Source organism: Limnohabitans sp., assembly GCF_031539105.1.
Classification (GTDB): domain Bacteria; phylum Pseudomonadota; class Gammaproteobacteria; order Burkholderiales; family Burkholderiaceae_C; genus Limnohabitans.
Genome location: NZ_JAVKLM010000023.1, coordinates 1 through 56,387 on the forward strand (window position 1 = coordinate 1; position 56,387 = coordinate 56,387).

The window sequence follows — 56,387 nt, forward strand, 5'->3', positions numbered from 1 at the left end:
CACGGCCGCTGCGCGACGCGCGCTCTAGCGCCCACACCAAAGCCTCGGGCCGGGCTGCCTCAATCTCGGCAGGCTTGAAGCCAAACGAGGACAGCCACTGCGCCGCGATGGTCAGGTACTCGTCTTGGCTGAAGGGGTAAAAACTCACCCACAAACCAAAGCGCTCAGACAAAGAAATTTTCTCTTCCACACCCTCTCCCGGATGCACTTCGCCATCGTCGCTGTGGGTGTAGGTGAGGTTTTCCTTCATGTACTCAGGCAACAAGTGGCGACGGTTGCTGGTGGCGTAAATCAACACATTGGGCGTCGCTGCTGCAATTGAGCCATCCAAAATGGACTTGAGCGCTTTGTAGCCCGGTTCGCCGTCTTCAAAACTCAAGTCATCACAAAAGATCATGAACTTTTCGGGTCGCTCAGACACCAACTCAATGATGTCTGGCAAGTCGGTCAGGTCGTCTTTGTCGACTTCGATCAAACGCAAACCTTGTGGGCCGTACTCGTTCAAGCAAGCTTTGATGAGAGATGACTTGCCAGTGCCACGTGCACCGGTGAGCAACACGTTGTTAGCAGGCAAGCCCTTCACAAACTGCTCGGTGTTGCGCTGGATTTTTTCTTTTTGGCCGTCAATTTCTTGCAGGTCAGCCAACCCCAACTTGGCCACGTGACGCACGGGCTCTAAGCCGCCGCGGCCGTTGCTTCGCTTGCGATAACGAAAGGCCACACTGGCCAACCAGTCTGGTTCAACCATGGGTTGCGGCAGCACCTGTTCGATGCGAGCCATCAACGCCTCGGCGCGTTGCACCAAGCGTTCTAGGGGGTGAAGTTCTTCTGTCATTAGCTGCGGTAATCTGCGTTGATACTGACGTAGTCGTGGCTCAGATCGCACGTCCACACGGTGTCGCTTGCCGTGCCGCGACCCAAGACCACGCGCACGGTGATTTCAGATTGCTTCATCACACGCTGACCGTCTTCTTCGCGGTACTTGGGGTGACGACCACCTTGGATGGCGACATGCACATCGTCCAAATACAAGTCAATACCTGTTTGGTCTAGGTCGGTGATGCCGGCATAGCCTACGGCGGCCAAAATACGGCCCAAATTGGGGTCGCTGGCAAAGAAAGCAGTTTTCACCAACGGTGAATGCGCAATGGCGTAGGCCACTTGACGGCACTCAGCACTGGTCTTGCCGCCTTCCACACAGATGGTGATGAACTTGGTGGCGCCCTCGCCGTCCCGCACGATGGCTTGCGCCAATTGGCGTGCCACTTGCAACATGGCTTGCAGCAAAGCTTGGCCTTCTGCACTTTGCAAACTGGTGATGGACGCGTGCTGCGCTTTGTTCGTGGCGATGACCACGAACGAGTCATTGGTCGACGTGTCGCCATCCACCGTGATGCGGTTGAACGAGCCTTCGGCCAAAGCCAAAGACAGTTCTTTCATCAACTCAGGGTCCACGCATGCATCGGTGGCTACATAACCTAGCATGGTCGCCATGTTGGGGCGAATCATGCCTGCGCCTTTGCTGATGCCGGTCACGCTTACCGTTACACCGCCAATTTGCACTTGTGTGCTGGCAGCTTTCGGCACGGTATCTGTGGTCATGATGCCTTCCGCAGCATCAGCCCATTGCTGGGCGCTACCTGCTTTACCAGCAGCAGCGATAGCAGCGGGCATGCCCGCGATGATGCGGTCATGTGGCAGGGGTTCCATGATGACCCCGGTGGAAAACGGCAACACTTGATTGGCAGAAATGTGCAAAGCCTCGGCCATAGCCACGCAGGTTTCGCGTGCGCGCTTCAAACCTTCTTCGCCGGTGCCCGCATTGGCGTTACCCGTATTGACCACCATGGCGCGAATGCCTTGGCCTGCGTCTAAATGCTCGCGGCACACCTGCACGGGCGCTGCGCAAAAACGGTTTTGCGTGAACACACCACTGACAGATGCGCCTTCGTCAATCAAAACAACCGTCAAGTCTTTGCGACCCGCTTTACGGATACCTGCTTGGGTGACACCAATGCGCACCCCCGCAATGGCGTGCAAATCTGCAGGACTTGCAGGATTCAGATGGACAGCCATATGTTTAAGCCAACTTTCCGTGACAGAACTTGAATTTTTTACCGCTGCCGCAAGGACAAGGTTCGTTGCGACCGACGCTGGGCATTTGTGCAGCGAAGGTGGCTTCATCTGCAGTAGTTACCGCTTGACCCGACTCGTCAGGAGCGGTGTAAGTGACGTTATGCAAGGTTTCTGCACGGTCTTCCAGCTCTGAGGCAGCTTGTTCGATTTGCTCGTTGGATTCAATCTTGACCGTCATCAGCACACGCGTGACTTCGTTCTTCACCAAGTCAAGTAACTGGCCAAACAACTCAAACGCTTCGCGCTTGTACTCTTGCTTGGGTTGCTTTTGTGCGTAGCCGCGCAAGTGGATGCCTTGGCGCAAGTAGTCCAAGGCTGCCAAATGCTCGCGCCAATGGCTGTCGATGTTTTGCAGCAACACCACACGCATGAAGGGCGTGAATTGATCAACACCGACACGGTCGAGTTTGGTTTGGAATGCCGCGTGCGCAGCTTCAACCACTTGCTCCAAAATTTCTTCGTCGGTGATGGCCGACGCTTGTTGCACCGTGGCTTGCAGTGGCATCTCAATCAGCCACTCCTGCAACAAAGCGCGCTCTAAGCCTGCGATGTCCCACTGCTCTTCTACCGACTCTTCTGGCACATATTGACGCACCAAGTCGGTAAAGCTGCCTTCACGCAAGCTGGCGATTTGAGCGGTCAAATCGGTAGCATCCAAGATGTCGTTGCGTTGCTGGTAAATCACGCGACGCTGGTCGTTGGACACATCGTCGTATTCCAACAATTGCTTGCGAATGTCAAAGTTACGAGCTTCCACTTTGCGCTGCGCGCTCTCAATGCTACGAGTGACGATGCCCGCTTCGATAGCTTCGCCTTCTGGCATCTTCAAACGGTCCATGATGGACTTGACGCGCTCGCCTGCAAAGATGCGCATGAGCGAATCATCCAAGCTCAGGTAAAAGCGTGAAGAGCCTGGGTCACCTTGACGGCCTGAGCGGCCACGCAATTGGTTGTCAATACGGCGTGACTCATGACGCTCCGTCGCGATGATGCGCAAACCGCCCAATGACTTCACCTCATCATGGTCCTTGGTCCATTGCACGCGCAAGGCGTCAATTTGTTTTTGCTTTCCTGCGGCATCCAATGCTTCATTGGCTTCCACTTCAGCAATCGCTTTTTCTACGTTGCCGCCCAAGACGATGTCGGTCCCACGACCGGCCATGTTGGTGGCAATCGTGATCATCTTGGCTCGTCCTGCTTGCGCAATGATGGTGGCTTCGCTGGCATGCTGTTTGGCATTGAGCACTTGGTGGGGCAACTTGGCCTTTTCCAACATCTCAGCAATCAGCTCTGAGTTTTCAATCGACGTGGTGCCGACCAACACGGGCTGGCCGCGCTCGTAGCATTCGCGAATGTCATCAATGGCAGCGACGTATTTTTCAGCGGTGGTTTTATAAACACGGTCTAACTGATCATCGCGCTTGCTGATGCGGTTGGGTGGAATGACCACAGTTTCCAAGCCATAAATTTCTTGGAATTCGTAAGCTTCTGTGTCGGCCGTACCGGTCATGCCACCGAGCTTGTTATACAAGCGGAAATAGTTTTGAAACGTGATGGACGCGAGCGTTTGGTTCTCGGCCTGAATCTCCACACCTTCTTTAGCTTCCACGGCTTGGTGTAAGCCATCGCTCCAACGGCGACCTGACATCAAACGGCCAGTGAATTCATCCACGATGGTAATTTCACCATCTTGCACCACGTAATGCTGGTCACGGTGGTACAGGTGATTGGCACGCAAAGCAGCGTACAAGTGGTGCATCAAGCTGATGTTGGCTGGGTCGTACAGCGACGCGCCTTCAGCCAACAAACCATTGGCACTCAAAATTCGCTCTGCGTTCTCATGACCTTGCTCGGTCATGAACACTTGGTGTGATTTCTCGTCCACCGTGAAGTCGCCCGGCGTGATGATGCCCTCGCCAGTGCGCGGATCTTCTTCACCCACTTGGCGTGTCAATGCGGGCACGATGCGGTTAATAGCCACATACAACTCGGTGTGATCTTCGGCTTGACCACTGATGATGAGTGGCGTGCGTGCCTCGTCAATCAAGATAGAGTCCACCTCATCGACGATGGCGTAGTTGAGTTTGCGCTGCACGCGGTCTGCGGCTTCGTAGACCATGTTGTCACGCAGATAGTCGAAGCCGTATTCGTTGTTGGTGCCGTAGGTGATGTCGGCACGGTAAGCGGCTTGCTTTTCTTCGCGTGGCATCTGTGGCAAGTTGATGCCCACGGACAAGCCCAGCCAGTTGTACAGGCGCGACATCCATTGCGCGTCACGGCTGGCCAAGTAGTCGTTCACTGTCACCACATGCACGCCATTGCCAGCCAGGGCATTGAGGTACACAGGCAATGTGGCCGTGAGGGTTTTGCCTTCACCCGTGCGCATTTCTGAAATCTTGCCGTTGTGCAAGGAAATGCCGCCCAGCATCTGCACGTCAAAGTGACGCATTTTCATCACCCGCTTAGACGCTTCGCGCACGACGGCGTAGGCCTCGGGCAACAACGCGTCTAAGGTTTCGCCACTGGCCACGCGAGTTTTGAATTCGTCAGTTTTGGCACGCAAGGCGTCGTCGCTGAGCTTCTCCAAAGAAGGCTCTAACGCATTGATCTGCGCAACGGTTTTGCGGTATTGCTTGAGTAGGCGCTCATTGCGGCTACCAAAAATATGAGTCAAGAAATTGAGAGCCATGCGAGCACTGCGGTGATCTTGTTTCCAGTTGAAAACAAGGGTCGCAAAATCCTTTTTGAAAGGCTTGATAGAAGCTGTGAATTTTAACCGTCAGCAGCCTCATAATTGCTGCATGGCCACCCGTTCTACGCCTCATCCTGACACTCTGGCTGCTTATCGCGCCCTGGGCTACAGCACGCCTCCCAAAGCCAAGGTGTTTAGTCGCGGCAAATCGCAAACCTTAGAGCAAGTGGTCAATTCGGCACCTTCTTTGGCCCAGTTCTCAGCCATTGCGCGTGACACCCAAAACCGACTCAAAGCCATTGCACCTTTGTTACCCGTGTCACTGCGTTCACTCATTCAGTCCGGAGGCGTTGAGGGTGACGCGTGGTGTCTGCTCGTGCCTAATAGCGCAGTAGCCGCCAAACTGCGCCAAACATTACCTGCTTTGTGCGCCCACTTGCGCACCAAGGGCTGGACGGTGAACACCATCCGCGTGAAAGTGAAATCGCCTAGCTAGATCACCAAGCGAATTGGTAAAGAAAAAACCCGCTACGCCAAAAGCGTAACGGGTTTTATTTTGGTGCCGCTTGTCGGAATCGAACTGACGACCTACCGCTTACAAGGCGGGTGCTCTACCAACTGAGCTAAAGCGGCGCAGGCAGAATTCTAACCTAAGTTTCGTGCTTTACTTCACGCGCTTGAGTGTTGGACGACCAGCAGGGGACGTGGGTGCAGGTGGTTCGTCATCAGACGCACCTTCTGCATGCGGTGTTTCCACTGCACTCAAGGCAGGGCGAACAGGCGCAGACTTTTTGGGCACAACCACTGCATCTGATGAAGTGGTCATGGGGAAAGACATGCCTTGCCCATTTTCACGCGCATATATTGCCATCACACGGTTGATGGGAATGATGATCTCGCGTGGCACACCACCGAAGCGGGCTTTGAATTCGATGAACTCATTGCCCAGTGTCATACCTGCCGTGGCGTCATAGCCCACATTCAAAACAATCTCGCCGTTCTTCACATACTCCATAGGCACCTGCACGGTCTCGTCAACGAAGACCGCCACGTAAGGCGTGAAGCCAGTGTCCGTACACCACTCGTGCATAGCACGCAGCAGATACGGACGGGTGGAAGATGCATCTGGAGCGTTCAACATATGAATTACTTACGCATGACCTTTTCAGAGGGTGTCAGTGCTTCGATGTAGGCAGGGCGAGAGAAGATGCGCTCGGCGTACTTGAGCAAGGGTGCTGCGTTCTTAGACAAGTCAATGCCGTAGTGATCTAAGCGCCATAGCAACGGGGCAATCGCCACGTCGAGCATGGAGAAGTTATCACCCAGCATGAACTTGTTCTTCAAGAACACGGGGGCCAACTGTGTCAAACGGTCACGGATGTGAGCACGTGATTTTTCCAAGGCTTTGTCGTTGGCTTTGGCAGCACGAGACTCCAAAGTGGTGACGTGTGTGAACAATTCTTTTTCGAAGTTCAACAAGAACAAACGCACGCGGGCGCGTTCAACCGGATCGCCGGGCATCAATTGTGGATGTGGAAACCGCTCGTCGATGTATTCATTGATGATGTTGGATTCATACAAGATCAAATCGCGCTCAACCAAGATTGGCACTTGTCCGTATGGGTTCATCACGTTGATGTCTTCGGGCTTGTTGTAAAGATCAACATCGCGAATTTCAAAATCCATGCCTTTTTCGAACAAGACAAAACGGCAGCGATGTGAGTAGGGACACGTAGTTCCCGAATAAAGCACCATCATGATGGGCGGCTCCTAAAAATCAAAAAGAGTGGCAGGCTAACCTGTCACTCCGTGAGGTGACAACGGGCACAAGGCCCATTGCCGAATTGACGCAGATTATTTGATGTCTTTCCAGAAGGAAGCATTCAAACGCCATGCGATAAACATAAAGCCAACCAAGAACAACATCACCCACACGCCGATGCGTACGCGGGTGTTTTGTGCTGGCTCAGCCATCCATTGCAAGTAACCGACGAGGTCACCCATGGCTTGGTCATATTGCAACGGCGTCATATTGCCAGGCTTGATCTGCTCCCAACCTTTGAAGGTTTGAACTTGATGGCCATGCTCTTCGTGCGTGTCAAAAACTGGACGACGCTCGCCTTGCATTTCCCACAACACATGGGGCATACCCACGTTCGGGAATACCAAATTGTTCCAACCTGTGGCTTTGGTTTCGTCACGATAGAACGTACGCATGTAGGTGTAGAGGTAATCAGCACCTGTGCCACCGTGACCTGCACGTGAACGTGCGATCACAGTCAAGTCGGGCGGTGTTGCACCAAACCACTCTTTGGCCTGTTTAGGGTCAATGTTGGATTTCATGGTGTCGCCGACTTTTTCAGTCGTGAACAACAAGTTGTCTTTGATCTGCTGTTCAGTCAAACCGATGTCTTTCAATCGGTTGTAACGCATGAAGGCGGCAGAGTGGCAGTTCAAGCAATGGTTGACAAAAATCTTGGCACCATTTTGCAAAGCTGCCAGATCGTTGGTTTTATTTGGCGCTTTGTCCCAAGCGATTGTGTCGCCGCCAGATGCTTGCGCACCAGACACTACACCAAGGGCCAATGCCAAGCTGAGAATGATTTTTTTCATGGTTATGTTCTCCGTGAATCTCAGTGAGGCTTGAAAGTGATGCGATCAGGCACCGGCTTTGTTTCACCGATACGGCTCCAAATTGGCATCAACAAGAAGAAGCCGAAATAGAACAAGGTACCGACTTGAGACACGCGCTCACCAATGGCTGATGGTGGTTGAACGCCCAAGTAAGCCAAAGCAATGAAGTTCACCACGAACACACCGTACATGTACTTGTGCCAATCAGGACGGTAGCGAATCGAGCGGACCGCGCAGTTGTCTAACCAAGGCAAGAAGAACAAGATGATCACAGCGCCACCCATCACGACCACGCCCCAAAATTTGGCGTCAATCGAGAGCATGAGCAAGGACACAAAGACAGCTGCACCCACCACGCCAGCTTTGACGATCTTTGGCAAGTTAGTTTTAGCAACGCCAAAATAGGCGCCCGCCAAAACGCAAGCGATCAAGACGTACATCATTTCGCTGGTGATCGCACGCAACATCGAATAGAAGGGCGTGAAGTACCACACTGGTGCAATGTGCAACGGTGTCTTCAATGGATCCGCAGGGATGAAGTTGTTGTATTCGAGGAAGTAACCACCGAATTCAGGCGCGAAGAAAATGATTGCGCTGAACACCAACAAGAAACCGCTCACACCCAAGATGTCGTGCACGGTGTAGTAAGGGTGGAAAGGAATACCGTCCAAAGGATGGCCATTGGCATCTTTTGGCGCGTTCGGGCCTTTGATTTCCACGCCATCTGGGTTGTTTGAGCCAACTTCGTGTAAAGCAATGATGTGCGCGACCACCAAGCCCAACAGGACGAGTGGCACAGCAATCACGTGGAAGCTGAAGAAACGGTTCAAGGTGGCATCGCCCACCACGTAGTCACCACGAATCAGCAAAGCCAAGTCAGGGCCCACGAAAGGCACGGCAGCAAACAAGTTCACGATCACTTGAGCGCCCCAATAGGACATTTGGCCCCATGGCAACAAATAACCCATGAAGGCTTCAGCCATCAATGCCAAGAAGATGGCACAGCCAAAGACCCAAACCAATTCACGTGGCTTGCGATAAGAGCCGTAGATCAAACCACGGTACATGTGCATGTAAACCACGACAAAGAACGCAGAGGCACCGGTGGAATGCATGTAGCGAATCAACCAACCCCATGGCACGTCGCGCATGATGTACTCGACTGATGCGAAAGCCAAATTGGCATCAGGCTTGTAATGCATGACCAAGAAGATGCCGGTCACGATTTGAATCACCAACACCAACAGTGCCAGTGAGCCAAAAAAGTAGAAGAAGTTGAAGTTCTTCGGTGCGTAGTACTCGGAGAGGTGCTCTTTGTACATTTTTGAAGCAGGGAAACGGTTGTCCACCCAGTTCAATAATTTTTCGCCAGCACTGGCGTTCGGGGAGATTTCTTTAAATTCAGCCATGGTGTGTCCTATCAGGCTTTCTTGTCTTCACCGATCAACAACTTTGTGTCGGAGAGGTACATGTGTGGCGGGACTTCGAGGTTGTCTGGTGCAGGCTTGTTTTTAAACACGCGTCCAGCAATATCAAACGTTGAACCGTGGCAAGGGCACAAGAAGCCACCGCTCCAATCATCGGGCAATGAGGGTTGCGCACCTGTTTGAAACTTGTCCGAAGGCGAGCAACCCAAGTGAGTGCAAATACCCACAGCCACGAACACTTCAGGCTTGATGGAGCGGGCTTGGTTGCGTGCGTAAGCTGGCGTCAATTCGCTAGGCTTGCGCTCAGACTTAGGGTCAGCCAACTGAGACTCGGTCTTGTTCAAAGACTCCAGTTGCTCAGGGGTGCGCTTGACGATCCAAACGGGCTTGCCGCGCCATTCGACTGTCATTTTCTCGCCGGGTTTGAGGGCGGAGATATCGACTTCAACAGCAGCACCGGCAGCTTTTGCTTTTTCGGATGGCTGGAATGTACTAACGAAAGGCACAGCAACCGCTGCGCCACCGATTGCACCTGCGCAAGTCGAGGCAATCAGCCACGTGCGTTTACTGGTGTCTACTGGGGTGTCACTCATGGAATTCCTCAAACAATCATCACTGGTTTGGCTAACCATTCATTGTAGCTGACCGCCAAGACTGCCTATTTTTTACGAATTGCTTTCACTTCAACGCAAGGTTAAGCCTGTGATAATTAGAATACTTTAATATTCATAAAGGAGTTTGCATGTTGAAAGAGTTCAAAGTATTCGTCGTACGCGGCAACGTCATCGATTTGGCGGTGGGCGTCATCATCGGCGCAGCTTTTGGGAAGATTGTGGATTCGGCTGTGAATGACTTGATCATGCCCATCGTGGCAGCTTTTATCGGCCATCTCGATTTTTCTAATTTCTTCCTCGCACTTGGTACCGCGCCTGAAGGCACGGCCATGACGCTGGACGCCATGAAAAAAGCCGGCGTCCCCGTGTTTGCTTACGGCAACTTCATCACTGTTGCCGTGAACTTTGTAATTTTGGCCTTCATCATTTTCTTGATGATCAAGCAAATCAACAAGCTCAAAGGTCATGGCGAGCCTGAAGCTGCAGCACCCAAAGAAGAAGTGCTGTTGCTGCGTGATATCCGCGACAGCCTGAAAAAGTAAGCCGCGCTCGCTTGGGTCAGCCGCACATGGCGCGCGCCATGGCCACTGCTGCCAGCAAGCTGGATGCATCAGCCTTCGCCGTACCAGCCACATCAAACGCAGTGCCGTGGTCGGGGCTGGTTCGCACCAGCGGCAGACCCAAGGTAACGTTCACGCCGTACTCGACGCCAAGGTATTTCACAGGAATCAAGCCTTGGTCGTGATACATCGCGATGACCACATCAAACTCACCCGCTTTGCCATTCTTGGCCCGTGCGCGCATGAACACCGTGTCTGGCGCAAACGGTCCACTCACTTGCATGCCTTCGGCACGCGCTAGCTGCAACGCGGGAATGATGATGTCTAACTCTTCGCGCCCCATCAAACCACCCTCGCCTGCATGCGGGTTCAAGCCCGCCACGGCCATGTGCGGCGCACGGCCTGTGGTAGCCAGCTCAGCCGCATGGGTGATGCGCAGGGTCTGCAATATGTTGTCCACCGTGACCGCGTCAATCGCTTTGCGCAATGGCACATGAATACTGACCAACACGGTTTTAAGTTCGGGATTGGCCAACATCATGCGTACGGGCATATCGCCAACCGACACGCCAGCATGCGCTGCGGCGCAAGCCTGCAACATTTCGGTGTGACCAGGAAACGGCACGCCCGCCGCAAACAAGGCCTCTTTGTGCAAAGGCGCTGTCACCACAGCCGACACTTCACCCCGCAAGGCTGCTTGCGCCGCCCACACCACGCAGTCGGCGGCCAGCTTGCCAGCTGTCGCGCTAATTTGTCCCCATGCGGGCAGTTGGTCAGCCGCCAATGCTGGCGTGACTTGCAGCACAGGGATGGTGAAGGGCGCTTTGACTAACGCAACCTCTTGCACATCGCTCACCCACTGAATGTGCATTTGAGGTGCGTGGTATTCACACTGCGCCACGAGCAAGGCCGCACGTTGCATGACCGCCAAGTCGCCCACAACCACGCAGCCTTGCAGCTGCTCGGGCGCATCACGAAACGCTTTGACGATGATCTCTGGGCCAATGCCCGCTGCATCGCCCAGCGTGATGGCCATGGGCCTGATGTGATCAGCCATAGTCATGCGGGGTTGTCAATCTCAATGAACTGGTGCGTGATGCCCAGTTGCGCCGCCACATACGCCGCCACAGCAGGTGCGCCATAACGCTCGGTGGCGTGATGGCCGCAGGCCAAAAACGCTACGCCGGTTTCGCGGGCTAAATGCGCTTGCGGCTCTGAAATCTCACCAGTGATGAACGCATCCACCCCCGCTGCAATGGCTGCTTCGAAGTAGCTTTGTGCGCCACCCGTGCACCACGCCACTTTGCGAATTTCGCGGGGAGGCATTTGCACCACGACAGGCTCGCGCTGCAAAGTTGTCGACACCACAGTTGCCAAGACATTCGCATCGGCAAACGCTTGGCCATCTATACGTGTGCCCCACAGCCCTAAATCTTGTTCGCCAAACGCGCCTTGCACTTGCAGCCCCAAGCGTTTGCCCAGCTGTGCGTTGTTGCCCAGCTCGGGGTGCGCATCCAGCGGCAAGTGGTAGGCCAACAAATTGATGTTGTGCGCCAGCAGCAACTGCAAGCGCTGCTTCATCCAGCCTGTGACCGTGCCGTCTTGACCGCGCCAAAATAAACCGTGGTGCACAAAAATGGCATCGGCCTTGGCATCGATCGCTGCCTCAATCAAAGCACGGCTGGCGGTCACGCCAGACACGATGTGGCGAACAGTGCCTGCACCTTCCACCTGCAAGCCATTCGGCCCGTAGTCTTTGAAACGTGCGGGCTGCAACAGTTCGGTACAGACGTTGAGCAAGGCTTGGCGTGTGACGGTTTTGCTCATCGGGGCGGCTTTACTTTTGAATCTTAGGTTTGGGGCGTTGCGCGGGTGTCACGTCCAGCGTGAGGGTTTGGTTGCGGCGCATCACTTCTAGCTTGGCACTCTTGCCGGGTGTGAGGGCTGCAATTTGCGTCAACAACTCACCCACGTTTTTCACGGGCTGTCCGGCCACTTTAAGCAGCAAATCGCCAGGGCGCAAACCCGCGTTGGCCGCGGGTCCGTTTTGCAATACACCCGTGACGATGACGCCTTCGGTTTGCTTCAAGCCAAATGTCTCGGCCAGTTCAGCCGTGAGTTCCATGGGCTCAATACCTACCCAGCCGCGCACCACTTGGCCATCGCGCACGATGCCCTCCAACACTTGGCGTGCGGTCGACACGGGAATGGCAAAGCCTATACCCATATTGCCGCCCGAGCGCGAATAGATGGCGGTGTTGATACCAATGAGATTGCCATTCACATCCACCAAGGCGCCACCCGAATTGCCGGGATTGATGGCTGCATCGGTTTGGATGAAATTTTCAAAGGTGTTGATGCCAAGTTGGTTTCGGCCCAAGGCAGACACAATGCCGCTCGTCACCGTTTGACCAACACCGAACGGGTTGCCAATGGCCAATACGCGATCACCCACTTGGGCGGTATCTGAGCTACCGAGTGCAATGACGGGTAAGCGCTCTAAGTTGATACGCAAAATGGCCAGGTCTGTGTCTGGGTCAGTACCAATGACTTGCGCCACCGCGCGACGGCTGTCGCTGAGCGTGACAACAATCTCTTTCGCACCCTCAATCACATGGTTGTTGGTGAGGATGTAGCCTTCGGAGCTGACGATGACCCCACTGCCCAAACCTTGCTGCGGCGCTTCGTCTTCACGGTCGCCGTAAAAGAAGCGAAACCATGGGTCGTTTTGCAGTGGGTGCGCGGGTGCATTGGCCTGCGTGGTGGCAATGCTCACCACCGCAGGTGAGGCCAATTTGGCTGCAGGGCTAAAACTGCCGGGCATGGGCGCACCAGAAACATTGGGTGCCGCTTCAATCAACGTCACGCCACCACTGACAGCGGCAGGGCGAAGATTGAGCCACTCAGGCTTTAAGGCGGTCACCACAAACCAAATGGCCACCAACACGGTGACCACTTGAGAGAACAACAACCATTGACGTTTCATGGTGTGTTTGCGCTTTGCTTATTCGGCGTCAGGCGCTTGTGTGTGTTTGATGAACAGTTGCGCTGCCCAAATGCCGATCTCGTACAAGATGCACATGGGAATGGCCAGCGCCAGCTGCGACACAACATCAGGCGGAGTCACGATGGCCGCAATGATGAAGGCGAGCACGATGAAGTAAGAACGAAAGTCTTTGAGCTTTTCGATGGTCACCACATTCATGCGGGCCAACACAATCACAACGATGGGCACTTCAAACGCCAAACCAAAGGCGATGAACATGCTGATGACAAAGCTCAAATAGGCTTCGATATCAGGTGCAGCCGTGATGCTTTTAGGCGCAAAGCTTTGGATGAACTTGAACACTTGGCCGAACACAAAGAAGTAGCAAAACGCTACGCCGATCAGAAACAGCAGCGTGCTCGACACCACCAAGGGCATGACCAGTTTCTTCTCATGCGAGTACAAACCCGGCGCAATGAACGCCCACGCTTGGTAAAGCACCACGGGCAGCGCCAACAAGAAGGCTGTCATCAACATGATCTTCAGTGGCACCAAGAATGGCGAAATCACCGACGTGGCAATCAGCGTGGCACCTGCAGGCAACTGCGCCACCAAAGGGGCAGCTAACAAGTCATACAGCTCAGCAGGGCCGGGGTAAATGGCCAGCGCAGCGCAAGCCACCATCACAGCAATGGTGGCTTTGACCAAGCGGTCACGCAGCTCGATCAAGTGCTGCACAAACGGCTGCTCGGTGCCAGCCAATTCGTCGTTCGGGGTGGTATCAGACATGTTCAGAACGCTTCACAGGGCGAAAACGCGCCACACGGGCAGCGCCAGATTGCGCCTTGGTGCGAACACCTTGACGAGCTTTGTACCAGTGCGGCGTTGAGCCGCGTTTGAGACGCCATTTTTTGCCTGGATTTTCATACGTCGGTGGCGGCGGGGCCAGCGGCTCGTAATGGTCAGACGATAAACCCGCCGTGGTTTCGGCCCAGTCTTTTTCGAATTCGCTGCTGGCGGTGTGTACGGATTGCTCTACATCGCGGGCAGCAGACTCCATCGTCTCTTTCATCTTCTTGAGCTCGTCGAGCTCCATCGTGCGGTTGACCTCGGCTTTGACATCCGAGATGTAACGCTTGGCTTTGCCAATCAACGTCCCCACGGTACGGGCCACGCCCGGAAGACGCTCAGGCCCGATGACCACCAAGGCCACCGCACTCACTACCGCAATTTTGGAGAAATCAAGATCAAACAAGGCGAGCGATCAACGGCAATTAAGACTTGTTCTTGACTTCAACGTCAATGGTGTTTTTGTCGGCAGACACAGCAGCAGCGGGTGCAGCTGCTTTGTCGTCGGCAGGTGCGCTGCCATCTTTCATGCCGTCTTTGAAGCCCTTCACAGCACCGCCCAAATCGCCGCCAAGATTGCGTAGCTTCTTGGTACCGAACACCATGATGACGATCAACAACACGATCAACCAATGCCAAATTGAAAACGAACCCATGTGTGACTCCTAAGTAATTGTGTGAATTCTAATCAGCCGCGCAACCAAGGGCGTGGACCGCCCATGACATGCCAGTGCATGTGGTGAACTTCTTGGCCGCCCTCAGCCCCTGTGTTGGTCACGAGGCGAAAGCCCCCTTCTGGGTAAGGTCTTGCACCTTCTTGGAACGCCAGCTTAGGCGCCAGCAACATCATGCGGCCCAGTAAGCCTTCGTGCTCGGGCGTGGCGTGTGCCACCGAGGGGATGTGCAGCTTGGGGATGATCAAGAAATGCACAGGCGCCCAGGGGTTGATGTCGTGAAACGCGAAAATCTCGTCGTCTTCGTACACCTTGCGGGAAGGAATTTTGCCTGCGATGATTTTGCAAAAAATGCAGTGGTCGTCTGTCATGCGACCCTCACTCGCCTGCGGCTTCGCGTGCTTGCGCTTTGCGCAAGGCTTTTTCTTCCAAGCCGCTCAAGCCTTCGCGCCGGGCCAGCTCATCAATCACGTCGGAGGGCTTCAAGCCATAGTGCGCCAAAGCGATCATGCTGTGAAACCACAGGTCGGCCACTTCGTACACCAGCTTAGAAGCGTCACCGCCGTGATCCACGTCTTTGGCGGCCATCACAGTTTCAGTGGCTTCTTCGCCAATTTTCTTCAAAAAGGCGTCTGGGCCTTTGTGTAACAAGCGCGAAACGTAGCTCTTCTCGGGGTCGCCACCGTTGGCGGGCTTGCGGCTTTCAATGACGTCAGCCAGACGTTGTAGGGTGTCTAAATGGGTCACAGGGGTCGAACTCATGGTGTTCACTTGTAAATTGATTCGGGGTCTTTCAGCACTGGCTCGCAAGCGTGCCATGCTTCACCTTCAAGGCGCTGGTAAAAGCAGCTATGGCGGCCAGTATGGCAGGCAATGCCGGGCTCGTGCCCTTCTTGCGTCACCTTGAGCAACACCACATCGTTGTCGCAGTCAATGCGAATGTCGTGCACTGTTTGCACATGGCCCGACTCCTCGCCCTTGAACCACAGCTTATTTCGTGAGCGGCTGAAATACACCGCACGCTTGAGCTCAGCCGTTTTTTGCAGCGCCTCACGGTTCATCCACGCAAACATCAGCACATCGCCGCTGTCTTTTTCTTGAGCGATCACGGGCACCAGCCCCTTGTCATCCCATTTGATTTCGTTAAGCCAAGTCATCACAACCTCACTGGAATGCCGCGCTCACGCATCCGCTGTTTCACCTGCTGCACGGTGTATTCGCCGTAGTGAAAGATGCTCGCAGCCAGCACAGCGTCTGCACCGCCTTGTTGCACGCCGTCGGCCAAGTGGTCGAGGTTGCCCACGCCACCTGAGGCGATCACAGGCACGGGCACGATGTCGGACACGGCCCGGGTGAGCTGCAAGTCAAAGCCGCTTTTGGTGCCATCGCGGTCCATGCTGGTGAGCAAGATTTCGCCTGCGCCGTAGTCGGCCATTTGCTTGGCCCACGCCACGGCATCTAGGCCTACGTTTTTGCGCCCACCGTGGCTGAACACATCCCAGCCGGGGCCGACGGGCAAACCGTTTGCACCTGCGCGTTGTTCGTCTTCAGCAGTGCGGCGTTTGGCGTCGATGGCCACGACGATGCACTGTGCGCCGTATTTGGCTGAGGCATCGCGAATGACTTGTGGGTTGGCAATGGCCGCAGAGTTAAAGCTCACTTTGTCAGCGCCAGCGTTGAGCATGCGGCGCACGTCGTCGACGGTGCGCACACCACCGCCCACGGTGAGGGGGATGAACACCTGGCTGGCCACAGCTTCGATGATATGAAGAATCACATCGCGCGCGTCGCTGGTGGCGGTGATGTCTAGGAAGGTGAGCTCGTCTGCGCCTTGGTCGTTGTAGCGTGCCGCGATTTCCACAGGGTCGCCTGCATCGCGCAGCTCGACAAAGTTGACGCCTTTGACGACGCGACCGCCAGTCACGTCGAGACAAGGAATGATGCGCTTAGCCAGCATAGAGGTCCAAAGAGTTCTTCAAGAAACGGTCAAACGCTGCCAGCCCACCCATTGGCCACCAGCGGAGATAGAGATGGGTTCAAACACCTGCGCGGCTTCCACGCACAACATGCGCGCAAAACCATGAGCGGGCATGTCAGCCAATGCAACGCATTTAGCTTCGCCCGGGTTCCACACCACTGAGTTGGCCCATGAGGGGCTTTGTTCAATTTGTAGCGTGCTTGTGCCGTCTTGCAAGTGCAGCGGGTTTGACGCTGCGCTTTCATCACGTGTGTACACGCGGTCAAACTCACCATCAAAGTACAGCACCTCGTCGGCCAAGCCATGCACATCGGCAACAGCGTCCCACTCGGGGCGACCGCCTAGGCCACGCAGCTCGGTCAGGTCAATGTCGTCCACTGCAAGGTAGGTGTGCAGTGCGCCAGTGAAGTGCAATTCATTTTGCGCTTCGGTGTTGTTGATGGTCAGCGTGAGGGTCAGCTGGCCGGGTGCAAGCGCGACGCGCAACACAGCCACAAAGGCTTGCTGCCAAGTGGCGAGTGTGTCGGGGTTGTTGCTGAGGGTGAAGGCTATGTGGGCGGCGTCGCCGCTGGCCACTGCCTCGCCAGCTTGCCACGCCATGTTGCGGGCAAAGCCATGCTTGGGCAATGTGCCGCGTTGGTTGAACTGGGGGAAGCACACCGGCACACCGCCACGGATGGCGGACTTGCCATCCCACAGGTTATCGGGGCTGAGATACAAACGCTCGCGGCCTTGGCTGACCCACGACAACACATGCGCGCCTTGCAGGGCCACCAACACGGTGTCGCCGCAAGACAAGGTCAAGCGCTGGCAGGCGAGACCTTCAAATTGCTCATCAGCCATTGAGTTCGTCAGCGCGGGCTTGGGCTTTTTCAAAGTCCAAATCGCCGCTGTAAATGGCACGACCGCAGATCACGCCTTCCACGCCCTCGTCTTCCACGGCGCACAACTGATCGATGTCGGCCATGTTGGACAAACCGCCAGAGGCAATGATGGGGATCGACACGGCTTGTGCCAGTTTGACGGTGGCGTCGATGTTGATGCCCGTCAGCATGCCATCGCGGCCGATGTCGGTGTAGATGATGGACTCAACGCCGTAGTCTTCAAACTTCTTACCAAGGTCAGCCACGTCGTGGCCGGTGAGCTTGCTCCAACCGTCGGTGGCGACTTTGCCGTCTTTGGCATCAAGACCCACGATGATGTGACCACCAAAGGCGCTGCACGCGTCGCGCAAGAAGCCAGGGTTCTTCACAGCTGCGGTGCCGATGATGACGTAGGTCAAGCCAGCATCAATGTATTTTTCAATCGTGTCGAGGTCACGAATGCCGCCACCCAACTGCACGGGAATGTCGTGCCCCACGGCTTTCAAAATAGCTTTGATAGCCGCTTTGTTTTGTGGTGTGCCAGCGAAGGCGCCATTCAAGTCAACCAAGTGCAGCCGACGGGCGCCTTTGGCCACCCAGTTGAGCGCCATTTGCGCGGGGTCTTCACCGAAGGTGGTGGATTGCTCCATGTCGCCTTGTTTGAGGCGCACGCAATGTCCGTCTTTGAGGTCAATGGCAGGAATTAAATACATGATGGCGTTAAAAGTTCAAGGGTTCCAGTGCAGAAAGTTGCGGTACAGGGCCAAACCATGCGCCGCGCTCTTCTCGGGGTGAAATTGTGTCGCAAAAATGTTGTCGCGGGCCACAGCGCATGTAAAAAGGCCGCCGTAGTCAGTTTGGGCCGCACAGTGCTCTGGGTTCGCTGGAAGGGCGTAGAAACTGTGCACGAAATAGAAGTAGCTGCCCCCATTTTCTGAAGGCACATCGGTCCACATGAAATGTGGGCGTGTGGTCTGCACTTGGTTCCAACCCATCTGAGGCACTTTGAAGCGACTGCCGTCAGCTTGGGTGCGACCTGCCAGGTCAAACTGCACCACTTCGCCGGGGATCAGGCCTAGGCTAGGTGTGTCGCCCTCGGCGCTGTGGTCGAGCAACATTTGCATGCCCACGCAAACGCCAAACAAAGGCTTTTTATCGGCGGCGTCCAACACGGCCTCAAGCAAGCCGGACTGGCGCAACTCGCGCATGCAGTCAGGCATTGCGCCTTGGCCGGGCAAGACCACGCGATGCGCGTTGCGCACCACTTGCGGGTCGGAGGTGACGATCACTTCCGCATGGTCCACCACTGAAGCGGCATGCATCACAGCCTGCGCCACAGAGCGCAGGTTGCCCATGCCGTAATCAACGACGGCGACTTTGTTATTCATACGCGCGAGGGATCACAAGCTTCCCTTGGTGGATGGAATCATGCCGGCTGAGCGTGGATCGAGTTCGAGTGCGGCACGCAAGGCGCGGGCAAAGGCTTTGAACACGGTCTCAGCTTGGTGGTGCGCGTTTTCGCCGCGCAAGTTGTCAATGTGCAGGGTCACAAATGCGTGATTCACAAAACCTTGGAAAAACTCAAACGCCAATTGGCTGTCGAACTCGCCGATCATGCCGCTCTTGAACGGCACGTGCATGATGAGGCCTGGGCGACCCGAAAAATCTACCACCACGCGGCTGAGGGCTTCGTCGAGCGGCACATAGGCATGACCATAGCGGCGAATGCCTTTTTTGTCGCCGACGGCTTTGGCAAACGCTTGACCCAAGGTGATGCCCACATCTTCCACGGTGTGGTGGCCGTCGATGTGCAAGTCGCCCTTGGCTTGGATGTCGAGGTCAATCAAACCATGACGCGCGATTTGGTCGAGCATATGGTCAAAAAAACCAATGCCGGTTGAAAGCTTGGATTGCCCCGTGCCGTCGAGGTTGATCTTGACGGTGATTTGGGTCTCGGCCGTGTTGCGGCTGACTTCGGCCGTACGTGCTGCTGTTTGGGATGTCATGTCGTGACTTTCGATGAAGAGAGAGCGGCTGGCAGGGCAGCCAAAAGTTGTTTGTTCTCGTCGGGTGTGCCAATGGTCAAACGCAAACAATTGGCAAGCAGTGGGTGCATTTTAGAAACGTTCTTCACCAGCACTTTGTGGGCCTTCAAGACCTCAAAAGCGCGGTTGGCGGCATCACCCTCACCATTGAAACGCAGCACCATCATGTTGGCTTCGCTGGCGTAAGGCGTGACGCCTGCCATTTGCTGCAAAGCTTTGAACAAGGCTTCACGCTCGGTGCGAATGACGGCAGCTTGCTGGGCAAAAACATCTGTGTGCTCGAGTGCAAACAAAGCGCATTCGGCGTTGAGCACGCTCACGTTGTAAGGCGGGCGCAGTTTATCGACTTCGTTGATCAGCGCCTGCGGGGCAATCATGTAGCCCAAGCGAATGCCAGCCAAACCGAACTTAGACAGCGTGCGCATCAACAACACATGGGCATTGGCCGCGGGGTGTTGGCGAATTTCGTCGAGCCAGCTTTTGCTGGAGAACGGCTGATACGCCTCGTCCATCACCACCAAGCCACCGTAAGCGCTGACCTGCGTGATGAGGCGGCGAATGGTGTCGGCGTCCCACAAATTGGCCGTGGGGTTGTTGGGGTAGGCGATGTAAACAATGGCGGGTTCGTGCTGCGCGATGGCGGCAGACATGGCGGCTTCGTCCAGCTCAAAGTCAGTCTTGAGTGGCACGCCGATGTATTGCAAACCTTGCAACTGCGCGCTCATGCCGTACATGACAAAGCCGGGCTCTGGGGCGACGACTTTGGCGCGATCTTGAGCACCGGGCGCGGCGCAAGCTTGCGACAACAAAGAAATGAGTTCGTCAGAGCCGTTGCCCAACATCAGGCCTAAGCCTGCGGGCAAGTCGACGTATTTCGCCAACGCATTCTTCAAGTCGTCGATGCGAGCGCCGGGGTAACGGTTGACCTCCACCGCGCCCAAACGCGCGCCCAACTGAGCCTGCAATTCGGGCGAGAGCGTGAATGGGTTTTCCATCGCATCAAGCTTGACCATGCCCACCGAGTGTTGCACGGCATAGGCGTGCATGGCTTGGACGTCGGGGCGAATGAAACGCAGTGCGTTCGTCATGTCAGTCTTTCTTCAAACGGAACTCAGCCGCCATGGCGTGGGCTTGCAAGCCTTCGCCATAGGCCAACACGGCGGCAATCTTGCCCAGCGTTTGTGCGCCCTGCTCGCTCACCTCGATCAAGCTGCTGCGTTTTTGAAAGTCGTACACGCCCAAAGGCGAGCTGAAACGCGCCGTGCCGCTGGTGGGCAACACGTGGTTGGGGCCAGCACAGTAGTCGCCCAAGCTTTCGCTGGTGAAAGCGCCCAAGAAAATCGCGCCTGCGTGCTTGAGCAGTGGCTCCCACTTGTGGGGCTCGTTACTCGACACCTCTAAGTGCTCGGGTGCAATGCGGTTGCTGATGGCGCACGCCTCTTCCATGCTGCGGGTGTGAATGAGCACACCACGGCCATTGAGGGACTTTTCGATGATGTCTTTGCGCGGCATTTGCGGCAGCAAGCGTTCGATCTCGGCTTGCACGCGGTCGATGTAAGCGACATCCGGGCAGAGCAACACGCTTTGCGCCAGCTCGTCGTGCTCGGCTTGGCTGAACAAATCCATAGCCACCCAATCAGCAGGCGTAGAACCATCGGCCAACACCAAAATTTCGCTGGGGCCTGCAATCATGTCGATACCCACGGTGCCAAACACGCGGCGCTTGGCAGCAGCCACATAGGCGTTGCCGGGGCCAGTGATTTTGTCCACCGCTGGCACTGTGGCAGTGCCATAAGCCAACGCGGCCACAGCTTGTGCGCCACCGATGGTGAAAGCGCGGCTCACGCCGGCCACATACGCTGCGGCCAGCACGAGTGAGTTCTTTTCGCCTTTAGGCGTAGGCACAACCATGATGATTTCTTCGACGCCCGCAACGTGCGCAGGAATGGCGTTCATCAACACGCTGGATGGATAAGCGGCTTTGCCACCGGGCACATAGATGCCCACGCGGTCGAGCGGCGTGACTTTTTGGCCCAGCAACGTGCCATCGGCATCGCGGTAAGTCCAACTTTCGCCACTGGCTTTCTTTTGCGCCTCGTGATAGCTGCGCACGCGTGCGGCTGCGGCTTGCAAGGCATCGCGTTGTTCGGCGGGCAAACCATCGAACGCGGCTTTGAGTTCGGTTTGCGTGAGCTCCAACGCAGCCATGCTGTCGACCTTCAAACCATCAAAGCGCTCGGTGTACTCCAGCACAGCGGCATCGCCACGCTTTTGCACGTCGGCCAAGATGTCGGCCACGCGTTGCTCGATGGCTGCGTCGGTGTCGGCAGACCAATGCAGACGCGCTTTGAAATCAGCTTCAAAGGTGGGGCTGGTGGTCGAGAGACGAAGCGGTTTGGCCATCTTGTGTACGTGTGTGGTGAAAGGTTTATTTAGCAAGCGCGGCAGAAAACGCATCGATGATGCGGCGAATATCGGCCTGCTTCATCTTGAGTGCGGCTTGGTTGACCACCAAGCGTGAGCTGATGTCCATGATGCGTTCGACTTCCACCAAGTGGTTGGCTTTGAGCGTGTTGCCGGTCGACACCAAGTCGACGATGGCATCAGCCAAGCCGGTGAGCGGGGCCAATTCCATGGAGCCATAGAGCTTGACCAAATCCACGTGCACGCCTTTGGTGGCGAAGAAGTCACGCGCGATGGTGGTGTACTTGGTGGCCACTTTCAAGCGCGCGCCTTGTTTAACCATTGCGGCGTAGTCGAAATCGGAACGCACCGCCACGCTCATGCGGCATTTGGCGATTTGCAAATCGAGGGGTTGGTACAGACCCGCGGTTGCTACACCGCCAGCCACGCCACCGCCATGTTCGATGAGGGTGTCTAGGCCCGTCACGCCCAAATCAGCGCCGCCATATTGCACATACGTGGGCACGTCAGACGCACGCACCAACACCACGCGCACGTTGGCGTGGTTAGTCGGCAAGATGAGCTTGCGAGATTTTTCTGGGTCTTCGAGCACCTCAATGCCTGCGGCTTTGAGCAACGGCATGGTTTCGTCAAAGATACGGCCCTTAGAGAGCGCCAAGGTCAGCATGGTATTTTTTTCGTTACCGTTCATTTCACTCTTTCGATATCGGCACCGATGGCGCGCAGCTTGGCTTCCATCTTGTCGTAACCACGGTCCAAGTGGTAGATGCGGTCTACCAAGGTTTCGCCATCGGCCACCAAGCCAGCAATCACCAGCGAGGCAGAGGCGCGCAAGTCGGTGGCCATGACGGTCGCACCGGAGAGCTTTTGCACACCTTCAAGCACAGCCACTTTGCCGTCGATTTGGATGTGTGCGCCCAAGCGCACCAACTCGTTGACGTGCATGAAGCGGTTTTCAAAAATCGTTTCGGTCACCTTCGATGCGCCCTTGGCAATGGCGTTCAACACCATGAACTGCGCTTGCATGTCGGTGGGGAAGCCTGGGTATTCGGTGGTGCGGAAATTTTGCGCCTTGAGGTGTTCATACGCGGGCGCAGTGCCTTGGATGCGAATGCCGTCTTCGTTGGCTGTGACCACAGCGCCTGCATCGCGCAGCTTGTCGATGACCGCGTCCAAATGGTCGGCACGGGCGTGACGCAAAAACACGTCGCCGCCAGTGGCAGCCACTGCACACAAGAACGTGCCGGCTTCAATGCGGTCGGCCACCACTTTGTGGGTGCAACCGTGCAAGCGATCCACACCTTGGATGTGGATGCGGCTCGTACCATGGCCTTCAATCTTCGCGCCCATGGCAATGAGCATTTCGGCCAAGTCTGGAATCTCTGGCTCTTGCGCGGCGTTTTCCAACACGGTTTCACCGTCGGCCAATGCCGCGGCCATGAGGAAGTTTTCTGTACCAGTGACGGTCACCATATCGGTGGCAATGCGTGCGCCTTTGAGACGTTTGCGACCGCCGCCCAATTTGGCAACCATGTAGCCGTGGTCCACCTCAATCTCCGCACCCATGGCTTGCAAGCCTTTCAAGTGCTGATCCACAGGGCGTGAGCCAATGGCGCAACCGCCGGGCAGCGACACCTTGGCGTGGCCAAAGCGGGTCAATAAGGGGCCAAGTGCCAGCACCGAAGCGCGCATGGTTTTGACCAGCTCGTAAGGGGCTTCGGGGTTGTTCAAACTGCCAGCATCCAAGCTGACCGTGCCGTCGTCTGCACGCTCAGCCGTCACACCCATGTTGCGGATGAGCTTGAGCATGGTGGCCACGTCTTGCAACTGCGGCACGTTTTGCAACGTCACAGGCTGGTCTGTCAACAAGGCTGCACACAGCTCGGGCAGGGCCGCATTTTTAGCGCCAGAAATCAGCACTTCACCATTGAGGGTGCGGCCGCCGCGAACGAGTAATTTATCCATAGGGTTTCTTAAGCTTTAGGAGCAGCTTGCCACTCGGCAGGCGTGTAGGTTTTCATCGACAAAGCGTGCACTTCGTCAGTTTTGATTTTCTCGCCCAAGGTTGCATACACCTGCTGGTGGCGTTGGATGAGGCGCTTGCCTTCAAACTCAGCAGAGACCAATGTGGCATACCAATGACGGCCATCGCCCTCGACGTGCAAATGCTCGCAAGGCAGACCTGCAGCGATGATGGCTTGCAATTGTTCGGCAGTCATAGTTATCCTCGAATCTTGTAACCCGTGCGCAGCAAGTGCAGCGCGACGGCCGACACAAAACCAAGGCACACACCCACCACACCCAAGCTCAACCAAGGCGACACATCACTCTGGCCAAAAAAGCCAAAGCGAAAACCGTCGATCATGTAGAAAAACGGATTGAGGTGGCTCACACTTTGCCAAAAGCTTGGCAGTGAGTGGATGGAGTAAAACACGCCACTCAAAAACGTCATCGGCATGATGATGAAGTTTTGGAAGGCGGCCATTTGGTCAAACTTATCGGCCCACAAGCCAGCGATCAAACCAAGCGAACCCAACATGAGTGCGCCCATCACCGCAAAGGCGATGACCCATACAGGCTGCAAGGGCATGAGCGAAAAATTCAATACAGACGATTGCCACACAAACAGCACGCCCGCCAGCAACACACCCGTACCCACCAACAAGCCGCGCACCATGGCCGATATAGCGTAGGCAAAGAACCAGCTCCAGTGCGACAAAGGCGTGAGCAACAAGAACACCAAGTTGCCCATGATCTTGCTTTGCACCATCGATGACGAGCTATTGGCAAACGCGTTTTGCAACACGCTCATCATCACGAGGCCCGGGATCAAAAACGCGGTGTAGCTCACGCCGTCATACACCTGCACATGCGCTTCGAGCACATGGCCAAAAATCATCAAGTACATCACCGCCGTGAGCACGGGCGCCGCCACGGTTTGGAAACCGACTTTCCAAAACCGCAGCACCTCTTTGTAGAACAGCATGGTCCAACCGGTCATCATGCTTGTGCTCCTGTTTCTTCGCTTTTGTGCATCACATCTAAGAACACGTCTTCCAAATCGGCTTTGCGAATTTCCACGTCTTGGGCTTGTAAGCCTGCTTCGCGTACCGCAGCAAGGTAGTGCTCAATCTCCAACGCATCATTGGCGGGAAACTGCACAATGCGCCCCGTCACACGCGCCTTAGCAGCTAGCGCGGCTGGCAATTCGGTGTCGAGTTTGAAGCGCAACACATTGCTAGACGCAGCTTTGAGCAACTCGGTGGTGCTGTCAAGGGCCACCACTTTGCCGTTTTTCAACATGGCAATGCGGCTGCACAAAGCTTCGGCTTCTTCGAGGTAATGCGTGGTCAGCAACACGGTGCTGCCCTCGCGGTTGAGCTTGGCAATGAACTGCCACAGAGTTTGGCGCAGCTCCACATCCACACCCGCCGTGGGCTCGTCGAGCACGATGACGGATGGTTTGTGCACCAAGGCTTGCGCCACCAACATGCGGCGCTTCATGCCGCCTGAAAGTTGGCGCATGTTGTGGTTGGCTTTGTCAGTCAGGCCGAGGCTATGCAGCAGCTCGTCAATCCAATCGTCGTTGTGTTTGACGCCAAAGTAGCCGGATTGGAACTTTAAGGCTTCGCGCACATTGAAGAAGGGGTCAAACACCAGCTCTTGTGGCACCACGCCCAGCATGCGGCGGGCTTGAGCGCATTGGGTGGCCACATTGACGCCGTGCACCAACACCGAGCCAGACGTGGCTTGGGCCAAACCGGCCAAGATGCTGATGAGGGTGGTTTTGCCCGCGCCGTTGGGGCCTAAAAGCCCGAAGAACTCGCCTTTTTGCACATCAAAACGCACACCATCGAGCGCCTGAAACGGACCTCGGGCGGTTTGGAAAGTTTTGGAGACGGATTGGAAAGAAATAGCGGACATGAGTAGCCTCTGATTTTAAGGCTTTACCGATGCCCTGACTTGATTGCGCCTACTTGGGCACCTAGAACCTGTTTTACTGGAGCAAAGCGCTTAAACCGTAGACCTTGGCCAACGCTTGAGCACGCTCTGGTAGACCTGTGATGCGCAGATGTGCACCACGCGCCAACACCGCACGGCGGCAAGCCAAGATGACAGCCAGCGCCGAGGAGTCGAACTGGGTGAGTGCTGATGCATCCAATATCGCCTCGCCACCTTCAGACACGCAGGAACCCAACAACGGGGCCAGCTCGTCTGTGACAGCTTGCGCTTGCACCTGCATCAACACAGCAGGCAAAGCAACGGAAGTATGCGTGGCAGTCATGTTTTATTTGGATGCGCGAGCATTGGTTTTGTTGCGCTCGGCTAAGCTGGCGATCAAGCCTTCCACGCCTTTGGCGTTGATTTCTTGGGCGAATTGGGTTTTGTAGTTTTCGACCAACCAAATGCCCATGACGTTCATGTTGTAAACCTTCCACCCACCACCAGCGGCCTTTTCAACACGGTAGTCCAGCTGAATGGGGTCGCCTTTGCCGCGCACTTCGGTGCGCACCAGCACCTCTTTGTCGTCATCAGCTGCACGCAAAGGCTTAACCACAATCGCTTGGTCACTCACTTGCTCCAAGGCACCTGAATAGGTGCGAACCAGCAAAATTTTGAATTCTTCTTGCAAACGCTTTTGCTGCTCAGGCGTGGCTTGACGCCAGCCCGGGCCAACCGCAGAAGCCGTCATACGCAAAAAGTTGACGTTGGGCATGACGCGCTGATCGACCAAGGTGATGATCTTGTTTACTTCACCGTTTTTTATCGATTTATCTGCCTTGATGGCATCCAAGATATCGGATGACACGCGTTTGATAAACATGTCCGCCGCCTCATCAGCGGCCTGCGCAACGCCCACCATACCGAGTGCGCAAGCGACGCCAAGCACCCAAGCAGACAAATGGCGACGTGACAAAAAGCGGTTCATGACTTCAAACTCCAAAGGATTCAATTCTTAATTAACGCGGGATCCGCTTATTTGGCTGACGGCGTTGCCGTGTCGGCACTCGGATCAACCAGTTCTTCGTCGTCTGGTGGATTGCCGTCAAACACCTGATTGCGACGGAACTGCAAATACGAGTCACGGGTGAAGCTGTATTTATCAATCGCAGCACCCGAGAGTAGATCTGTCGTTTTCAAAAAACTTGCACGTTTATCCACGATACGTAAGGCCATCGCCGTGTTACGCACAGCTATATCGTCGTGCTGACGCACAAAATCGACCGAGGTTTCAAGCGGAAAAACGCTGGTATCACGCACAGTCGATGGCCCAAAGAGTGGCAAGACCAAATAAGGTCCACTCGGCACACCCCAATAACCCAGCGTCTGTCCGAAGTCTTCTGGATGGCGTTGCAAACCAATTTCAGTCGCCACATCGAAAATGCCGTAAATACCCAAGGTGGTGTTGACCACTACACGCATCAATGATTCTGCGGTATCGCGCCCTTTGAGTTGCAAACCACTGTTAACCGTTGACCAAACGTCAGACAAATTGCGAAAAAAATTGCTCACCCCAGTTTGAACAGGTTGTGGCGTGTAATCACGGTAACCTGTAGCGACCGGCTTGAGCACGTTGTCATCCAACACATCGTTGAACGTCGCCACCTTGCGGTTCATGGGCTCCAGAGGATCTTTGGGGTTGGCATTGGGGCCCGTGGCACAGCCGGCGCTGAGGGCAACCAAAGTTGCAAGCACCGTATGGACAGCCAAGCGTTGAAAGTTCACACGCATCATTTGCCCCCCTTATCAGGCGCAGGATCTGCCGCCTTGTTGTACATGAACTGGCTGATCAAATTCTCCAACACCACCGCCGATTGCGTGGCTTGAATACGGTCGCCATTGGCTAAGTTGTCAGCCTCTGCGCCCGCTTCGATGCCGATGTATTGCTCGCCCAACAAACCGCTGGTGAGGATTTTCAAAGAGCTGTCTTTGGGAAATTGGTAACGGCTCTCGATGTTCATCGTGACCGTGGCTTGGAAGGTTTTGTCGTCAAACGTGACCGATTCCACACGCCCCACCACCACACCTGCGCTCTTGACGGCAGCTTGGCGCTTCAAGCCACCGATGTTGTCAAAGCGACCACTCACGGTGTAGTTGGACTGGAAATTCAAGGTCAGCAAGTTGGCTGACTTCAGAGCCAAGAACAAAATGGCCGCTGCACCCAAGAGCACGAACAAACCTACCCACACGTCATTTTTGGAGCGTTGCATAGCTTCCTCGATTCATCAAATACTGAACATCATGGCGGTGAGGATGAAATCCAACCCCAACACAGCCAACGAAGCGACCACCACCGTCTTGGTAGTAGCGCGCGAAACACCTTCGGGCGTGGGCTGGGCTTCATAGCCTTGCAGCAGTGCGACAAACGTGACGGTCACACCAAACACGATGCTTTTGACCACGCCATTGCCCACGTCTTTCCACACGTCAACGCCGCCTTGCATCTGGCTCCAAAACGAGCCAGCGTCAACGCCAATCATCAACACACCCACCATCCAGCCGCCCAAAATGCCGACGGCACTGAACACCGCTGAGAGCAAGGGCAAAGCAATGATGCCGCCCCAAAAGCGTGGACCCAAGATGCGGCGCACAGGATCGACCGCCATCATGTCCATGGCGCTGAGTTGCTCACCCGCTTTCATCAGACCAATTTCAGCAGTGAGCGATGTACCGGCACGGCCTGCAAACAACAAGGCACTCACCACGGGACCAAGCTCGCGCACCAAGCTCAAGGCCACCAACAAACCCAAAGCTTCGGATGAACCATAACGCTGCAAGGTGTAGTAGCCCTGCAAGCTGAGCACAAAGCCGACAAACAAGCCGGACACCGCAATGATGGCCAAAGAGTAGTTACCCAAGAAATGCACTTGGTCGCGCACCAAGCCAAAGCGGCGCATATTGCCGCCAAACTCTGACATCAAGCGCACAAACAAACGTGCGCCCAAACCCAAACCGGCCAAGTAGCTACGAACAGCAAAACCTAAATTGGCGATGAATTTCATAACGTCCCCTCCACACCAAAGTCTTGCGCCACGGATGGGCCTGGGTAGTGGAAACGCACAGGGCCATCAGGCGCTGCGGTGACAAACTGCTTCACCAAAGGGTCCGTGCTGTGTCGCACTTCATCGGGTGTGCCTTGCGCGGCAATCTTGCCGTTGGCCAACACGATCACTTGATCTGCGATGTGAAAGGTTTCATCCAAATCGTGTGACACGATGACACTGGTGAGGCCCAATGTGTCGTTGAGTTGGCGGATCAAACGGGCCGCCGTGCCTAGAGAAATTGGGTCCAAGCCTGCAAAGGGCTCGTCGTACATGATGAGCTGCGGGTCCAGCGCCATCGCGCGCGCCAAGGCCACACGACGGGCCATGCCGCCTGAAACTTCGCTGGGCATCAAGTCGCGTGCGCCACGCAGGCCGACGGCTTCGAGTTTCATCAACACGATGTCACGAATCATCGACTCACTCAAATCGGTATGCTCGCGCAGCGGGAACGCCACATTGTCAAACACGCTCAGATCAGTGAACAAAGCACCAAACTGAAACAACATGCCCATGCGGCGACGCACGGCGTACAAATCTTTGGGGTTGAGCGAGGCCACTTCTTGGCCATCAAACGTCAGGCTACCGGACTGCGCACGGTATTGGCCACCAATCAAACGCAGCACCGTGGTCTTGCCCCCACCCGAGGCACCCATGAGCGCCGTGACCTTGCCACGAGGCACGGTCAGGGTAATGCCATCCAAGATGAGGCGTTCGCCATAGCCAAAGCGAACATCGCGCAGCTCGACCAACGCATCAGGGTTTGTATTGAGGGAAAAGGTGTTGGTCATAGAAACAAAAGCCGGCCTGTTGATATAACAGGCCAGCTTTCGCTATTTTAGAGCCAAGCCGTGAATGGCTTGTAAAGATGAGAAATTAGCGAGGCAAGTCGCTGGCGCCCATCAAGAACTCGTCCACTGAGCGTGCAGCCTGGCGGCCTTCACGGATGGCCCAGACGACCAAAGATTGGCCGCGACGGATGTCGCCTGCCGCAAACACTTTGGGCACGTTGGTGGCGTAACCACCTGTGAAATCCGTCGTTGCCTTGGCGTTGCCGCGTGCATCCTTCTCAACGCCGAAGCCTTCCAAAATGGTGGCCACAGGGTTGACGAAGCCCATCGCCAACAACACGAGGTCGGCTTTGATGATTTCTTCAGTACCAGCCACTTCCACCATCTTGCCGTCTTTCCATTCGACACGAACGGTCTTGACGCCAGTGACTTTGCCGTTCTCGCCGACAAACTCTTTGGTCGAGATGGCGAATTCGCGCTTGAGCAAACCCTTCTCAGAGCTCTCGTCATGGCTAGAGCTGGTGCGCAGCTTCAGCGGCCAGTAAGGCCACACCATCGGCTTGTTCTCGTGTTCGGGCGGCATAGGCATCACCTCGAACTGCACCACGCCGACAGCGCCGTGGCGTGTGCTGGTGCCCACGCAATCAGAGCCGGTGTCGCCGCCGCCGATGACCACCACGTGCTTGCCGTCGGCGCGCAATTGGTCTTTGACCTTGTCGCCGCCGTTGACCTTGTTTTGTTGTGGCAAGAACTCCATCGCGAAGTGAATGCCAGCCAAGTCGCGGCCGGGGGCTGGCAAGTCGCGTGACTGCTCGGAACCGCCGGTCAACAACACGGCATCAAAGTCTTTTTGCAACTGTGCGGGGCTGATGGTTTCCTTGGCCCAGTTGGTGACCTTAGAGCCTTTTGGCAACTCACCCACCATCACATTCGTGCGAATGCTCACGCCTTCGGCTACCAGCTGTTTGGCGCGGCGGTCGATGTGCGACTTTTCCATCTTGAAGTCGGGAATGCCGTAGCGCAGCAAGCCACCGATGTGGTCGTTCTTTTCGAACAATGTCACGTCGTGACCGACGCGTGCCAACTGCTGGGCAGCGGCCATGCCGGCAGGGCCAGAGCCTACCACTGCCACTTTTTTGCCTGTCTTGTGCTTGGCAGGCTGAGCCACCACCCAGCCTTCGTTCCAAGCTTTGTCGATGATCGCGTGCTCAATCGACTTGATGCCCACGGCGTCGCCGTTGACGTTCACCACACAAGCGGCTTCGCAAGGTGCGGGGCAGATGCGACCGGTGAACTCGGGGAAGTTGTTGGTGCTGTGCAGCACGTCAATCGCATTCTTCCAATCGCTTTGGTACACCAATTCGTTGAAGTCCGGAATGATGTTGTTCACTGGGCAGCCGTTGTTACAAAACGGTGTGCCGCAGTCCATGCAACGGGCTGCTTGGTCTTTGGCTTGTTTGTCGTCCAAACCAATCACAAATTCATCGTAGTTTTTCAAGCGCTCTTTGACGGGCTTGTAGCCCTCTTCGATGCGCTCAATTTCCATAAAGCCAGTGACTTTTCCCATGATTCAAATCCTATTTGCTGGTACTTTGCAATACGTTGTGCGTTACTTGGCAGCGACGGCTTTTTTAGCCGCAGCAGCTGGCGCTTTGGCAGCCTTGGCTGCGTTCAACTCGCCCAATGCACGCTTGTATTCGTTGGGGAACACTTTGACAAACTTGGTGCGTGCGGTAGACCAGTTGTCCAACAAGTCGCGTGCGCGTTTTGAGCCCGTCCAACGGTGGTGGTCTTCGAGCAACTTCTTGAGTTGCGCTTCGTCGGTTTGGTCCCGGTGCCAAATGGCGCGTGGCAAGGTGTCTTCTTGTTCGGCAGCGGTCAACACTTTTTCCATGGACACCATGGCGGTGTTGCACTTCTTGTCGAACTGGCCGTCTTCGTCGTACACGTAAGCCACACCGCCGCTCATGCCTGCTGCAAAGTTGCGGCCGGTTTTACCCAACACCGCGACTGTGCCGCCTGTCATGTATTCGCAACCGTGGTCGCCTGTGCCTTCGACGACAGCCGTCGCGCCAGACAAACGCACTGCAAAGCGCTCACCAGCCACGCCAGAGAAGAACGCTTCGCCGCGTGTTGCGCCAATCATCACGGTGTTACCCACGATGATGTTGTTCACTGCGTCACCGCGGAAATCGATGCTGGGGCGAACCACCACGCGGCCGCCTGAGAGGCCTTTGCCGGTGTAGTCGTTGGCGTCACCAATGAGGTACAGCGTGATGCCGTTGCACAAGAACGCACCAAACGATTGGCCGCCCGTGCCCTCTAACTGGATGCGGATGCTGTCATCTGGCAAACCTTCGGGGTGCACCTTGGTCACAGCGCCTGACAACATCGCACCGACCGAGCGGTTGACGTTGCGGGCCACTTCCATGAACTGCACCTTCTCGCCGCGCTCGATCGCAGGCTTAGATTTTTCGATGAGTTTTTGGTCGAGGGCTTTTTCCAAGCCGTGGTCTTGATGGGCCACATGAAACTTAGGCACGTCGTCACCGACTTGAGGCACTGCCAACAAGCGAGCGAAGTCGAGGCCAGACGCTTTCCAATGCTCAATGCCTTGGCGCATATCGAGCAAGTCGGCGCGGCCAATCATGTCGTCAAACTTCTTGATACCCAACTGCGCCATGATTTGACGGACTTCTTCAGCGATGAAGAAGAAGTAATTGACGACGTGCTCAGGCTTGCCTGTGAACTTCTTGCGCAACTCAGGGTCTTGTGTGGCAACGCCCACGGGGCAAGTGTTCAAGTGGCACTTGCGCATCATGATGCAGCCCTCCACCACCAGCGGCGCGGTGGCAAAGCCAAACTCGTCAGCGCCCAACAAAGCACCCACAGCCACATCGCGGCCAGTCTTCATTTGGCCGTCGGCTTGGACGCGGATACGGCCACGCAAACCGTTCAACACCAAGGTTTGCTGGGTTTCAGCCAAGCCGATTTCCCAAGGTGAGCCGCAATGCTTGATGGAAGACCAAGGCGATGCGCCTGTGCCGCCGTCATGGCCGGCGATGACCACGTGATCGGCCTTGCACTTGGCCACGCCTGCGGCAATCGTACCCACGCCGATTTCGGCCACCAACTTCACGCTGATGTCGGCATGAGGGGCGACGTTCTTCAAGTCGTGGATCAGCTGAGCCAAGTCTTCGATCGAATAAATGTCGTGGTGTGGCGGAGGAGAAATCAAACCCACGCCTGGCACGCTGTAACGCAGCTTGCCGATGTACTCAGACACTTTCGCGCCTGGTAACTGGCCACCTTCACCGGGCTTCGCACCTTGGGCCATCTTGATCTGAATTTGGTCAGATGAAGACAGGTATTCAGCCGTCACACCAAAGCGGCCCGAAGCCACTTGCTTGATGCGTGAGCGCAGGCTGTCACCCGCCAGCAAAGGCATGTCCACTTCGACCACATCGTTGCCGATGATGGTTTTGAGTGTGTCGCCCTGCTTGATGGGGATGCCTTTGAGTTCGTTGCGGTAACGCGCTGGGTCTTCACCGCCCTCGCCGGTGTTGGACTTGCCGCCAATGCGGTTCATCGCCACGGCCAAGGTGGCGTGTGCTTCTGTCGATATAGAACCCAGCGACATCGCGCCAGTTGCAAAACGCTTCACGATTTCAGTGGCGGGTTCCACCTCGTCCACCGAGATCGCTTTGCTTGGGTCAATCTTGAATTCAAACAAACCGCGCAAGGTCAGGTGACGCTTGTTTTGGTCATTGACGATTTGTGCGTACTCTTTGTACGTGTTGAAGTTGTTGGAGCGTGTGCTGTGCTGCAACTTGGCAATCGCATCAGGCGTCCACATGTGTTCTTCGCCACGGGCGCGCCAAGCGTATTCACCGCCGGTATCAAGCATATTGGCCAGCACAGGGTCAGCGCTGAACGCGGCCTTGTGCATGCGAATGCCTTCTTCGGCCATTTCAAAAATACCAATGCCTTCCACGCGGCTAGGTGTGCCAGTGAAATACTTTTCAACGGTTTCGCTGTTGACGCCGATGGCTTCAAACAATTGGGCGCCGCAGTAAGACATGTAAGTCGACACACCCATCTTGGACATGATCTTTGACAGACCTTTGCCAATGGCTTTGATGTAGTTGTAGATGGCTTTCTCGGTCGACAAATCAGCTGGCAAATCTTTGTGCAAGTTGGCCAGAGTTTCGAGCGCGAGGTAGGGATGCACGGCTTCTGCGCCATAGCCTGCCAACACAGCAAAGTGGTGCACTTCACGGGCGCTGCCAGTCTCCACCACCAAACCAGCGGTGGTGCGCAAGCCTTCGCGCACCAAGTGTTGGTGAATCGCAGACAAGGCCAACACAGCGGGAATCGCCACTTGGGTGGCGCTCACAGCGCGGTCGCTGATGATCAGGATATTGTGGCCGCCTTTGATGGCGTCCACAGCTTCAGCGCACAACGACGCCAACTTGGCTTCTACGCCGTCGTGGCCCCAAGCCAAGGGGTAAGTCATGTCGAGCGTGGCGCTCTTGAACTTGCCGTGTGTGTGCGTTTCGATGTCACGCAACTTGGCCATGTCGGCAAAGTTCAGCACAGGCTGGCTGACTTCCAAACGCATGGGTGGGTTGACTTGGTTGATGTCGAGCAAGTTGGGCTTAGGGCCCACAAACGACACCAGCGACATGACGATGGCTTCACGGATCGGATCGATCGGTGGGTTGGTCACTTGCGCGAACAACTGCTTGAAGTAGTTGTACAGCGGTTTGTTTTTGCTAGACAGCACAGCCAAGGGGCTGTCGTTGCCCATCGAGCCAATGCCTTCTTCGCCGTTGATGGCCATAGGTGCCATCAAGAACTTGATGTCTTCTTGGCTGTAGCCGAAGGCTTGTTGGCGGTCGAGCAAGGACTCATCACTGGCCTTGGCGGTTTCGCCTTCGTGGCCTTTGACGTCGTCGAGCTTGATGCGGACGTTTTCAATCCATTGCTTGTAGGGCTTGGTGTTGGTCAGGCCAGCTTTGAGTTCTTCGTCGTCGATCATGCGACCTTGCTCGAGGTCGATCAAGAACATCTTGCCGGGCTGCAGACGCCATTTGCGCACGATCTTGCTTTCTGGCACGGGCAACACGCCAGACTCAGAGCCCATGATGACCATGTCGTCGTCGGTGATGCAGTAGCGTGAAGGACGCAAGCCGTTGCGGTCCAACGTGGCGCCGATTTGGCGACCATCGGTGAACACGATGGAGGCTGGGCCGTCCCATGGCTCCAACATTGCCGCGTGGTATTCGTAGAAGGCCTTGCGGCGCTCGTCCATGGTGTTGTGGTTTTCCCATGGCTCGGGAATCATCATCATGACGGCTTGGCTGATGGGGTAACCGGCCATCGTCATCAATTCGAGGCAGTTGTCGAATGTGGCGGTGTCGGACTGGTCAGCGAAGCTGATCGGGTAGAGCTTTTGCAGGTCATCGCCCAGCACGGGTGAAGACATCACGCCTTCGCGGGCCTTCATCCAGTTGTAGTTGCCTTTGACGGTGTTGATCTCACCGTTGTGCGCCACGTAGCGGTAGGGGTGAGCCAATGGCCACTCTGGGAAAGTGTTGGTCGAGAAGCGTTGGTGCACCAAGCCGAGGGCAGACACGCATCGCTCGTCGGTCAAGTCGCGGTAATACGTTCCCACTTGGTCGGCCAGCAGCAAGCCTTTGTAAATGATGGTGCGGCTAGACATGCTCGGCACGTAATACTCTTTGCCGTGCTTGAGGTTCAAGTTTTGAATCGCGGCGCTGGCTGTTTTACGGATGACATACAGCTTGCGCTCGAGCGCGTCTTGCACGATCACGTCATTGCCGCGACCAATGAAAATTTGGCGGATGACCGGCTCTTTTTCGCGCACGCGTGGCGACATGGGCATGTCAAGGTTGACCGGCACATCGCGCCAGCCCAACAACACTTGGCCTTCAGCTTTGACCGCTCGGTCTAGCTCTTGTTCACAAGCCAAACGCGATGCGCTTTCTTTGGGCAAGAACACCATGCCCACGCCGTACTCGCCCATGGGTGGCAAGGCAACGCCCTGCTTCGCCATTTCTTCGCGGTACAAAGCGTCTGGCAATTGAATCAAGATACCTGCACCGTCGCCCATGAGTGCGTCAGCACCCACAGCACCGCGATGGTCGAGGTTTTCCAAAATTTTGAGCGCTTGACCCACGATGGCGTGGCTCTTTTGACCCTTGATGTGAGCAACAAAGCCCACGCCACAGGCGTCATGTTCGTTAGATGGGTCGTACAAACCCTGAGATTGCAGTTGTGCTTTATGGGCAGCCGTGGTCATGGCGCATTCCTCAAAAATTCAGCGGGACGTGAAGAATACTGCATTGCAGCATCCATGCCAAGAAAATTAATTGGGGTCAGAACCTAATTAATTGAATCTCAATTTTGTCAATTATTTAATTGGGGACGGGTTGCGTAAAGCTTGCCTATCCGAAGCTGAGCGCCGCGAGGTCTTATTTTTCAAGCTTTTCAGCAGGTTTTGTCTTGCTGAAAGGCCGTCCAGCCTTCGTTTTAACGAGCCGTCTTTCGGTTTGCGACTGCAAATCGGTCACAAAACGATCATCGCCTAGCGCCCAACCACTGAGCGTGGCGTCGGTCAATGCACCCTGCTGGTCAGCGCTGATGCCTGCGTGCACCAATTCGGCGTATGCCGCCTCACGCGCAAACGGCGTGTTGCCCAAGGCCCAAACCAAGGTGTGCGGCGTGATCAGCCTATCGGTGCGATGCCCTGCGTAATGCCCGTAGCTGGACCACACGTAATCCTCAGGCTGCGCCACCATGTGCGCGCGCACGGGGTTGAGGTCGATGTAAGCCATGCAGGCCAGCAAGTAACGGTCGGTTTGAATGAGCGTGGAACGGTAGCGCCCTTCCCACAGCGTGCCGGTGCGAGCGTGCACTTTGTTGAACACCTGCACATAGCTGCGGCCGACGGCCTGCATCATTTTGGGCAGGCCCTGGTCTTCTTGTGGGGTAAGCAGCAAATGCAGATGGTTGCCCATCAACACATAGGCATGAATGTCGACCTTGTTGGCGCGGCTGTGCTCGAACAACAAATCGAGCATGCGCTGGTAATCAGCAGTGCTGCGAAAAATGTCTTGGCGGTTGTTGCCCCGCAGAATGACGTGGTGCGGGTAGCCGGTGACGGTGAGACGAGGGAGGCGAGCCATCTGCTGATGGTAATTCGAACCTGACCCCGGTTAATTAAGCGGCAATTTTGAATCGCTCTTCAGCCAACTCTTGCAAACCAAACTCGTACAACAAAGCCGACAAGCGCTCAGCCGCGCTACGCTTTATCTGCCCCGTGTATTTGGCCAAGATGAGTTCGTTTTTCATGCTGTGCTCCCAACCCACCAGCTCGGTCACGGTCACTTGGTAGCCCATCGCTTCCAGGTACAAACAGCGCAGCACGTTGGTAATCTGGCTACCCATCTCACGCGTGTGCAGCGGGTGACGCCACAACTCGGCCAGCGGTGTGCGTTGCAAGTTGAGCGCTTTGTTTTTGTTCAATGCACGCGCCAGCTCGGCTTGGCAACACGGCACGAGCACCATGTATTTGGCTTTCTTTTGCAAGCCAAACGCCATCGCGTCATCGGTGGCTGTATCGCACGCGTGCAGCGCGGTGACCACGTCAATTTGGTCGGGCAAGGCATCGCTATGTGCGGATTCGGCCACACTGAGGTTGAGAAACTTCATGCGTTCGAACCCCAAGCGCTGCGCCAATGCTTTGGACGACTCGACCAACTCGCTGCGCGTCTCAATGCCGTAAATACTGCCCTGCCCCAAGGCTTTGAAAAACAAGTCGTAAATGATGAAACCCAAATACGACTTGCCCGCGCCGTGATCGGCCAAGGTGGGGCCTTGTTCGCTGGCGGGCAGTTCTTTCAGCAGCTTGTCGATGAACTGAAACAGGTGATACACCTGCTTGAGCTTGCGGCGCGAATCTTGGTTGAGCTTGCCGTCGCGCGTGAGGATGTGCAGCTCTTTGAGCAACTCAATAGACTGGCCGGGGCGCAAGTCGAGCTGAGAACTTGGGTCTTGAGGCTTGGCCGCAGCGGCGGGTTTGTGTTTGGACATGGCTCAATTGTGACGTGGGAGGTCGGTGCTCAAGGACACAAGTAGCAGAAACAAAATGCCCCGAAGCCAAACGGCGCAGTCGGTGCGCGATGCGGCGCCATCACGGCGCGTCAGCGACGTTAAGCCGCAGCGGGTAACGGCTGTGCCGCTTGGCGAAGCGCACGCCAACAAGCGAACGGCCCATCAATCCTGGAGACGCGCACGAATACCCAACTTCGCCCATCCCGCGTGCCCCAACTTATTCAACACCTCCATGTTGCGCTCAAAGATCAGCGATGCATCGGGATAGGCTTCCACCGCTTTGTCAATGCTGGCCTCGCGCAACAAGTGCAGCGTGGGGTATGGCGTGCGGTTGGTGAAGTTCTGGATGTCATCCACATCCGTGCCGCCAAATTGGTAGTGCGGATGAAAGTCGGCCACTTGCAACACGCCTTCAAGCTCTAGGTCCATCACCACGTCGTCGCAGTCGGCCAAGAAATCGTTGAAGTCCAAGAAGTCGGGCAAGGCGCTGGGTGCAATCAGCAGCGTGGTGTCTAGCTTGTCTGGATCAGCCTCAGCCAAATACTGCAACTCTTCGCGCAGCATGGCCAGCACGTCGGCGGGCTCGGCGGATGCACACACGCGGTAGCGCACCATGTCTTTGACCACCACCGCTTTGGCGAAGGGGCACAGGTTCAAACCCACCACAGCTTCTAGCAGCCACTTTTGCGTGTCTTCGATGACGGTGCGTTCTTGATCTGAAGTGAGTGAACTGTTCATGTCGGCTTTAGTCATGTGTTTCTTTCTGATGCAATGCGCGGCCAATGAGGTGTGCCAACACCGCGCCCGCCAAGCTGAGTGTGGCAGTGACAGCCCACGTCCATTGCCAGCCGCCCGCACTGGCTGCCACCCACGCCACCAAAGGCGGGCCTGCAAACTGGCCCAGCGCGGAAAGCTGCTGCATGTAGCCCACGGTGGTGGACACCGTGCCTTCGCTGGGGGCCAAACGCAAAGCGCACGAAAACAAAGTGCCGGGAATCAAGCCGCCCACGGCCGAGAACATCACCACGCACGCAAAGCGCAGCGAGGTGGACAGGCCTTCACCCTGCCACACGGCATACGCGCCGACAGCCCCCAAAGCCATGCAAGCAAAACCGATAGAGAGCAAACGTTGCGCAGGCCAGCCGCGTTGCAACAAACGGCCCGACATGATGTTGCCGCTCACGTTGGCCAAGGCCACGCACGCCGACAACACGCCTGCCGTGCCGGCGGCCAAACCCAGCTCGGCATAAACCGTGGGCAAGAAGCCCACCACCGCCAGCCACTGCGAGGAGTACACCGCAAACGTGAGCGCCACCAGCCAAGGGCCGGGGCTTTTGAGCGTGAGGACCAAACGCTGCGGCCATTTTTGACTGGCGCCGCCTAGTTGGGGAAGGGGTGCATTTGCAGCTGCATGCACCTCAGGCTTTGGCGCAGGCACATCAGGCACACACAACCAAACAGCGACACATGCAAACGCAGCCACTGAGCCCAACAGCCACCACCAAGCCGACCAGTTCAAACCCGCAATGACCCAAGGCCCTACCAGCAGCGCCAACGCACTGCCCGTAGGCATGTACGTGCCCCACCAGCCCATGCGGCCGCTGAGCTGCGAAGCGTCGACCGTGCGACGAATGAGCGCGGGCGCAGGCATGACGACTAGCAAAAAGCCCAAGCCTTCGAGGGCACGCAAAAACAACAAGCTTTGCGCGTCACCCACAAATCCACCGCTGATGCTGGCGAACGACAACAAAGCAAGACCGACCAACATGCTGCGGCGCAGGCCCAAACTGTCAACACTCAAACCCACGGCAAGGCCGAGCGTCATGCTGGCAACTTGCACGGCAGACAACAAGAAACCGGCTTGCACCAAGGTGATGCCTAGCACGTCTTGCAGCACGGGTAACGCAGGCGGCAGCTTGCCCACATGCAGCGCGGCGCACACGCCGGCAAACACAATGACCCACGAGGGGTGGATGCCAAAGCGATGCTTGCTCATGCTGAATAGGTGCAGCTGGGTTTATGCCGTCAGGCGTGCGTGTTCACGCGTGGCGAAACGGTCGGTCATGCCCGACAAGTAGTCGGCCACAGCACGCGGCACATCGCGGCGCTGCGCGTAGGCGACGGGCATTTCTTGGGGCTTGGCCAAGTAGACGGCAAACAGTTCTTGCACCTTGGCGCGTGCGCCATCGGTGGTTTGCATGACCTGCGGGTGACGGTACAAATTGCGGAACAAAAACGACTTGAGCGCTTTCGATTCTTCGTACATCCCCGCGCTGAACTGCACCAGTGCGGGGCACTGCCGCGCTTCGTCGGCACTGGCTGGTGCGTGCTGTTGCAGCGCTGCGCGTGTGGCATTGATGACGTCGTACACCTGGTCGCTCAACATGCGGCGAATGGTTTCGTACAGCACACGACGTCCTTGAAGACTTGGGTGCTCCGCCAAAGTTTGCGCGTGGTAGCGGGCAAACAACGACACGTCTTGCAGCTGGTCGAGCGTGAGCAAACCCGAACGCACACCGTCGTCAATGTCGTGCGCGTTGTAGGCAATGGCATCGGCCAAGTTGCACAGCTGCGCTTCTAGGCTCGGCTGTGTGCTGTTCAAAAAACGAGCAGCAATACCGTTGGGCTCTTGCGCATTGATGAGTTCGGCATTGCGGCGCGCGCAGTGTTTCAAAATCCCTTCGCGGGTTTCAAAGCTCAGGTTGAGGCCGTTGAATGCGGGGTAGCGTTCTTCAAGTTCGTCCACCACACGCAGACTTTGCAGGTTGTGCTCGAAGCCGCCGTAGGAGGCCATGCATTCGTTCAGCGCGTCTTGGCCGGCGTGACCGAAGGGCGTGTGGCCCAAATCGTGGGCCAAGGCAATGGCTTCCACCAAGTCTTCGTTCAGGTTCAACGCACGGGCGATGGAGCGGCCCAGCTGCGCCACTTCGAGCGAGTGCGTCATGCGCGTGCGAAATAAATCGCCTTCGTGGTTCAAGAAAACTTGCGTCTTGTAAACCAAGCGCCTGAATGCTGTGGAGTGAACGATGCGGTCGCGGTCGCGTTGGTGAGGGTTGCGGACGCTGGAGGCGTGGGCGGGAAGTGAGGGTTCTGCGTGGCGGCGGCCACGGGACTGTTCAGGCTGGCAGGCGTAGGTGGCGAGTTGGGTCATTGGGCGCAGCAGTCATCAATGACTTGGGCGACCAAGGCATCGGGTGCGCCGCGCACGATCGCAGTGCCGGGCTTGTCGATGAGCACGAATTTGATTTCACCTGCTTCTGCTTTTTTGTCAACGCGCATGTGGTGCAGGTAAACGTCCGCGCCAAGTTTGGGGCCGACGATGGGCAGGCCCGCGCGCTCGATGAGTGCGGTGAAGCGTGAGACAAACGCCTCGTCCACCAAACCCAAACGCTGCGAGAGGTGCGAGGCCATGACCATGCCGCAGCCCACAGCTTCGCCATGCAACCATTCGCCAAAGCCCAAGCCCGCTTCGATGGCGTGGCCAAAGGTGTGGCCGAAGTTGAGGATGGCGCGGATGCCACCTTCGCGTTCGTCTTGGCCCACCACCCATGCTTTGATTTCGCAGCTGCGCTTGACAGCGTGTGCCAAAGCCTTGGGGTCACGCGCCAAGAGCGCGTCGAGATTGGTATCGATCCAATCCAAAAATTGCATGTCAGCGATGGGGCCGTATTTGATGACTTCGGCCAAGCCCGCGCTCATTTCGCGCTGGGGCAAAGTTTGCAAGGTATCGAGGTCGCACACCACGCGTTGCGGCTGGTAGAACGCGCCAATCATGTTTTTGCCGATGGGGTGATTGATGGCGGTCTTGCCGCCCACCGATGAATCGACCTGCGCCAGCAAAGTGGTGGGCACTTGCACAAAGGGAACGCCGCGCATGTAGCAAGCGGCGGCAAAGCCGGTCATGTCGCCGACCACGCCGCCGCCCAAGGCGAACAGCACGGTTTTACGGTCAGCGCCTTTGCCCAGCAGCTCGTCAAAAATCAGGTTGAGGGTTTGCCAATCTTTGTGACTTTCGCCATCGGGCAAGGCCACGGTGTGCACGTGTTTGTAAAGCGGCGTGAGTGCAGCTTGCAAACGCTGAGCATAGATAGGGCCGACGGTGTCGTTGGTGACGATGAGGGCTGCTGAGGCTTTGGGCAAATCGGCCCAAGTGCTGGCAGCGTCGAGCAACTGCTCGCCTATCAAGATGCTGTAACTGCGGTCGCCCAGGTCAATGGCAACGCGTTCGAGGTGTGGTGTGTTGGACATGGCTCAGATTCTGTGTGGGGGCGACACGCGTGGGCGGTCGGCAGGCGCGGGGGGCGAAACGGGTTTGATGTGCCCAGCGAGTTCGAGTTGCGACACGATCATGTTGACCAAGCCCGCCACGTTGGGGCGGCCTGTCTCGATGACGTAGTGCGCAGCTTCACGATACAGCGGGTCACGCACCTCAAGCAGTTCGCGCAAACGCGCTTGTGGGTCGGCCACTTGCAGCAAGGGACGGTTTTGGTCGTTGCGCAAACGGCGAAACACCTCTTCGGGGCTGGAGCGCAAATAAAACACGTGGCCATGCTCGCGCAAGCGTTCGCGGTTGATGGGGCGAAGCACTGAGCCGCCACCCGTGGACAACACACCCTGGTGGTTTTGGCACAGATCGGCGAGCACTTCAGATTCGAGGTCGCGAAAGCGGTCTTCCCCTTCGCGTTCGAAATATTCGCGCACCGAGCAACCCAAGCGGTTCTCAATCGCGTGATCCGAATCAACAAAGGGGAGGTGAAGTCGTCGCGCCAATTGACGCCCAACAGTCGTTTTACCGGAACCCGGCAGACCCACCAAAACCAACAACATATGCTTTCTTAACGTGCAACGGCACTGTGATCAAGCATTTTAGGGGTTATGAACACCAGCAACTCTTGCTTGGCTTGGGCGGTGCGGCGGTTTTTGAACAAATAACCCAGCACAGGGATGTCGCCCAAGAGCGGGACTTTGTACTCGTCCTCTTGCTCGCTGGTCTCGTAAATGCCACCAATCATCACCGTGCCGCCGTTTTCCACCAGCACTTGGGTCTTGACGTGCTTGGTGTCAATGGCAAAACCAGCGGGGGTGATTTGGCCCACGTTGTCTTTGGAAATATCAAGGTCCAACACGATGCCACCCTCGGGCGTGATTTGCGGCGTTACCTCGAGCTTGAGGTTGGCTTTGCGAAACGCCAAGGTGGATGCGCCGCTGGCGGCAGCCACTTGGTAGGGCAACTCGGTGCCTTGCTCGATCACCGCTTTGGCTTGGTCTGCAGTGACCACGCGTGGGCTTGACACCACCTTGCCTTTGCCATCGGCCTCTAATGCCGATAACTCAAGATTCAGAAAACGGTTCTTGGCTGAGTTGAAGATAGACACCGCAAAGCTGGCGGATGCAAAACCGTTGAGGCTGGCAGCGGGCAGATTGACAAAACTGCCAGAGGTGTCGAGCGCTTTGTCGGCCATGTTGAAACTTGTGCCTTGCTGCGCCGTGGGGTTGGCATTGGCCATTGCATTGGCATTGGTTGGGCCCCACACGCTTTGCGCACCACCTTGCCCCATACCGCCCAAACGCACACCGAGAGTTTGCCCAAAGGTATCGCTGGCTTGCACGATGCGCGCTTCGATCATCACTTGGCGTAATGGAATATCGATTTTTGCAATCATTTGCGCCACTTGATTCATGCGCTCTGCAACGTCGGTGACGAACAGTTGATTCGTGCGCGCCTCGGCCATGGCGCTGCCGCGTGTGCTGAGGATGCGCGAGCCGCCGCCCATGGATGACAGACTGAAAGGTGCTGAATTGACAGACGACCCGTAGCCAAGGCCAGCACTACCGAAGCCACCAAAACCACCATAGCCTCCATAAGCGCTACCTACGCCATACCCACCTGCACCCGCCATAGCCGGTAACACCATGCCGCCTTGAATCTGCGTGAGCACATCCACCGCTTTAGCATAGTTGAGCGCGAAGGCTCGCGTTTGCATGGGCTCTAGGTTTTGCGCGGCGAGCTTGCTTTCATATTCCAACTTTTCGCGGGCGGCCACTTCGATACGCGGCGCTACCCAAATGACATTGCCTTGTCTGCGCACGCTTAAGCCCTTGGCCTGAGCCATGATGTCCAACACTTGGTCCCACGGCACTTTGTGTAGTCTCAAGGTGAGCGCACCCGTGACGCTGTCAGACGTGATGATGTTGAGTCCTGTGAAATCAGCGACGATTTGCAGCGCGGTACGCACTTCGATGTTTTGAAAATTCATCGACATGGGTGTGCCGGTGAATGTGGCTTTGACTTCTTGGCTATGCAATGGCAACGCGAACGCGCAACACAACAACCAGCAAACGCGCACTAGCGCGCGTGGGGCGCGTGGGGCGCGTAGGAATGGCCGCATCCATCGGCTAGGTATCAACAGGCAATGCTCGAACTTCATACTCATGGCGCAACCTCTTGCAACGGCAAACGCACCTCGCGGGTTTGCCATTCGCCAGCGGACGTCACTGCCAACTCTTGCAGCAGCAAGTGCTCAGGCTGAACAGCCAGCACTTTGCCAAAGTCCTGTCCTAAGCGCTGACCCAAGCGCACGCGATAAATACTCATCATTTGTGCATCCTTCTTTGTGTGCGTCGACGGCAACACCTTGATCAAAGCCTCCAACTCTGCGCCCGACGCCATGTGCCCCACGTATTGCAAACGATCGCGCGGAAAGGCCTCCAACACATCACGCGGGCGTGTCAGCTCTGGAGAGACCAAGCGCGTGTAGCTGGGGTGCTGTTGGGCATGTGCACGCTGCGCTGTAGACCAAGCTTGAGGATTGAATGGGTCTGTTGCTGCAACACCGTCTAAGTCGACGCTAGACAGCGCAAAAGCTGATTCGACCGCCGTGGACTGTGGCGCTACTGCCAGCACTTGCGCAGAGATACCTCCAAGCGGATCGGACTTGAGCTCCAGCGATGTCACCGTCACACCAGGCGCAGCGGTAGGCCATTGCGCCAACCAATTGAGCCAACCACCCCACGAGCCTTGTACCTTCAGGTGCACAGGCAACTGCTGCATTTGCAACGCAGCCAAGGCGGAGGTTTGCTGAGGTTTTTCCACGCCCAGCTGCGACAGCTGCAAGCCTTGTTGCTGCGCCAGCTGGTTCAGCACAGCAGCGTCTGCCAAAGCGACTTGCGGCTGATTTTGAGTTTGCAGCAACTGCGCGGTTTGCTCGTGCAACGCTTGAATGGCAACTTGCTGCGCCAACCCTTTGGCTTGCGCTTCAATCGCCTCATCCAAAGCCTGCCAGCTGCGCAGCCACCACGGGCTGAGTAGCAACAGGCCCAAAACACCTGCCCCCACAAATGAAGCATTCTGAAACGCGCGGGGCCAACCCCAAGGTTGACGCCAATCCAACTGCTGCATGGACGCCACAGACATGCGCAACCACTTCATCACGCCCCCTCTTTCAAATCAGCTTCAATGCGGAACTGCCATACGGGTAGTCCTGTGGTGGACCCCGCGGGCGTCACTTGCAGCTGCGGCAGCTCAGGCGCCTGCGCCCAAATGTCCAGCGCCTTCAGCTGTTGCACCAACTGCTGCGCGTGGCTGGACGTCAAGGCCTCGCCCTGCACAGTCCAACGCGTGCCTTGCTGCCTAACGCTGGCCACCCACACACCTTGAGCAGCTTGGCTGAGCACGCGGCTCCATTTCAGGCTTTGGGATTGCACGTCTTGGCGGGCCTTGAACCAACGGGCTTGCGCTGCAAGACGTTCCTCCACCGCCTTGGCTTGGGCATGTGCTTTTTGCGCCGCTTCAAATGCGCGTACAGAAGCGACCACATCGTCCAAATGATCGTGCTTGGTTTCAGCGGCAAAAGCCATGACCATGGCAAAGCACGCGGCAAAAAAAGCACCACCCATGGCCCATATGGCCACACCCAGCAACCATGCGTGACGCAACACATGCTGTGCATCTTTTCGGTGTGGCAAAAAGTTGGCCCCTTCGTCATGCCACGCCCGCAAGGCCAATCCAAATGCCTCGTCGCACTGCAAGGCTAAAGCCACGCTGGCGGGTGGCAAAGTGGCCAAGTCGGGACTTTGCGCTGTACGACGGGCGGCATCGTGGCGCGACTCAACCGCCCGTGCGATCAAACCTGCAGCTTGAGCCACCCGCTGCATGGCCTCCACTTGCGGGCGCGGGGTTGCTTGCACCAAATAGCCTTGCTCGCCCGCAGCGTAGGGCGCGGTGTCGACGGTGTAATCAATGCACACCTCGGCAGCGGATTCGGGCAACACCGACTGCACCTCGGCTTGCAACTGAAACGCCACATCGTCTGGTGCCAAGCCTTCGGCCAAGGTAACGATGTGGTTGGACACACAAGCGCTGTTGAGTCCGATGTAGACCAAGGTGGGCTGATAGTCGCCCGCGTCTAAATAAGTACGTAACCATTGACCCAAAGCCTTTGACTGCATCACCTCGCCGTGTACGACCCAACCATCGGGCAGGTCTAAGGTTTCGGCGCAGCACACGCTATCGGGCCGACTGGGTGAGCCACTGAGCACCACCAAACGACAGACCTCTGGGCCCATATCCAACCCCACCACACTGAGGCGACGCAGGCGTGAACGGGACAACCATGAGGTCAAGCGCATGAAAAACATCCTTTGATCAAGGGAAGAATGCTTTGCATTTCAACGCGTTGACCACCCGTTTCGGCCGTGTTTGACTCGGGACTTTTGTGATGCAAGCATGGTTTTTATAATCCTTCTCACTTATGGCCCAAAACCACACCCCCGAAGGTTCGAAAGAACACGCCGCCGCAGCTGCAGCGCCCCGCTCTTTACTGGGCTATGTCTTGCTGTGGGCCTTCGGCCTTGCGGCGGCTGGCGCACTTGTGGTGGGCCTGTTGGTCGCCGTGGCGCTGGCCATGGCCTATCCGCAGCTGCCCGACATCTCAGACTTGGCCGACTACCGCCCCAAGTTGTCAATGCGCGTGTATTCAGTGGAGGGCACACAGATTGGCGAGTTCGGCGAAGAGCGTCGCAACCTCACACCCTTCAAAGAAATCCCCAAAGTGATGAAAGACGCGGTGCTGGCCATTGAGGACGCCCGCTTTTACCAACATGGCGGCGTGGATTACATCGGCTTGGCACGCGCGGCCTTGGCCAACTTGGGCCGCGCCAAGAGCCAAGGCGCTTCGACCATCACCATGCAGGTGGCCCGCAATGTGTACCTGTCGTCTGAGAAAACATTCACCCGCAAGATTTACGAAATCTTGCTGACCAGCAAGCTTGAGCACATGCTCAGCAAAGACCAGATTTTTGAAATCTATCTGAATCAAATTTATTTGGGCAACCGCGCCTACGGCTTTGCCGCTGCGTCTGAAGCCTACTTTGGCAAGCCACTGAAAAACATCAGCATCGCCGAAGCAGCCATGTTGGCGGGCTTGCCCAAAGCACCGTCGGCCTACAACCCCATCGTCAACCCCAAACGCGCCCGCTCACGCCAGCTGTACATCATTGAGCGCATGGAGGAAAACGGTTTCATCACCAAAGAACAAGCCGCTGCCGCCAAGCAAGAAGAGCTGAAGATTCGCACAGCCACCAGCAACCTGAACACGCACGCCGACTACGTGGCCGAAATGGCCCGTCAACTGATGTTTGCCCAATACGGCCCAGAAATCTACACACGCGGCCTGAACGTCTACACCACCGTGCGTGCCAGCGACCAACAAGCGGCCTACTTTGCGCTACGCCGCGGCATCATGGACTTTGAGCGCCGCCAACACTACCGCGGACCTGAGCGCTTCATCACCTTGCCTGCAAAAGCAGCTGAGCTAGAAGACGCGATTGACGATGCCCTCATTGAACAAGGCGACAAAGGCGACTTGCTTGCCGCCGTGGTGCTAGACGCCACGCCCAAAAAAGTGCGCGTGATGCGCCAAAACAGCGAAGTGCTGGAAATCACGGGGGAAGGCTTACAGCCCGTGCAATCCGGCTTGTCTGACAAAGCTGCACCCAACATCAAGCTGCGTCCAGGCGCCTTGGTGCGTATCACCAAGACCGCTAAAGGCGGCTGGGAAATTACCCAACTGCCCGAAGTCGAGGGCGCATTTGTGTCCATCGACCCACGTGACGGCGCCATTCACGCGCTGGTGGGCGGCTTTGACTTCAACAAAAACAAGTTCAACCACGTGACCCAAGCGTGGCGTCAGCCCGGCTCGAGCTTCAAGCCCTTCATTTATTCAGCCGCTCTGGAAAAAGGCTTCACGCCGATGACGGTGGTGAACGACGCACCGCTGTTCTTCGATGCCAGCGTGACCGGTGGCCAACCGTGGGAGCCCAAAAACTACGACGGCACGTTTGAAGGCCCCATGACTTTGCGCAAAGGTTTGGCTAAATCGAAAAACATGATTTCGATTCGCGTGTTGCAAGCCGTGGGCGCACAAAATGCACAAGACTGGATTGCCCAGTTTGGCTTTGATGCTGAAAAACACCCGCCTTACCTGACCATGGCGCTGGGCGCTGGCTCGGTCACGCCCATGCAAATGGCGTCGGGCTATTCGGTGTTTGCCAACGGCGGCTACCGCGTGAACCCCTATTTGGTGACCAAGGTGACCGACCAAATGGGCAAAGTTTTGTCTGAATTCACCCCCACACCGCTGGAAGAATCGGCCCGCGCCATTGATGCACGTAACGCCTTTGTGATGACCAGCCTGTTGCAAGAAGTGACCCGCTCAGGCACGGCGGCTCGCGCACAAGCCACCTTGAAGCGCAACGACATCTACGGCAAAACAGGCACCACCAACGACTCGATGGACGCTTGGTTTGCGGGCTACCACCCCACACTCACCGCCGTCACATGGATTGGTTACGACACCCCTCGCAAACTGGGCGACCGTGAAACCGGCGGTGGTTTGAGCCTGCCCGTGTGGATCAGCTACATGCAGCACGCCTTGCAAAACGTGCCCGTGGCTGAACCTGTGCCACCCGCAGGCCTGAGCCATGAAGGCGGGGATTGGGCATATTCCGAGTTCAGCAAAGGCGGCGGCGTGGGCAGCTTGGGGCTGGAAGGTCGTTCGGGCAACAGCAGCGAACAACTGCCCGCCAACGACGAGAAGAAGAAGATTCTTGATCTGTTCAAGAACTAAAAACAAGGGCGCTGAAAAGCGCCCTTGTTTCTTTGTTGAACGGCCAAGTTAAGCGTGGAAGGTGAGCGCCAGCGCAGTTTGAGTGCTGGCGTCTTTGCTGAGGCGCTCAAAGAATTCGCCTTGGCCCTTGGTGTCGGCCCATTGCGTGCCGTCGAACTTAAAGTGGTAACCGCCCGAACGGGCCGCCAACCACACCTCATGCAAGGGCTTTTGCAGATTAATGATGATCTGGCTTTTGTTCTCAAATGTGAGTGTGATCATGCCGCCCACGCGCTGGTTGTCGATGTCGGCCTCGCCGTCGTCGTTGATGCGGTCGCAGGCCAACTCAACGGCTTTGAGCAGAAGTTCTGCGTGGTCTAAGAATTCGAGATCGGTCATTACAATTTGCGCCATGGGTATTGAACAAAAGATTTTAGTGAGTGGCGCCAGCCTTCGTGCGGGTGTGGCCTCTGTGCTGTGCGCTGTTGCAGCTTTGTCAGCGTGCGGCCAAAAGGGCGCACTTTACATGCCCAATGACCCCGAGTTCAAACAACGCGCCACCTTGCCCGACATTGTGCGCCGCCAATTACCGGGCAACACACCAGCACCAGCCGCTGGTGCGGCATCCTCTGCTGCGCCAGCCGCTCAGTCCTCCACCACCTCTCCCGCCACCGCCGCCTCGGCTGCAACTGGCCGTTAATTTTTCAAGAGCCGTCTGATGACACACCCCACGCTTGCCGGTGCGCCCTTTGTGGCCACACAGAACAACGATTTGTATTTGGAAGGCGTGAAGCTGGCTGACCTCGCACACACACATGGCACGCCCTTGTTTGTGTACTCCAAAGCTGCCATGCTCAGCGCCCTCGCCGCTTACCAGCGCGGCTTTGCAGGACGCAAGGCGCGCATTTGCTACGCCATGAAAGCCAACTCGTCACTGGCTGTGCTGCAAGTGTTTGCACAAGCAGGCTGCGGTTTTGACATCGTGTCGGGCGGCGAACTCGACCGCGTGATCGCGGCAGGTGGTGATGTGTCGAAAGTCATTTTCTCTGGCGTGGGCAAAACACGCGCTGAAATGCGCAAGGCGTTGGAAGTAGGCATTGCTTGCTTTAACGTGGAGAGCGAAGCCGAACTTGAAGTGTTGAGCGACGTGGGCATCAGCATGGGCAAGCGTGCGCCCATCAGCATTCGCGTCAACCCCAACGTGGATGCCAAAACCCACCCTTACATTTCCACAGGCCTCAAAGGCAACAAGTTTGGTGTGGCGCACGAACGTGCCTTGGCCACTTACCAACGCGCAGCCAGTTTGCCTGGGCTTCAAGTGACCGGCATTGACTGCCACATCGGTTCGCAAATCACCGAGTCCACGCCTTACCTCGATGCAATGGACCGCGTATTGGACCTTGTGCAATCTATTGAGGCTGCAGGCATTGCCATTCACCACATCGACTTTGGCGGTGGCTTGGGCATCAACTACAACGGCGACACCCCGCCAGCTGCAGACGCACTCTGGGCGCAACTCTTGGCCAAGCTCGACGCACGCGGCTACGGCCAGCGCCAGCTGATGATTGAGCCAGGCCGCTCACTCGTGGGCAACGCGGGCGTGTGCTTGACCGAGGTGCTGTATTTAAAGCCTGGCGAGCAAAAAAACTTTTGCATCGTCGACGCTGCGATGAACGACTTGCCTCGCCCTGCAATGTACGAAGCATTCCATCAAATCGTGCCCGTGTCGGCTCGCACGGGTGAGACTGTGACATATGACGTGGTCGGCCCTGTGTGCGAGAGCGGCGACTGGCTAGGTCGTGACCGTCAACTTGCAGTGCAGTCGGGCGACTTGTTGGCCGTGCTCTCGACTGGTGCGTATTGCGTGGCGATGTCTAGCAACTACAACACGCGTGGGCGTGCGGCTGAAATTTTGGTGAACGGCACCCAGGCGCATGTGATTCGTCGTCGGGAGACGGTGGCGGATCAGATGGCTTGTGAGTCTTTGGTTCTTTAAGTTTTTGATTTCGTGGCGGTGCTTTCGCTCCGCCCCAACGAGCAGTCAGCGCCTGACATGGCTCCCATCGCTTCGCGACGAATGTCGCCAAGTCAGGCGCTGACTGCTCGCCGTGCTTCGGATTCTGCTCAAAGAGCAACTCCAAGCGCTAACCTGTTTGCGAACTCAACTCCGATGTGGCTACGGGTGTGCGGCCCCTGACGATTTCTGGTACTCCAGCATGAGGAAGGGGCCGCACACCCGTAGCCGCATCAGCGAGTAAAGCCAACCGAGCGCAACAACTGACGCCACACAGAAGAGTGAACAACTCGCCACGCGAGCAAAACAAACAACACCGAGGCGTAAACAAACACCTCAGCAAAGTTACTCTTCCCCGCCCGCATCCAAAAAAAGTGCAACACTGCCAGCACAGCCACCGCATACACAAGGCGATGCAACCACTGCCACCGCTTTGCCCCTAACCACCGAATAGCACGATTGGACGAGGTCAGGGCCAAAGGCGTGAGCAACACAAACGCAGTGAACCCCACCAAGATGAACGGACGCTTGGCAATATCGCTGGCGATATCGGTCCACTCAAACCCCATATCCAGCCAGCTGTAACAAAGCAAATGCAGCAGCACATAAAAGTAGGTGAACAAGCCCAACATGCGCCGCAAACGAAGCAACTCGGGCAAGCCAAACATCACACGCAAAGGCGTTACTGCCAACGTCATGCACAACAAGCGCAGCGTCCAATCACCTGTGGCGCGAATCAAATACTCAGCGGGGTTAGCGCCCAAGGTATCGCTAGCTGCGCCCAACACCAGCCATGCAAAGGGCAAGAGGCACAACAGCCACAGCACAAGTTTGGCTCTGCGGTGTTGCAGAGCTTGGCGCAAAGCGGCTTTCACCTCAATAAAACTTGCTCAGGTCCATGCCCGCATAGAGTTGGCCCACTTGGGCTTCGTAGCCGTTGAACATCAAGGTCTTGCGCTTCTTCGCAAACAAGCCATCTTCTCCAATGCGACGCTCGGTGGCTTGACTCCAGCGTGGGTGGCTCACGCTCGGGTTGACGTTGGAATAAAACCCATACTCTTGCGGTGCAGAGCGACCCCATGAGTTGATGGGTTGCTTTTCGACAAAGCGAATTTTTACCAAGCTCTTGGCGCTTTTAAAACCGTATTTCCAAGGTACCACCAAGCGAACGGGTGCACCGTTTTGATTGGGCAGCACTTCGCCGTACATGCCGAAGCTCAAGAGTGTCAGCGGGTGCATGGCCTCGTCCATGCGCAGACCTTCCACATACGGCCAATCGAGCACGCGCGAGCGCACACCAGGCATGGTTTTGGGATCGGCTTGGGTGATGAACTCAACATACTTGGCACTACCCAAAGGCTCTACGCGCTTGATGAGCTCGGCCAAGGAATAGCCCACCCACGGAATCACCATCGACCAGCCCTCGACGCAGCGTAAGCGGTAAATGCGCTCTTCCATGGGGCTGAGCTTGAGCAAGGCATCGAGGTCGAAGCGGCCCGGCTTTTTAACCAAGCCTTCAACTTCGACCGTCCACGGTTTGGCCTGCAAGGTGTGCGCATATTTGGCGGGGTCTGATTTGTCAGTGCCGAATTCGTAGAAGTTGTTGTAGCTGCTGGCGTCGGCGTATGTGGTGATTTTTTCCATGGTGTTGGCACCACTCACGCGGCTCACAGCGCCCGTTAACGGGGCTAACTTACCCGGACGCACCACGGCTTCGCTGGGTGTTTGTGCAAACGCTTCACGCGAGGCCCATGCTGCCATCGACAAACCCGCTGCGCCTGCGGCCATCTGCTTGAGCCAGTCGCGACGCTGGGCATAGGCTTGGTGTGGCGTGATCTCGCTGCTCAAAGGGTGCACAAAGCCCGAATCACTGCTTCTCGAAAATTGGTTGAATCGCACGAGAACTCCCCTTAAATTACAAATTTTTTGTATTGTGAGGCAAAGTCAATAACCCGCGCCCCACGCATCAAAAGAACGTGCATCAGACAACAAAAAAGCTGGCACGAGGCCAGCTTTTCAGTAGGAGCGTAGAGGCTCTGAATTAACGCAAGCCAGCCACGTAGTCGGCGACAGCCTTGATTTCGCGGTCATTCAATTTGGCAGCCACACCGCTCATTTGAGCGCTGTTGCCACGGCCAACGTTTTGGCCTGCGCCTTTGTTGCCGTGCTCACGGAAGGCATTCAACTGGGCCATGGTGTAGTCGGCGTGCTGACCCGCCAAACGTGGGTACTGAGCGGGGATGCCAGCGCCGGTCGGGCTATGGCAGCCTGCACAGGCAGCAATTTGACGCTCGGCCACGCCACCGCGGTAAATGCGCTCGCCCAACACGACCAAATCTTTTTCTTTGGCAAAGTTGGGTTTGGCTTCTTTGGAGCCCAACCATGCGGCCACGTTCTTCATGTCTGCATCCGACATGCCGGCAGCCATGCCGCTCATGATGGCGTTGGCACGTTTGCCAGATTTGAACTCTTGCAATTGCTTGACCAAGTAGTCTGGGTGCTGTTGTGCCAGCTTGGGGTATGCGGGTGCGCCTGAGTTGCCATCTGCACCGTGGCAAGACGCGCAAATTGCGGTGTAAGTGGCTTCACCTTTGGCCAAATCAGCCTTCACAGCAGGTGCTGCAGGCTCGGAGGCATTCGAAAGGACGGGGGCTACCAAGGCGGCAGCAAGGAGCAAAGAGGCGATCAGCTTCATATGTGTTCTTTGGTTAATGGTGTCTCAAAGACGTCGAAAAACTCCGGTGATTCTACAATGCCGTATGAACCAGCCTGACCCACATGACACCCCCGCCCAAATTGATACGCCTGAGGTGCCCGAAATCGCGGTCTTGAACGCTGAATTTGAAGCCCAACGCGAAGCCGAACGCGCTGCTGCCAAAGCAGCCTTCGAGCTCTTAAGCCCCGCCGACCAAGCCAAATACGCCATGGGATGGCTGCATACCGCGCGGTTTTTGACCACCGCGGCACAGCTGCACCACCTGCCCACCTACGACTTGCCAGAAATTGCATTTGTGGGCCGCTCTAACGCTGGCAAATCGACCTGCATCAACGTGCTGACCCAGCAAAAGCGCTTGGCCTATGCATCCAAAACGCCAGGCCGCACGCAACACATCAACTTGTTTGCCATGGGTCGCCACGGCAAGACGGACGCCGTGCTGGCCGACTTGCCCGGCTACGGCTACGCCGCTGTGCCCAAGCAAGACAAGATTCGTTGGCAGCAAGTGATGGCCAACTATTTGCTCACCCGCCCCAACTTGCATGCGGTGGTCCTGATGTGCGACCCACGCCACGGGTTGACTGAACTGGACGAAATTTTGCTAGACGTGATTCGTCCACGTGTGGCAGAAGGCATGAAGTTTTTGGTGTTGCTCACCAAGGCTGACAAACTCAACAAAACCGATGGCGCGAAGGCCTTGCAAATCACCAAACTGCAAGCTGGCGGCGGTGAAGTGCGCCTGTTCTCAGCGCTGAAAAAACAAGGTGTGGATGAAGTGGCCGCCACCTTGTACAAGTGGATGCACCCTTAATTCAGCAAACGCTTTAGTAAAGCTCAGGTGCGCCCGGTGGGCGTGTCTTGAAACGCTTGTGCACCCAAAAATATTGCGCAGGCATGGCGTTGATGAACACCTCTAAACGCTGATTCATCGTGGCCGTATCGGCCACGGCATCGTCCGTGGGAAAGTCGTTCCACGCCGGATGCACCACCACCTCGTAGCCCGCATCCGTCATACGCGTGACAACAGGCACCACGCGGGCGCGGCCCAATTTGGCAAAGCGCGACAGCGACGGCACGGTGGCAGCTGGCTCGCCGTAAAACGGCACAAAAATAGACTCCGTTGGGCCAAAGTTCATATCGGGCAACAGATACAGCAACTCGTTTTGACGCAGCGCGGCAACGATGGGCTTCACGCCATCTTCACGGCGAAACAATTGCACTTGGCCAAAGCGTTGACGCCCTTGGGCGACCCATGCATCCACCGCCGCATTGGACTGCGGTGTGAAGATGGTGGTGAAGTGCAAAGGCAAGTTCATGGTGAGCGCCGTCCACCCCACATCCAAACCCATGAAATGCGGTGCAAACAACACGGTGGGCGTAGGCTGCGCTAATGCAGCCACTTCGCCCGACAACTGCACGCGCGATTGAATGCAAGCCGCACTGCGGTGCCACAGCCAACTGCGGTCCAGCCATGCTTGGGCAAAGTACACAAAAGTTTGGCGTGTGAGCACATCACGCTCAGCATCGCTCAAGTGGGGAAAGCAAACCCGTAAATTGGTTTGCACCACGCGGCGACGCGAGGGAATGACCAGCAACAGCAAGGCGCCTAAGCCTGCGCCTAAAGCACGCAACCACGACAAGGGCAGATAACCCAAAACCCTCAACAGTAACAAGCCCAACATGCTGAACATGGCTTAGCCCTCTGCGCGCGGTTGTTTGTCGCGCGCGTAGCCCCATAGGTATTGGCCCGGAGCATTGCGCACCATGGCCTCGACGCCTCGGTTGACTGCAGCGGCAGCCACCTCTGGCAATGCCGTTGCGTCATTCATTTCAGGTGCGTCGAACGGGCGCATGTGCATGCAGAACCCTTGGCCTGCGGGCAAACGCTCGCACCACGTCAAAATCACTTGTGCACCCGTTTGCTGCGCCAGCTTGGCAAGCAAGGTCATGGTGTAAACATCGCGGCCAAAGAACGGCGCCCAAACCCCTTGACCGAGCGGCGGCACTTGGTCGGGCAAGATGGCCGTGTAGCCGCCGTTGCGCAGAGCGCGAATAAGGGTGCGGACACCTGCCAGTGAGGTGGGCGCTGAATCTAAATAGGGACGTGTGCGGGCGTTGGCTACCAAGGGCTCAAGCCATGCTTTACGTGCAGGACGAAACAAAGCCACCATGGGGCCATAGACAGGACCAAATTTTTCAGCAATCGCTTGCGCGCCAATTTCCCACGAACCCAAATGTGGCGACATGATGATGGCACCCTTACCTGCTTGCATGGCCGCTTCAAAATACTCAGCACCATCCCACTTCATCAAACCATCGAGCTTGGCACTGTGCGGTCGCATCCACACCCAAGGTAGCTCAGCCACCATCGCACCAATGGCTGCCACAGCCGGACGAGCATCACGCCAAGCCACGCCAGCCGCCTTCACGTTGGCTTGGAAGTTACGGCGATAACTAGGCGACAGCCACCACACCAACCAGCCCAGCACAGCACCCAACCGCTGCATCAAAGGCAGTGGCATGCGGGCTAGGAAATGGAAAATGCGCGTGACAGATGACATGAACTTTTTGCTAACTTTGATAAATCCATTAGAATTCTCATTGTCGCCGAGTTAAAGAACTACTTGCAGGGCGACAACATACTTCGGTGTGCAGGCTAAGAGCAATCTGGGCCACTCTGCTAAAGCGTTCGCTGGG

59 protein-coding genes and 1 tRNA gene are annotated in these 56,387 nt (G+C 56.4%); 6 read left to right on the forward strand and 54 right to left on the reverse strand.

Going from position 1 to position 56,387, the window contains the following annotated elements; translation table 11 throughout:
* The 3 genes from RMR24_RS06870 to secA all read right to left on the reverse strand — a co-directional run.
* Window positions 1-835: ATP-binding protein (locus RMR24_RS06870; protein ID WP_310614343.1), on the reverse strand; the 835-nt coding region annotated here is incomplete at its 3' end.
* Window positions 835-2,076 (reverse strand): bifunctional glutamate N-acetyltransferase/amino-acid acetyltransferase ArgJ, encoded by a 1,242-nt coding sequence (gene argJ, locus RMR24_RS06875; RefSeq protein WP_310614344.1) that lies wholly within the window; start codon window positions 2,074-2,076, stop codon window positions 835-837. The genes RMR24_RS06870 and argJ, both read right to left, overlap by 1 nt.
* 4 nt (window positions 2,077-2,080) lie before the next feature.
* The gene (secA, locus tag RMR24_RS06880) at window positions 2,081-4,825 is read right to left on the reverse strand and encodes a preprotein translocase subunit SecA (protein WP_310614345.1); all 2,745 of its coding nucleotides are present in this window, start codon (window positions 4,823-4,825) and stop codon (window positions 2,081-2,083) included.
* Between the two features lie 112 nt (window positions 4,826-4,937).
* Between secA and RMR24_RS06885 the strand changes: the two genes are divergently transcribed.
* A complete protein-coding gene (locus RMR24_RS06885; protein ID WP_310614346.1) occupies window positions 4,938-5,324 on the forward strand; it encodes a hypothetical protein in 387 nt (128 codons plus the stop codon).
* 61 nt (window positions 5,325-5,385) lie between these two features.
* Here the strand turns inward: RMR24_RS06885 and RMR24_RS06890 are convergent.
* From RMR24_RS06890 to petA, 6 genes are all read right to left on the reverse strand, one after another.
* Window positions 5,386-5,461: transfer RNA gene (locus RMR24_RS06890), tRNA-Thr, on the reverse strand.
* Window positions 5,462-5,492: 31 nt separating this feature from the next.
* Window positions 5,493-5,969, reverse strand: coding sequence for a ClpXP protease specificity-enhancing factor (locus RMR24_RS06895; protein WP_310614347.1), 477 nt, complete (start codon window positions 5,967-5,969; stop codon window positions 5,493-5,495).
* A 5-nt stretch (window positions 5,970-5,974) separates the two neighbouring features.
* Window positions 5,975-6,586, reverse strand: coding sequence for a glutathione S-transferase N-terminal domain-containing protein (locus RMR24_RS06900; protein WP_310614348.1), 612 nt, complete (start codon window positions 6,584-6,586; stop codon window positions 5,975-5,977).
* Window positions 6,587-6,682: 96 nt separating this feature from the next.
* Window positions 6,683-7,441, reverse strand: a complete 759-nt coding sequence (locus RMR24_RS06905) for a cytochrome c1 (RefSeq protein ID WP_310614349.1) — start codon at window positions 7,439-7,441, stop codon at window positions 6,683-6,685.
* 20 nt (window positions 7,442-7,461) lie between these two features.
* Window positions 7,462-8,871, reverse strand: coding sequence for a cytochrome bc complex cytochrome b subunit (locus RMR24_RS06910; RefSeq protein WP_310614350.1), 1,410 nt, complete (start codon window positions 8,869-8,871; stop codon window positions 7,462-7,464).
* Window positions 8,872-8,882: 11 nt separating this feature from the next.
* Entirely contained in the window at window positions 8,883-9,482 is a 600-nt protein-coding gene (gene petA / locus RMR24_RS06915; protein WP_310614351.1) for a ubiquinol-cytochrome c reductase iron-sulfur subunit, read from the reverse strand.
* Between the two features lie 149 nt (window positions 9,483-9,631).
* Here petA and mscL point away from each other — a divergent pair, with 149 nt between their 5' ends.
* Window positions 9,632-10,045, forward strand: a complete 414-nt coding sequence (mscL, locus tag RMR24_RS06920; protein WP_310614352.1) for a large conductance mechanosensitive channel protein MscL — start codon at window positions 9,632-9,634, stop codon at window positions 10,043-10,045.
* A 16-nt stretch (window positions 10,046-10,061) separates the two neighbouring features.
* On the opposite strand, the gene pdxA is transcribed toward mscL, so the two are convergent.
* The 39 genes from pdxA to pilM all read right to left on the reverse strand — a co-directional run bounded on the left by pdxA (window position 10,062) and on the right by pilM (window position 46,483).
* Complete coding sequence (gene pdxA, locus RMR24_RS06925) at window positions 10,062-11,120, reverse strand: 4-hydroxythreonine-4-phosphate dehydrogenase PdxA (RefSeq protein ID WP_310614412.1); 1,059 nt, start codon at window positions 11,118-11,120, stop codon at window positions 10,062-10,064.
* Between the two features lie 2 nt (window positions 11,121-11,122).
* Window positions 11,123-11,890 carry a Nif3-like dinuclear metal center hexameric protein gene (locus RMR24_RS06930; RefSeq protein ID WP_310614353.1) on the reverse strand — a complete coding sequence of 256 codons (768 nt, stop codon included), beginning with the start codon at window positions 11,888-11,890 and terminating at the stop codon, window positions 11,123-11,125.
* A gap of 10 nt (window positions 11,891-11,900) precedes the next feature.
* The gene (locus RMR24_RS06935) at window positions 11,901-13,049 is read right to left on the reverse strand and encodes a trypsin-like peptidase domain-containing protein (protein WP_310614354.1); all 1,149 of its coding nucleotides are present in this window, start codon (window positions 13,047-13,049) and stop codon (window positions 11,901-11,903) included.
* 18 nt (window positions 13,050-13,067) lie between these two features.
* Window positions 13,068-13,838 (reverse strand): twin-arginine translocase subunit TatC, encoded by a 771-nt coding sequence (gene tatC / locus RMR24_RS06940; protein WP_310614355.1) that lies wholly within the window; start codon window positions 13,836-13,838, stop codon window positions 13,068-13,070.
* Window positions 13,831-14,304, reverse strand: coding sequence for a Sec-independent protein translocase protein TatB (tatB, locus tag RMR24_RS06945; RefSeq protein ID WP_310614356.1), 474 nt, complete (start codon window positions 14,302-14,304; stop codon window positions 13,831-13,833). The genes tatC and tatB overlap by 8 nt, the downstream gene beginning before the upstream one ends.
* A 19-nt stretch (window positions 14,305-14,323) precedes the next feature.
* The gene (tatA, locus tag RMR24_RS06950) at window positions 14,324-14,554 is read right to left on the reverse strand and encodes a Sec-independent protein translocase subunit TatA (RefSeq protein WP_104797001.1); all 231 of its coding nucleotides are present in this window, start codon (window positions 14,552-14,554) and stop codon (window positions 14,324-14,326) included.
* A 32-nt stretch (window positions 14,555-14,586) separates the two neighbouring features.
* The gene (locus RMR24_RS06955) at window positions 14,587-14,943 is read right to left on the reverse strand and encodes a histidine triad nucleotide-binding protein (protein WP_310614357.1); all 357 of its coding nucleotides are present in this window, start codon (window positions 14,941-14,943) and stop codon (window positions 14,587-14,589) included.
* A 7-nt stretch (window positions 14,944-14,950) separates the two neighbouring features.
* Complete coding sequence (locus tag RMR24_RS06960; RefSeq protein ID WP_108358497.1) at window positions 14,951-15,334, reverse strand: phosphoribosyl-ATP diphosphatase; 384 nt, start codon at window positions 15,332-15,334, stop codon at window positions 14,951-14,953.
* 5 nt (window positions 15,335-15,339) lie between these two features.
* The gene (hisI, locus tag RMR24_RS06965; protein ID WP_104797002.1) at window positions 15,340-15,729 is read right to left on the reverse strand and encodes a phosphoribosyl-AMP cyclohydrolase; all 390 of its coding nucleotides are present in this window, start codon (window positions 15,727-15,729) and stop codon (window positions 15,340-15,342) included.
* On the reverse strand, window positions 15,729-16,529 hold the full coding sequence (hisF, locus tag RMR24_RS06970) for an imidazole glycerol phosphate synthase subunit HisF (RefSeq protein ID WP_310614358.1): 801 nt from the start codon (window positions 16,527-16,529) through the stop codon (window positions 15,729-15,731). Before hisF ends, hisI begins: the two co-directional genes overlap by 1 nt.
* Before the next feature lie 18 nt (window positions 16,530-16,547).
* Entirely contained in the window at window positions 16,548-17,393 is an 846-nt protein-coding gene (locus RMR24_RS06975) for a D-hexose-6-phosphate mutarotase (RefSeq protein WP_310614359.1), read from the reverse strand.
* Window positions 17,386-18,126 (reverse strand): 1-(5-phosphoribosyl)-5-[(5-phosphoribosylamino)methylideneamino]imidazole-4-carboxamide isomerase, encoded by a 741-nt coding sequence (gene hisA, locus RMR24_RS06980; RefSeq protein WP_310614360.1) that lies wholly within the window; start codon window positions 18,124-18,126, stop codon window positions 17,386-17,388. The genes RMR24_RS06975 and hisA overlap by 8 nt, the downstream gene beginning before the upstream one ends.
* Before the next feature lie 15 nt (window positions 18,127-18,141).
* Window positions 18,142-18,801, reverse strand: coding sequence for an imidazole glycerol phosphate synthase subunit HisH (gene hisH, locus RMR24_RS06985; protein ID WP_310614361.1), 660 nt, complete (start codon window positions 18,799-18,801; stop codon window positions 18,142-18,144).
* 12 nt (window positions 18,802-18,813) lie between these two features.
* Window positions 18,814-19,419 carry an imidazoleglycerol-phosphate dehydratase HisB gene (hisB, locus tag RMR24_RS06990; RefSeq protein WP_310614362.1) on the reverse strand — a complete coding sequence of 202 codons (606 nt, stop codon included), beginning with the start codon at window positions 19,417-19,419 and terminating at the stop codon, window positions 18,814-18,816.
* Window positions 19,416-20,546: a histidinol-phosphate transaminase gene (hisC, locus tag RMR24_RS06995; protein ID WP_310614363.1), complete on the reverse strand. Its 1,131-nt coding sequence runs from the start codon at window positions 20,544-20,546 to the stop codon at window positions 19,416-19,418. Before hisC ends, hisB begins: the two co-directional genes overlap by 4 nt.
* A gap of 1 nt (window position 20,547) precedes the next feature.
* On the reverse strand, window positions 20,548-21,861 hold the full coding sequence (gene hisD / locus RMR24_RS07000) for a histidinol dehydrogenase (RefSeq protein ID WP_310614364.1): 1,314 nt from the start codon (window positions 21,859-21,861) through the stop codon (window positions 20,548-20,550).
* A gap of 25 nt (window positions 21,862-21,886) precedes the next feature.
* Window positions 21,887-22,549, reverse strand: coding sequence for an ATP phosphoribosyltransferase (hisG, locus tag RMR24_RS07005; protein ID WP_310614413.1), 663 nt, complete (start codon window positions 22,547-22,549; stop codon window positions 21,887-21,889).
* 20 nt (window positions 22,550-22,569) lie between these two features.
* The gene (murA, locus tag RMR24_RS07010; RefSeq protein ID WP_310614365.1) at window positions 22,570-23,847 is read right to left on the reverse strand and encodes a UDP-N-acetylglucosamine 1-carboxyvinyltransferase; all 1,278 of its coding nucleotides are present in this window, start codon (window positions 23,845-23,847) and stop codon (window positions 22,570-22,572) included.
* 8 nt (window positions 23,848-23,855) lie between these two features.
* Window positions 23,856-24,101 (reverse strand): BolA family protein, encoded by a 246-nt coding sequence (locus RMR24_RS07015; RefSeq protein ID WP_310614366.1) that lies wholly within the window; start codon window positions 24,099-24,101, stop codon window positions 23,856-23,858.
* Between the two features lie 2 nt (window positions 24,102-24,103).
* Window positions 24,104-24,883, reverse strand: coding sequence for an ABC transporter permease (locus RMR24_RS07020; RefSeq protein WP_310614414.1), 780 nt, complete (start codon window positions 24,881-24,883; stop codon window positions 24,104-24,106).
* On the reverse strand, window positions 24,883-25,806 hold the full coding sequence (locus tag RMR24_RS07025) for an ABC transporter ATP-binding protein (protein WP_310614367.1): 924 nt from the start codon (window positions 25,804-25,806) through the stop codon (window positions 24,883-24,885). Before RMR24_RS07025 ends, RMR24_RS07020 begins: the two co-directional genes overlap by 1 nt.
* Window positions 25,807-25,879: 73 nt before the next feature.
* Entirely contained in the window at window positions 25,880-26,167 is a 288-nt protein-coding gene (locus RMR24_RS07030) for an STAS domain-containing protein (RefSeq protein WP_310614368.1), read from the reverse strand.
* 3 nt (window positions 26,168-26,170) lie between these two features.
* Window positions 26,171-26,812 carry a phospholipid-binding protein MlaC gene (locus tag RMR24_RS07035; protein ID WP_405023317.1) on the reverse strand — a complete coding sequence of 214 codons (642 nt, stop codon included), beginning with the start codon at window positions 26,810-26,812 and terminating at the stop codon, window positions 26,171-26,173.
* A gap of 47 nt (window positions 26,813-26,859) precedes the next feature.
* Window positions 26,860-27,615: a VacJ family lipoprotein gene (locus tag RMR24_RS07040; protein ID WP_310614369.1), complete on the reverse strand. Its 756-nt coding sequence runs from the start codon at window positions 27,613-27,615 to the stop codon at window positions 26,860-26,862.
* Complete coding sequence (mlaD, locus tag RMR24_RS07045; protein ID WP_310614370.1) at window positions 27,615-28,094, reverse strand: outer membrane lipid asymmetry maintenance protein MlaD; 480 nt, start codon at window positions 28,092-28,094, stop codon at window positions 27,615-27,617. The genes RMR24_RS07040 and mlaD overlap by 1 nt, the downstream gene beginning before the upstream one ends.
* 15 nt (window positions 28,095-28,109) lie before the next feature.
* Window positions 28,110-28,886: a lipid asymmetry maintenance ABC transporter permease subunit MlaE gene (mlaE, locus tag RMR24_RS07050; protein ID WP_310614371.1), complete on the reverse strand. Its 777-nt coding sequence runs from the start codon at window positions 28,884-28,886 to the stop codon at window positions 28,110-28,112.
* Window positions 28,883-29,716 (reverse strand): ABC transporter ATP-binding protein, encoded by an 834-nt coding sequence (locus RMR24_RS07055; RefSeq protein WP_310614372.1) that lies wholly within the window; start codon window positions 29,714-29,716, stop codon window positions 28,883-28,885. Before RMR24_RS07055 ends, mlaE begins: the two co-directional genes overlap by 4 nt.
* Before the next feature lie 85 nt (window positions 29,717-29,801).
* Window positions 29,802-31,283 carry a glutamate synthase subunit beta gene (locus tag RMR24_RS07060; protein WP_310614373.1) on the reverse strand — a complete coding sequence of 494 codons (1,482 nt, stop codon included), beginning with the start codon at window positions 31,281-31,283 and terminating at the stop codon, window positions 29,802-29,804.
* Between the two features lie 42 nt (window positions 31,284-31,325).
* Window positions 31,326-36,041, reverse strand: coding sequence for a glutamate synthase-related protein (locus tag RMR24_RS07065; RefSeq protein WP_310614374.1), 4,716 nt, complete (start codon window positions 36,039-36,041; stop codon window positions 31,326-31,328).
* A 172-nt stretch (window positions 36,042-36,213) separates the two neighbouring features.
* Window positions 36,214-36,927 (reverse strand): transposase, encoded by a 714-nt coding sequence (locus RMR24_RS07070; protein WP_310614375.1) that lies wholly within the window; start codon window positions 36,925-36,927, stop codon window positions 36,214-36,216.
* Between the two features lie 34 nt (window positions 36,928-36,961).
* The gene (locus RMR24_RS07075; protein WP_310614376.1) at window positions 36,962-37,834 is read right to left on the reverse strand and encodes an SAM-dependent methyltransferase; all 873 of its coding nucleotides are present in this window, start codon (window positions 37,832-37,834) and stop codon (window positions 36,962-36,964) included.
* Window positions 37,835-38,017: 183 nt separating this feature from the next.
* Complete coding sequence (locus tag RMR24_RS07080) at window positions 38,018-38,608, reverse strand: DUF1415 domain-containing protein (protein ID WP_310614377.1); 591 nt, start codon at window positions 38,606-38,608, stop codon at window positions 38,018-38,020.
* On the reverse strand, window positions 38,601-39,851 hold the full coding sequence (locus RMR24_RS07085; RefSeq protein ID WP_310614378.1) for an MFS transporter: 1,251 nt from the start codon (window positions 39,849-39,851) through the stop codon (window positions 38,601-38,603). Before RMR24_RS07085 ends, RMR24_RS07080 begins: the two co-directional genes overlap by 8 nt.
* 21 nt (window positions 39,852-39,872) lie before the next feature.
* On the reverse strand, window positions 39,873-41,006 hold the full coding sequence (locus RMR24_RS07090) for a deoxyguanosinetriphosphate triphosphohydrolase (RefSeq protein WP_310614379.1): 1,134 nt from the start codon (window positions 41,004-41,006) through the stop codon (window positions 39,873-39,875).
* Window positions 41,003-42,103 (reverse strand): 3-dehydroquinate synthase, encoded by a 1,101-nt coding sequence (gene aroB, locus RMR24_RS07095; protein WP_310614380.1) that lies wholly within the window; start codon window positions 42,101-42,103, stop codon window positions 41,003-41,005. Before aroB ends, RMR24_RS07090 begins: the two co-directional genes overlap by 4 nt.
* Window positions 42,104-42,106: 3 nt before the next feature.
* Complete coding sequence (locus tag RMR24_RS07100) at window positions 42,107-42,682, reverse strand: shikimate kinase (protein WP_310614381.1); 576 nt, start codon at window positions 42,680-42,682, stop codon at window positions 42,107-42,109.
* Between the two features lie 8 nt (window positions 42,683-42,690).
* The gene (locus RMR24_RS07105; protein WP_310614382.1) at window positions 42,691-44,289 is read right to left on the reverse strand and encodes a type IV pilus secretin PilQ; all 1,599 of its coding nucleotides are present in this window, start codon (window positions 44,287-44,289) and stop codon (window positions 42,691-42,693) included.
* Entirely contained in the window at window positions 44,286-45,284 is a 999-nt protein-coding gene (locus RMR24_RS07110) for a pilus assembly protein PilP (protein WP_310614383.1), read from the reverse strand. The genes RMR24_RS07105 and RMR24_RS07110 overlap by 4 nt, the downstream gene beginning before the upstream one ends.
* Entirely contained in the window at window positions 45,284-46,483 is a 1,200-nt protein-coding gene (pilM, locus tag RMR24_RS07115) for a pilus assembly protein PilM (RefSeq protein WP_310614384.1), read from the reverse strand. Before pilM ends, RMR24_RS07110 begins: the two co-directional genes overlap by 1 nt.
* Before the next feature lie 122 nt (window positions 46,484-46,605).
* Between pilM and RMR24_RS07120 the strand changes: the two genes are divergently transcribed.
* A complete protein-coding gene (locus RMR24_RS07120) occupies window positions 46,606-48,981 on the forward strand; it encodes a penicillin-binding protein 1A (protein ID WP_310614385.1) in 2,376 nt (791 codons plus the stop codon).
* Between the two features lie 48 nt (window positions 48,982-49,029).
* Here the strand turns inward: RMR24_RS07120 and cyaY are convergent, their stop codons facing one another.
* Window positions 49,030-49,359: an iron donor protein CyaY gene (cyaY, locus tag RMR24_RS07125; protein ID WP_310614386.1), complete on the reverse strand. Its 330-nt coding sequence runs from the start codon at window positions 49,357-49,359 to the stop codon at window positions 49,030-49,032.
* Window positions 49,360-49,372: 13 nt separating this feature from the next.
* On the opposite strand from cyaY, the gene RMR24_RS07130 reads away from it, so the two are divergent.
* Entirely contained in the window at window positions 49,373-49,660 is a 288-nt protein-coding gene (locus RMR24_RS07130) for an LPS translocon maturation chaperone LptM (protein WP_310614387.1), read from the forward strand.
* A gap of 18 nt (window positions 49,661-49,678) precedes the next feature.
* Window positions 49,679-50,956: a diaminopimelate decarboxylase gene (gene lysA / locus RMR24_RS07135; protein WP_310614388.1), complete on the forward strand. Its 1,278-nt coding sequence runs from the start codon at window positions 49,679-49,681 to the stop codon at window positions 50,954-50,956.
* Between the two features lie 251 nt (window positions 50,957-51,207).
* Here lysA and RMR24_RS07140 read toward each other — a convergent pair whose 3' ends face one another.
* From RMR24_RS07140 to RMR24_RS07150, 3 genes are all read right to left on the reverse strand, one after another.
* Window positions 51,208-51,837 (reverse strand): sulfite oxidase heme-binding subunit YedZ, encoded by a 630-nt coding sequence (locus RMR24_RS07140; protein ID WP_405023318.1) that lies wholly within the window; start codon window positions 51,835-51,837, stop codon window positions 51,208-51,210.
* Between the two features lie 13 nt (window positions 51,838-51,850).
* Window positions 51,851-52,873, reverse strand: a complete 1,023-nt coding sequence (msrP, locus tag RMR24_RS07145; protein WP_310614390.1) for a protein-methionine-sulfoxide reductase catalytic subunit MsrP — start codon at window positions 52,871-52,873, stop codon at window positions 51,851-51,853.
* 142 nt (window positions 52,874-53,015) lie between these two features.
* Complete coding sequence (locus RMR24_RS07150; RefSeq protein WP_310614391.1) at window positions 53,016-53,669, reverse strand: c-type cytochrome; 654 nt, start codon at window positions 53,667-53,669, stop codon at window positions 53,016-53,018.
* Between the two features lie 229 nt (window positions 53,670-53,898).
* On the opposite strand from RMR24_RS07150, the gene yihA reads away from it, so the two are divergent.
* The gene (gene yihA / locus RMR24_RS07155; RefSeq protein ID WP_310614416.1) at window positions 53,899-54,501 is read left to right on the forward strand and encodes a ribosome biogenesis GTP-binding protein YihA/YsxC; all 603 of its coding nucleotides are present in this window, start codon (window positions 53,899-53,901) and stop codon (window positions 54,499-54,501) included.
* A 13-nt stretch (window positions 54,502-54,514) separates the two neighbouring features.
* Here yihA and RMR24_RS07160 read toward each other — a convergent pair whose 3' ends face one another.
* Both RMR24_RS07160 and RMR24_RS07165 read right to left on the reverse strand, forming a co-directional pair.
* Window positions 54,515-55,381 carry a lysophospholipid acyltransferase family protein gene (locus RMR24_RS07160; protein WP_310614392.1) on the reverse strand — a complete coding sequence of 289 codons (867 nt, stop codon included), beginning with the start codon at window positions 55,379-55,381 and terminating at the stop codon, window positions 54,515-54,517.
* Window positions 55,382-55,384: 3 nt separating this feature from the next.
* The gene (locus RMR24_RS07165) at window positions 55,385-56,251 is read right to left on the reverse strand and encodes a lysophospholipid acyltransferase family protein (RefSeq protein WP_310614393.1); all 867 of its coding nucleotides are present in this window, start codon (window positions 56,249-56,251) and stop codon (window positions 55,385-55,387) included.
* Between the last annotated feature and the right edge of the window lie 136 nt (window positions 56,252-56,387).

Coding starts and splice junctions, on each gene's coding strand:
- RMR24_RS07130 (WP_310614387.1), top strand. CDS start 49,373: ATGGGTATTGAACAAAAGATTTTAGTGAGTGGCGCCAGCCTTCGTGCG.
- RMR24_RS07080 (WP_310614377.1), bottom strand. CDS start 38,608: ATGACTAAAGCCGACATGAACAGTTCACTCACTTCAGATCAAGAACGC.
- hisH (WP_310614361.1), bottom strand. CDS start 18,801: ATGAATAACAAAGTCGCCGTCGTTGATTACGGCATGGGCAACCTGCGC.
- RMR24_RS07110 (WP_310614383.1), bottom strand. CDS start 45,284: ATGAAGTGGTTGCGCATGTCTGTGGCGTCCATGCAGCAGTTGGATTGG.
- argJ (WP_310614344.1), bottom strand. CDS start 2,076: ATGGCTGTCCATCTGAATCCTGCAAGTCCTGCAGATTTGCACGCCATT.
- RMR24_RS07085 (WP_310614378.1), bottom strand. CDS start 39,851: ATGAGCAAGCATCGCTTTGGCATCCACCCCTCGTGGGTCATTGTGTTT.
- yihA (WP_310614416.1), top strand. CDS start 53,899: ATGGGATGGCTGCATACCGCGCGGTTTTTGACCACCGCGGCACAGCTG.
- RMR24_RS07070 (WP_310614375.1), bottom strand. CDS start 36,927: ATGGCTCGCCTCCCTCGTCTCACCGTCACCGGCTACCCGCACCACGTC.
- RMR24_RS07035 (WP_405023317.1), bottom strand. CDS start 26,812: ATGAACCGCTTTTTGTCACGTCGCCATTTGTCTGCTTGGGTGCTTGGC.
- RMR24_RS07100 (WP_310614381.1), bottom strand. CDS start 42,682: ATGTTGTTGGTTTTGGTGGGTCTGCCGGGTTCCGGTAAAACGACTGTT.
- RMR24_RS06900 (WP_310614348.1), bottom strand. CDS start 6,586: ATGATGGTGCTTTATTCGGGAACTACGTGTCCCTACTCACATCGCTGC.
- RMR24_RS07025 (WP_310614367.1), bottom strand. CDS start 25,806: ATGTCCGCTATTTCTTTCCAATCCGTCTCCAAAACTTTCCAAACCGCC.
- RMR24_RS06895 (WP_310614347.1), bottom strand. CDS start 5,969: ATGTTGAACGCTCCAGATGCATCTTCCACCCGTCCGTATCTGCTGCGT.
- cyaY (WP_310614386.1), bottom strand. CDS start 49,359: ATGACCGATCTCGAATTCTTAGACCACGCAGAACTTCTGCTCAAAGCC.
- hisB (WP_310614362.1), bottom strand. CDS start 19,419: ATGACATCCCAAACAGCAGCACGTACGGCCGAAGTCAGCCGCAACACG.
- RMR24_RS07060 (WP_310614373.1), bottom strand. CDS start 31,283: ATGGGAAAAGTCACTGGCTTTATGGAAATTGAGCGCATCGAAGAGGGC.
- RMR24_RS06885 (WP_310614346.1), top strand. CDS start 4,938: ATGGCCACCCGTTCTACGCCTCATCCTGACACTCTGGCTGCTTATCGC.
- RMR24_RS07030 (WP_310614368.1), bottom strand. CDS start 26,167: ATGACTGCCACGCATACTTCCGTTGCTTTGCCTGCTGTGTTGATGCAG.
- RMR24_RS07075 (WP_310614376.1), bottom strand. CDS start 37,834: ATGTCCAAACACAAACCCGCCGCTGCGGCCAAGCCTCAAGACCCAAGT.
- RMR24_RS07015 (WP_310614366.1), bottom strand. CDS start 24,101: ATGACTGCCGAACAATTGCAAGCCATCATCGCTGCAGGTCTGCCTTGC.
- lysA (WP_310614388.1), top strand. CDS start 49,679: ATGACACACCCCACGCTTGCCGGTGCGCCCTTTGTGGCCACACAGAAC.
- hisD (WP_310614364.1), bottom strand. CDS start 21,861: ATGGCCAAACCGCTTCGTCTCTCGACCACCAGCCCCACCTTTGAAGCT.
- RMR24_RS07040 (WP_310614369.1), bottom strand. CDS start 27,615: ATGCGTGTGAACTTTCAACGCTTGGCTGTCCATACGGTGCTTGCAACT.
- murA (WP_310614365.1), bottom strand. CDS start 23,847: ATGGATAAATTACTCGTTCGCGGCGGCCGCACCCTCAATGGTGAAGTG.
- pdxA (WP_310614412.1), bottom strand. CDS start 11,120: ATGGCTGATCACATCAGGCCCATGGCCATCACGCTGGGCGATGCAGCG.
- RMR24_RS06930 (WP_310614353.1), bottom strand. CDS start 11,890: ATGAGCAAAACCGTCACACGCCAAGCCTTGCTCAACGTCTGTACCGAA.
- RMR24_RS07165 (WP_310614393.1), bottom strand. CDS start 56,251: ATGTCATCTGTCACGCGCATTTTCCATTTCCTAGCCCGCATGCCACTG.
- secA (WP_310614345.1), bottom strand. CDS start 4,825: ATGGCTCTCAATTTCTTGACTCATATTTTTGGTAGCCGCAATGAGCGC.
- RMR24_RS07120 (WP_310614385.1), top strand. CDS start 46,606: ATGGCCCAAAACCACACCCCCGAAGGTTCGAAAGAACACGCCGCCGCA.
- hisC (WP_310614363.1), bottom strand. CDS start 20,546: ATGACGAACGCACTGCGTTTCATTCGCCCCGACGTCCAAGCCATGCAC.
- RMR24_RS07105 (WP_310614382.1), bottom strand. CDS start 44,289: ATGAGTATGAAGTTCGAGCATTGCCTGTTGATACCTAGCCGATGGATG.
- RMR24_RS07065 (WP_310614374.1), bottom strand. CDS start 36,041: ATGACCACGGCTGCCCATAAAGCACAACTGCAATCTCAGGGTTTGTAC.
- pilM (WP_310614384.1), bottom strand. CDS start 46,483: ATGCGCTTGACCTCATGGTTGTCCCGTTCACGCCTGCGTCGCCTCAGT.
- RMR24_RS07020 (WP_310614414.1), bottom strand. CDS start 24,883: ATGACCGGTTGGACCATGCTGTTCTACAAAGAGGTGCTGCGGTTTTGG.
- hisF (WP_310614358.1), bottom strand. CDS start 16,529: ATGCTGGCTAAGCGCATCATTCCTTGTCTCGACGTGACTGGCGGTCGC.
- petA (WP_310614351.1), bottom strand. CDS start 9,482: ATGAGTGACACCCCAGTAGACACCAGTAAACGCACGTGGCTGATTGCC.
- hisG (WP_310614413.1), bottom strand. CDS start 22,549: ATGCTGACCTTGGCGCTCTCTAAGGGCCGTATCTTTGACGAAACCATG.
- mlaE (WP_310614371.1), bottom strand. CDS start 28,886: ATGAAATTCATCGCCAATTTAGGTTTTGCTGTTCGTAGCTACTTGGCC.
- RMR24_RS07090 (WP_310614379.1), bottom strand. CDS start 41,006: ATGACCCAACTCGCCACCTACGCCTGCCAGCCTGAACAGTCCCGTGGC.
- RMR24_RS06935 (WP_310614354.1), bottom strand. CDS start 13,049: ATGAAACGTCAATGGTTGTTGTTCTCTCAAGTGGTCACCGTGTTGGTG.
- hisI (WP_104797002.1), bottom strand. CDS start 15,729: ATGACTTGGCTTAACGAAATCAAATGGGATGACAAGGGGCTGGTGCCC.
- tatA (WP_104797001.1), bottom strand. CDS start 14,554: ATGGGTTCGTTTTCAATTTGGCATTGGTTGATCGTGTTGTTGATCGTC.
- RMR24_RS07150 (WP_310614391.1), bottom strand. CDS start 53,669: ATGAAGCTGATCGCCTCTTTGCTCCTTGCTGCCGCCTTGGTAGCCCCC.
- RMR24_RS07055 (WP_310614372.1), bottom strand. CDS start 29,716: ATGACCAACACCTTTTCCCTCAATACAAACCCTGATGCGTTGGTCGAG.
- RMR24_RS06975 (WP_310614359.1), bottom strand. CDS start 17,393: ATGGCTGATGAGCAATTTGAAGGTCTCGCCTGCCAGCGCTTGACCTTG.
- RMR24_RS06905 (WP_310614349.1), bottom strand. CDS start 7,441: ATGAAAAAAATCATTCTCAGCTTGGCATTGGCCCTTGGTGTAGTGTCT.
- mscL (WP_310614352.1), top strand. CDS start 9,632: ATGTTGAAAGAGTTCAAAGTATTCGTCGTACGCGGCAACGTCATCGAT.
- mlaD (WP_310614370.1), bottom strand. CDS start 28,094: ATGCAACGCTCCAAAAATGACGTGTGGGTAGGTTTGTTCGTGCTCTTG.
- hisA (WP_310614360.1), bottom strand. CDS start 18,126: ATGTATTTAATTCCTGCCATTGACCTCAAAGACGGACATTGCGTGCGC.
- RMR24_RS06910 (WP_310614350.1), bottom strand. CDS start 8,871: ATGGCTGAATTTAAAGAAATCTCCCCGAACGCCAGTGCTGGCGAAAAA.
- aroB (WP_310614380.1), bottom strand. CDS start 42,103: ATGTCCAACACACCACACCTCGAACGCGTTGCCATTGACCTGGGCGAC.
- RMR24_RS07160 (WP_310614392.1), bottom strand. CDS start 55,381: ATGTTCAGCATGTTGGGCTTGTTACTGTTGAGGGTTTTGGGTTATCTG.
- tatC (WP_310614355.1), bottom strand. CDS start 13,838: ATGTCTGATACCACCCCGAACGACGAATTGGCTGGCACCGAGCAGCCG.
- RMR24_RS06955 (WP_310614357.1), bottom strand. CDS start 14,943: ATGACAGACGACCACTGCATTTTTTGCAAAATCATCGCAGGCAAAATT.
- RMR24_RS06960 (WP_108358497.1), bottom strand. CDS start 15,334: ATGAGTTCGACCCCTGTGACCCATTTAGACACCCTACAACGTCTGGCT.